The organism is Stenotrophomonas sp. KH_052 (assembly GCF_057838755.1).
The window spans coordinates 648,960-705,426 of sequence record NZ_CM174475.1; the positions used below are offsets into that span (position 1 = coordinate 648,960).

Annotated in this window: 51 protein-coding genes, 1 other RNA gene, 1 pseudogene and 1 riboswitch (2 of these 54 only partly in view); of the genes and pseudogenes, 39 read left to right on the top strand and 14 right to left on the bottom strand. The window is 67.2% G+C overall.

Going from position 1 to position 56,467, the window contains the following annotated elements:
• The 10 genes from xpsI to pncB all read left to right on the top strand — a co-directional run.
• Positions 1-26, top strand: partial view of a type II secretion system protein XpsI gene (xpsI, locus tag AC3ITW_RS02845; protein ID WP_012510015.1) — the final stretch only. The gene continues 394 nt to the left of window position 1, outside the view; the window shows 26 of its 420 coding nt (coding positions 395-420); its start codon lies beyond the left edge, outside the window; the stop codon is at positions 24-26.
• A complete protein-coding gene (locus tag AC3ITW_RS02850) occupies positions 23-655 on the top strand; it encodes a type II secretion system protein J (RefSeq protein ID WP_004142840.1) in 633 nt (210 codons plus the stop codon). The genes xpsI and AC3ITW_RS02850 overlap by 4 nt, the downstream gene beginning before the upstream one ends.
• Positions 652-1,515 carry a type II secretion system minor pseudopilin gene (locus AC3ITW_RS02855; RefSeq protein WP_004142842.1) on the top strand — a complete coding sequence of 288 codons (864 nt, stop codon included), beginning with the start codon at positions 652-654 and terminating at the stop codon, positions 1,513-1,515. The genes AC3ITW_RS02850 and AC3ITW_RS02855 overlap by 4 nt, the downstream gene beginning before the upstream one ends.
• Complete coding sequence (locus AC3ITW_RS02860; protein WP_100467786.1) at positions 1,512-2,657, top strand: PilN domain-containing protein; 1,146 nt, start codon at positions 1,512-1,514, stop codon at positions 2,655-2,657. The genes AC3ITW_RS02855 and AC3ITW_RS02860 overlap by 4 nt, the downstream gene beginning before the upstream one ends.
• Entirely contained in the window at positions 2,632-3,351 is a 720-nt protein-coding gene (gene gspM, locus AC3ITW_RS02865) for a type II secretion system protein GspM (protein WP_004142897.1), read from the top strand. The genes AC3ITW_RS02860 and gspM overlap by 26 nt, the downstream gene beginning before the upstream one ends.
• Positions 3,341-4,132, top strand: a complete 792-nt coding sequence (locus AC3ITW_RS02870; protein WP_100467787.1) for a general secretion pathway protein GspN — start codon at positions 3,341-3,343, stop codon at positions 4,130-4,132. The genes gspM and AC3ITW_RS02870 overlap by 11 nt, the downstream gene beginning before the upstream one ends.
• 9 nt (positions 4,133-4,141) lie before the next feature.
• The gene (gspD, locus tag AC3ITW_RS02875; RefSeq protein WP_100467788.1) at positions 4,142-6,343 is read left to right on the top strand and encodes a type II secretion system secretin GspD; all 2,202 of its coding nucleotides are present in this window, start codon (positions 4,142-4,144) and stop codon (positions 6,341-6,343) included.
• 609 nt (positions 6,344-6,952) lie between these two features.
• The gene (locus AC3ITW_RS02880) at positions 6,953-7,807 is read left to right on the top strand and encodes a glycosyltransferase family 2 protein (RefSeq protein ID WP_004142973.1); all 855 of its coding nucleotides are present in this window, start codon (positions 6,953-6,955) and stop codon (positions 7,805-7,807) included.
• The gene (locus tag AC3ITW_RS02885; protein WP_049398157.1) at positions 7,804-8,643 is read left to right on the top strand and encodes a glycosyltransferase family 2 protein; all 840 of its coding nucleotides are present in this window, start codon (positions 7,804-7,806) and stop codon (positions 8,641-8,643) included. Before AC3ITW_RS02880 ends, AC3ITW_RS02885 begins: the two co-directional genes overlap by 4 nt.
• Before the next feature lie 108 nt (positions 8,644-8,751).
• Entirely contained in the window at positions 8,752-9,933 is a 1,182-nt protein-coding gene (pncB, locus tag AC3ITW_RS02890; RefSeq protein ID WP_012510022.1) for a nicotinate phosphoribosyltransferase, read from the top strand.
• Positions 9,934-9,952: 19 nt separating this feature from the next.
• On the opposite strand, the gene AC3ITW_RS02895 is transcribed toward pncB, so the two are convergent.
• On the bottom strand, positions 9,953-10,318 hold the full coding sequence (locus AC3ITW_RS02895; protein WP_100467789.1) for a hypothetical protein: 366 nt from the start codon (positions 10,316-10,318) through the stop codon (positions 9,953-9,955).
• Between the two features lie 440 nt (positions 10,319-10,758).
• Between AC3ITW_RS02895 and AC3ITW_RS02900 the strand changes: the two genes are divergently transcribed.
• The 8 genes and pseudogenes from AC3ITW_RS02900 to AC3ITW_RS02935 all read left to right on the top strand — a co-directional run bounded on the left by AC3ITW_RS02900 (position 10,759) and on the right by AC3ITW_RS02935 (position 24,423).
• Complete coding sequence (locus AC3ITW_RS02900; protein WP_004143031.1) at positions 10,759-11,298, top strand: fimbrial protein; 540 nt, start codon at positions 10,759-10,761, stop codon at positions 11,296-11,298.
• A gap of 85 nt (positions 11,299-11,383) precedes the next feature.
• Entirely contained in the window at positions 11,384-12,115 is a 732-nt protein-coding gene (locus AC3ITW_RS02905; RefSeq protein WP_012510023.1) for a fimbrial biogenesis chaperone, read from the top strand.
• A gap of 92 nt (positions 12,116-12,207) precedes the next feature.
• Entirely contained in the window at positions 12,208-14,772 is a 2,565-nt protein-coding gene (locus AC3ITW_RS02910) for a fimbria/pilus outer membrane usher protein (RefSeq protein WP_050559851.1), read from the top strand.
• Positions 14,763-15,800: a fimbrial protein gene (locus AC3ITW_RS02915; RefSeq protein ID WP_012510025.1), complete on the top strand. Its 1,038-nt coding sequence runs from the start codon at positions 14,763-14,765 to the stop codon at positions 15,798-15,800. Before AC3ITW_RS02910 ends, AC3ITW_RS02915 begins: the two co-directional genes overlap by 10 nt.
• Before the next feature lie 267 nt (positions 15,801-16,067).
• Positions 16,068-17,252, top strand: a complete 1,185-nt coding sequence (gene wecB, locus AC3ITW_RS02920) for a non-hydrolyzing UDP-N-acetylglucosamine 2-epimerase (protein ID WP_100467790.1) — start codon at positions 16,068-16,070, stop codon at positions 17,250-17,252.
• Positions 17,249-19,450, top strand: a complete 2,202-nt coding sequence (locus AC3ITW_RS02925; RefSeq protein ID WP_100467791.1) for a hypothetical protein — start codon at positions 17,249-17,251, stop codon at positions 19,448-19,450. The genes wecB and AC3ITW_RS02925 overlap by 4 nt, the downstream gene beginning before the upstream one ends.
• 6 nt (positions 19,451-19,456) lie before the next feature.
• Entirely contained in the window at positions 19,457-21,604 is a 2,148-nt protein-coding gene (locus tag AC3ITW_RS02930) for a glycosyl transferase family protein (protein ID WP_100434031.1), read from the top strand.
• A pseudogene (locus tag AC3ITW_RS02935) lies at positions 21,601-24,423 on the top strand (NfrA family protein). Before AC3ITW_RS02930 ends, AC3ITW_RS02935 begins: the two are co-directional and overlap by 4 nt.
• On the opposite strand, the gene AC3ITW_RS02940 reads toward AC3ITW_RS02935, so the two are convergent.
• The 3 genes from AC3ITW_RS02940 to ettA form a co-directional block, all read right to left on the bottom strand.
• On the bottom strand, positions 24,417-25,421 hold the full coding sequence (locus tag AC3ITW_RS02940; RefSeq protein WP_100468339.1) for a DUF4434 domain-containing protein: 1,005 nt from the start codon (positions 25,419-25,421) through the stop codon (positions 24,417-24,419). The pseudogene AC3ITW_RS02935 and the gene AC3ITW_RS02940 overlap by 7 nt on opposite strands.
• 82 nt (positions 25,422-25,503) lie before the next feature.
• Positions 25,504-26,820: an NCS2 family permease gene (locus AC3ITW_RS02945; protein ID WP_004143054.1), complete on the bottom strand. Its 1,317-nt coding sequence runs from the start codon at positions 26,818-26,820 to the stop codon at positions 25,504-25,506.
• Positions 26,821-27,023: 203 nt separating this feature from the next.
• On the bottom strand, positions 27,024-28,688 hold the full coding sequence (gene ettA / locus AC3ITW_RS02950) for an energy-dependent translational throttle protein EttA (protein ID WP_004143079.1): 1,665 nt from the start codon (positions 28,686-28,688) through the stop codon (positions 27,024-27,026).
• A gap of 254 nt (positions 28,689-28,942) precedes the next feature.
• Between ettA and AC3ITW_RS02955 the strand changes: the two genes are divergently transcribed.
• The 6 genes from AC3ITW_RS02955 (at position 28,943) to ribD (ending at position 33,716) form a co-directional block, all read left to right on the top strand.
• Positions 28,943-29,416 (top strand): RcnB family protein, encoded by a 474-nt coding sequence (locus AC3ITW_RS02955; RefSeq protein ID WP_100467793.1) that lies wholly within the window; start codon positions 28,943-28,945, stop codon positions 29,414-29,416.
• 187 nt (positions 29,417-29,603) lie between these two features.
• Positions 29,604-30,857: a serine hydroxymethyltransferase gene (glyA, locus tag AC3ITW_RS02960; RefSeq protein ID WP_004143345.1), complete on the top strand. Its 1,254-nt coding sequence runs from the start codon at positions 29,604-29,606 to the stop codon at positions 30,855-30,857.
• A gap of 124 nt (positions 30,858-30,981) precedes the next feature.
• Complete coding sequence (locus AC3ITW_RS02965) at positions 30,982-31,401, top strand: hypothetical protein (protein WP_065722760.1); 420 nt, start codon at positions 30,982-30,984, stop codon at positions 31,399-31,401.
• Positions 31,402-31,428: 27 nt separating this feature from the next.
• Complete coding sequence (locus tag AC3ITW_RS02970; RefSeq protein WP_004143347.1) at positions 31,429-31,878, top strand: hypothetical protein; 450 nt, start codon at positions 31,429-31,431, stop codon at positions 31,876-31,878.
• Between the two features lie 148 nt (positions 31,879-32,026).
• Positions 32,027-32,548, top strand: a complete 522-nt coding sequence (gene nrdR / locus AC3ITW_RS02975) for a transcriptional regulator NrdR (RefSeq protein ID WP_004143350.1) — start codon at positions 32,027-32,029, stop codon at positions 32,546-32,548.
• Positions 32,549-32,627: 79 nt separating this feature from the next.
• Positions 32,628-33,716 (top strand): bifunctional diaminohydroxyphosphoribosylaminopyrimidine deaminase/5-amino-6-(5-phosphoribosylamino)uracil reductase RibD, encoded by a 1,089-nt coding sequence (ribD, locus tag AC3ITW_RS02980; RefSeq protein WP_100467794.1) that lies wholly within the window; start codon positions 32,628-32,630, stop codon positions 33,714-33,716.
• A 35-nt stretch (positions 33,717-33,751) separates the two neighbouring features.
• On the opposite strand, the gene AC3ITW_RS02985 is transcribed toward ribD, so the two are convergent.
• The 3 genes from AC3ITW_RS02985 to AC3ITW_RS02995 all read right to left on the bottom strand — a co-directional run bounded on the left by AC3ITW_RS02985 (position 33,752) and on the right by AC3ITW_RS02995 (position 35,938).
• Entirely contained in the window at positions 33,752-34,186 is a 435-nt protein-coding gene (locus AC3ITW_RS02985) for a hypothetical protein (protein WP_258015241.1), read from the bottom strand.
• A gap of 95 nt (positions 34,187-34,281) precedes the next feature.
• Positions 34,282-35,166: a hypothetical protein gene (locus AC3ITW_RS02990; RefSeq protein ID WP_100434034.1), complete on the bottom strand. Its 885-nt coding sequence runs from the start codon at positions 35,164-35,166 to the stop codon at positions 34,282-34,284.
• Positions 35,167-35,317: 151 nt separating this feature from the next.
• Positions 35,318-35,938, bottom strand: coding sequence for a hypothetical protein (locus AC3ITW_RS02995; protein ID WP_100434035.1), 621 nt, complete (start codon positions 35,936-35,938; stop codon positions 35,318-35,320).
• Between the two features lie 303 nt (positions 35,939-36,241).
• Positions 36,242-36,387, top strand: a riboswitch (FMN riboswitch).
• Positions 36,388-36,464: 77 nt separating this feature from the next.
• Between AC3ITW_RS02995 and AC3ITW_RS03000 the strand changes: the two genes are divergently transcribed.
• The 5 genes from AC3ITW_RS03000 (at position 36,465) to thiL (ending at position 40,400) form a co-directional block, all read left to right on the top strand.
• Positions 36,465-37,091, top strand: a complete 627-nt coding sequence (locus tag AC3ITW_RS03000) for a riboflavin synthase (RefSeq protein WP_489390053.1) — start codon at positions 36,465-36,467, stop codon at positions 37,089-37,091.
• On the top strand, positions 37,088-38,188 hold the full coding sequence (gene ribB / locus AC3ITW_RS03005) for a 3,4-dihydroxy-2-butanone-4-phosphate synthase (RefSeq protein ID WP_004143417.1): 1,101 nt from the start codon (positions 37,088-37,090) through the stop codon (positions 38,186-38,188). The genes AC3ITW_RS03000 and ribB overlap by 4 nt, the downstream gene beginning before the upstream one ends.
• 185 nt (positions 38,189-38,373) lie before the next feature.
• Complete coding sequence (ribH, locus tag AC3ITW_RS03010) at positions 38,374-38,841, top strand: 6,7-dimethyl-8-ribityllumazine synthase (RefSeq protein ID WP_004143439.1); 468 nt, start codon at positions 38,374-38,376, stop codon at positions 38,839-38,841.
• Entirely contained in the window at positions 38,838-39,317 is a 480-nt protein-coding gene (gene nusB / locus AC3ITW_RS03015) for a transcription antitermination factor NusB (protein WP_004143441.1), read from the top strand. Before ribH ends, nusB begins: the two co-directional genes overlap by 4 nt.
• Before the next feature lie 120 nt (positions 39,318-39,437).
• The gene (thiL, locus tag AC3ITW_RS03020) at positions 39,438-40,400 is read left to right on the top strand and encodes a thiamine-phosphate kinase (protein ID WP_004143456.1); all 963 of its coding nucleotides are present in this window, start codon (positions 39,438-39,440) and stop codon (positions 40,398-40,400) included.
• 231 nt (positions 40,401-40,631) lie between these two features.
• On the opposite strand, the gene AC3ITW_RS03025 is transcribed toward thiL, so the two are convergent.
• The 5 genes from AC3ITW_RS03025 to AC3ITW_RS03045 form a co-directional block, all read right to left on the bottom strand.
• Positions 40,632-40,817 (bottom strand): hypothetical protein, encoded by a 186-nt coding sequence (locus AC3ITW_RS03025; protein WP_012510038.1) that lies wholly within the window; start codon positions 40,815-40,817, stop codon positions 40,632-40,634.
• A gap of 341 nt (positions 40,818-41,158) precedes the next feature.
• On the bottom strand, positions 41,159-42,544 hold the full coding sequence (locus AC3ITW_RS03030; RefSeq protein ID WP_012510039.1) for an FAD-binding oxidoreductase: 1,386 nt from the start codon (positions 42,542-42,544) through the stop codon (positions 41,159-41,161).
• Positions 42,541-43,122: a metal-dependent hydrolase gene (locus AC3ITW_RS03035; protein WP_012510040.1), complete on the bottom strand. Its 582-nt coding sequence runs from the start codon at positions 43,120-43,122 to the stop codon at positions 42,541-42,543. Before AC3ITW_RS03035 ends, AC3ITW_RS03030 begins: the two co-directional genes overlap by 4 nt.
• Before the next feature lie 110 nt (positions 43,123-43,232).
• On the bottom strand, positions 43,233-43,601 hold the full coding sequence (locus AC3ITW_RS03040) for a YraN family protein (RefSeq protein WP_041864472.1): 369 nt from the start codon (positions 43,599-43,601) through the stop codon (positions 43,233-43,235).
• Entirely contained in the window at positions 43,591-45,312 is a 1,722-nt protein-coding gene (locus AC3ITW_RS03045) for a penicillin-binding protein activator (RefSeq protein WP_100434040.1), read from the bottom strand. The genes AC3ITW_RS03040 and AC3ITW_RS03045 overlap by 11 nt, the downstream gene beginning before the upstream one ends.
• 81 nt (positions 45,313-45,393) lie before the next feature.
• On the opposite strand from AC3ITW_RS03045, the gene rsmI reads away from it, so the two are divergent.
• The gene (rsmI, locus tag AC3ITW_RS03050; RefSeq protein ID WP_032968623.1) at positions 45,394-46,212 is read left to right on the top strand and encodes a 16S rRNA (cytidine(1402)-2'-O)-methyltransferase; all 819 of its coding nucleotides are present in this window, start codon (positions 45,394-45,396) and stop codon (positions 46,210-46,212) included.
• 122 nt (positions 46,213-46,334) lie between these two features.
• An RNA gene (gene rnpB / locus AC3ITW_RS03055) (RNase P RNA component class A) lies at positions 46,335-46,686 on the top strand.
• A gap of 123 nt (positions 46,687-46,809) precedes the next feature.
• Here the strand turns inward: rnpB and AC3ITW_RS03060 are convergent.
• Positions 46,810-47,289 (bottom strand): DM13 domain-containing protein, encoded by a 480-nt coding sequence (locus AC3ITW_RS03060; RefSeq protein WP_004143632.1) that lies wholly within the window; start codon positions 47,287-47,289, stop codon positions 46,810-46,812.
• A 352-nt stretch (positions 47,290-47,641) separates the two neighbouring features.
• Positions 47,642-48,418 carry an NRDE family protein gene (locus tag AC3ITW_RS03065; RefSeq protein WP_100434041.1) on the bottom strand — a complete coding sequence of 259 codons (777 nt, stop codon included), beginning with the start codon at positions 48,416-48,418 and terminating at the stop codon, positions 47,642-47,644.
• Positions 48,419-48,786: 368 nt separating this feature from the next.
• Between AC3ITW_RS03065 and AC3ITW_RS03070 the strand changes: the two genes are divergently transcribed.
• The 8 genes in view from AC3ITW_RS03070 to ftsW are tightly spaced (at most 14 nt apart) and all read left to right on the top strand, a layout consistent with a single transcriptional unit that may run on beyond the window.
• Positions 48,787-49,188: a division/cell wall cluster transcriptional repressor MraZ gene (locus AC3ITW_RS03070; RefSeq protein WP_008266948.1), complete on the top strand. Its 402-nt coding sequence runs from the start codon at positions 48,787-48,789 to the stop codon at positions 49,186-49,188.
• A gap of 14 nt (positions 49,189-49,202) precedes the next feature.
• Entirely contained in the window at positions 49,203-50,171 is a 969-nt protein-coding gene (gene rsmH / locus AC3ITW_RS03075; protein WP_100434042.1) for a 16S rRNA (cytosine(1402)-N(4))-methyltransferase RsmH, read from the top strand.
• Positions 50,168-50,431, top strand: coding sequence for a cell division protein FtsL (gene ftsL / locus AC3ITW_RS03080; RefSeq protein ID WP_005412242.1), 264 nt, complete (start codon positions 50,168-50,170; stop codon positions 50,429-50,431). Before rsmH ends, ftsL begins: the two co-directional genes overlap by 4 nt.
• Positions 50,428-52,272 carry a peptidoglycan D,D-transpeptidase FtsI family protein gene (locus tag AC3ITW_RS03085; protein ID WP_004143647.1) on the top strand — a complete coding sequence of 615 codons (1,845 nt, stop codon included), beginning with the start codon at positions 50,428-50,430 and terminating at the stop codon, positions 52,270-52,272. The genes ftsL and AC3ITW_RS03085 overlap by 4 nt, the downstream gene beginning before the upstream one ends.
• Positions 52,269-53,777 (top strand): UDP-N-acetylmuramoyl-L-alanyl-D-glutamate--2,6-diaminopimelate ligase, encoded by a 1,509-nt coding sequence (locus tag AC3ITW_RS03090; protein WP_154354613.1) that lies wholly within the window; start codon positions 52,269-52,271, stop codon positions 53,775-53,777. Before AC3ITW_RS03085 ends, AC3ITW_RS03090 begins: the two co-directional genes overlap by 4 nt.
• On the top strand, positions 53,774-55,168 hold the full coding sequence (locus AC3ITW_RS03095; RefSeq protein WP_004143653.1) for a UDP-N-acetylmuramoyl-tripeptide--D-alanyl-D-alanine ligase: 1,395 nt from the start codon (positions 53,774-53,776) through the stop codon (positions 55,166-55,168). The genes AC3ITW_RS03090 and AC3ITW_RS03095 overlap by 4 nt, the downstream gene beginning before the upstream one ends.
• Positions 55,158-56,243 (top strand): phospho-N-acetylmuramoyl-pentapeptide-transferase, encoded by a 1,086-nt coding sequence (gene mraY, locus AC3ITW_RS03100; protein ID WP_004143659.1) that lies wholly within the window; start codon positions 55,158-55,160, stop codon positions 56,241-56,243. The genes AC3ITW_RS03095 and mraY overlap by 11 nt, the downstream gene beginning before the upstream one ends.
• 1 nt (position 56,244) lies before the next feature.
• On the top strand, positions 56,245-56,467 hold the 5' portion of the coding sequence (ftsW, locus tag AC3ITW_RS03105; RefSeq protein ID WP_004143661.1) for a putative lipid II flippase FtsW. It continues 1,103 nt past the right edge of the window; the window shows 223 of its 1,326 coding nt (coding positions 1-223); its start codon is at positions 56,245-56,247; its stop codon lies off the right edge, out of view.

Genomic DNA, 56,467 nt, shown 5'->3' on the forward strand with positions numbered 1-56,467 from the left:
CGCCGGATCTGGAGAGCGCGCGATGAAACGGCGCGCCGCGGGTTTCACCCTGATCGAGGTGATGCTGGCCACGGTGCTGCTGGCCGGCGGCCTGGCACTGGCGTTCGCCAGCGTGCGCTCGGCGATGGCGGTCAGCCAGCGCGGCGAGCAGATCGCTGCCGAGAGCGAACGCATGCGCGCGGTACAGGCGCTGCTGCGGCGGCAGCTGGCCGGCGCGCTGCGCACGCCGCTGGAAGTGCCCGACCCCACCCGTGAGCCGATCTTCTTCCAGGGCGAGGAGCAGCGCATGCTGTTCGCCGCCGACCTGCCCGGCTATCTCGGCCGCGGCGGACCGTACCTGCATGCGCTGCAGGTTGACGGCCGCAGTGGCCAGCAGCGCCTGCTGCTGGACCTGGTGCTGCTGCAGGAGGGCGAGCGCATCGCAGAAACGCCGCCGCGTCCACCGGAAGTGCTGGTGGACGGCCTGAAGTCGGTGCAACTGCGCTATCGCGGCATTGACGCCAGCACCGGCCAGGTGACCGACTGGCTGCCGCGCTGGGACGATACGCGGCGCCTGCCGATGCTGGTGGAAGTGCAGATCGTGCCGGCCAAGGGCGCGCCCTGGCCGACGCTGGTGGTCGCACCGCGTGCCGGTGGCAGCGGAGGTGCGCGATGAACCGGCAAGGTGGCGCCGCGCTGGTACTGGTGTTGTGGCTGATCGCGTTGATGACTGCACTGGTCGGGGCATTTGCACTGAGCGCGCGGGTCGAGCACCTGCAGCAGCGGGTGCTGGATGACGACGCGCGCGGCCAGGAGCGTGCACGGGCCGGCCTGGAATACGCGCTGATGCGCCTGTCCGCCGATCCGCAGCGGGCCCCGTGGCGGGCCGATGGCCGTACGTATCGCTGGACGTTCGATGACGCCAGCATCGAGATCAAGGTGCTGGACGAGAACGGCAAGATCAACCTGAATCTGGCCGATGTGGCCCTGCTGACCGCTTTCCTCAAGGCGCTGGGCGAAGACGAAGGAGCCGCACGGCAGCTGGCCGGTGCCATCGTCGACTGGCGCGACGAGGACAGCCTGCTGCAGCCCGGTGGCGGTGCCGAGGCACCCGACTATGCCGCGGCCGGGTTGCCGTATGGCCCGCGCAACAAGCGTTTCGAGACTCTGGGCGAACTGCAGCGGGTGCTTGGCATGCCCGGGCCGTTGTACCAGAAGATGCTGCCGCACCTGACCCTGTACAGCCGCCAGGCACGCCCGGATCCGCAGTTCGCCAGTGCGCCGGTGCTGACCGCATTGGGGCTGGATGCCGACACCGTGCTGGCCCAGCGTGCCCAGCAGGAGCGTGATGCCGATACCGCTGCGGGTGCGACAACGCTTGCCAGCAGCAGTGGCACCTATAGTATCGAGTCCCGTGTCATCGACGGCAGTGGACGCCGGTCGGTGTTGCAGGCAGTGGTTCGCAATGGCTCGGGCGGGGTTCCCGGGCGGTCCTACACAGTGCTTCGCTGGGAGCAGGGAATGACAGCAAGATGACGGCTTGGCAGGACAGTCTGCGGCAGGTTCAGGGCCGGATCGGCCCGGGCGCTGGCCGCTTCCTGCGCTGGTGGCGGCAATCGCTGCTGGCGTGGGTGCCGGCACGTTGGCAGTGGGCGCTGGGTTGGGCACAGGCGCGCCTGCTGCTGCTGCGCGAAGGTGACCAGCTGCAGGTCTGGCGTGAGGCCGGCGAACGCCGCGAAGCGGTGGCGACCTTGCCGTGGCCGTTGTCGCCGGCCGAACTGGACCGCGTTCTGGAGCCGCGCCTGCGCAGCCTGCCGCGGGTGTGGCTGTTGCCGGCCAGTGAAGTGTTGCGTCGCCATCTGCGCCTGCCGGCGGCGGCGGCCGACCGCCTGCGCGCGGTGGTCGGCTTCGAGATCGACCGGCAGACACCGTTTGAATCCAGCCAGGTCAGCTATGACGTGCGTGAACTGGGCAGCGCCGGTGAAGGCCAGTTGCAGGTTGAACTGATCGCCTGGCCGCTGCGCCAGCTGGAGGCATGGCGTGGCAGCGTGGGCGAGTGGGCCGATACGTTGGCCGCCGTCGACGCGATCGATGCGCAGGGCGATCCGCTGCACGTGAATCTGCTGCCGCCCGCGCAGCGCCAGCTGCGACCGGACCCGATGCGGCGCTGGAACCTGCTGCTGGCCCTGGCCGCGCTGGTGATGCTGGTGCTGGCCGCCCTGCAGCTGCTCGATAACCGCCGCGCCGCCGCCGATGAACTGCGTGCCCAGGTTGAACGCAGCGCGCGCAGTGCGCGTGGCGTGGCCAGCGAACGCGCGCAGCTGCAGGCGCTGATCGACGGTGCCGCGTTCCTCGAAAAGCAGCGCAGCCAGCGCGCCGGCACGGTGGAAATCTGGAATGAACTGACCCGGCGCCTGCCGGAGGGCACCTACCTGGAAAAACTGGCCATCGAGAACAACAACCTGCAGCTGATCGGGCTAAGCCGCGAGGCCTCGCAGCTGGTGCAGCTGCTGCAGGATGCGCCGCAGTGGCGCAAGGTCAACCTGACCGGCGTGCTGCAGGCCGACGGTGCCGCCAGTGGCCGTGACCGTTTCACCATGACCGCTGAGCTGCAGCCGGTGGCGGCTGCGGCTGCGAACGGGGAGGCGGCCGATGCCGATGCCAAGCGCGCGCCGTGACCGCTGGCTGGCGCTGGCACTGCTGCTGGCAGTGCTCGGCCTGGCCTATCTGTTGCTGGTGCACCCCTGGTTCACCCAGCCGCTGCGTGAGATCGATGCCGATGTCGCGGCCTTGCGCGAGCGCGAGCAGCGTGTACAGGCGCAGCTTCAGCAGCAGCCGCAGATCGAACAGCGCCTGCGCGCTACCCGCGAAGCGTTGCAGCAGCGGCCGGGCTTCCTGCGCGAAGCCACCGCCGAAGCCGCCGCCGCCGCGCTGGGGGGCAAGCTGCAGGATGCCGTGGCGATGGCCAGCCCGGGCAACCGCAGCTGCACCATCAGCAACCGTACGCCGTTGACGGACAACCGTCGCGATGCCGAGTTCGTGCGCGTTGCCATGCAGGTACGGCTGCGTTGCGGCGTTGCCGAACTGGCCACCGTGCTGCACAGCCTGGAAACCGGCAGCCCGCGCCTGTTCGTCGACAACCTCAACCTGATCGCACAGCGTTTCCAGCAATCGCCGAACGAATCCGGGCTGGGCCTGGATGTGTCCTTCGAACTGGCCGGCTATCTGCTGCCGGGCGCTGCGGCCGAAGGGGCCACGCCAACACCCGCAACCGGGCCGGCCGCCACCCCGCAGCCGCCTGCAGCGGTACCGATGGCTGCACCGGTACCGGATGCGCCGGCCGAGGGACAGGAGGTGGCCGATGAAACTTGAGCAGATCAGCCTGCGCACCGGTTTCCTGCTGGCCTTGGCGGGCTGGGCGGCAGCAGTCTGGCTGGCCACCGGCTTCGGCCTCGGCAGCCAGTTGCCGGGCGCCGATGGCAATGCCGATGCGGCGCCGTCACTGCCCGGCCTGCCGTCGCCTGCCGCCGAACGCATGGCCAGTGCCGACAGCTACAGCGCGATCGGCGAACGCCCGCTGTTCGCCGAGGACCGCAAGCCGAAGCCCTACCTGCTCGGTGGAAGCGAGCCCGCCGCCAGTGCCGCGCTGCGCCTGACCGGCGTGCTGCTGACCGGCGATTTCGGCATGGCCACCTTTACCACCGAACAGAACCGCTCGCTGCGCCTGCGCCTCAATGGGGAGGCCGTTGATGGCTGGCAGCTGGTCGCGCTGGCGCCACGCCAGGCTACCGTGATCGGTCCCGGTGGCAACCAGGTGTTGGAGCTGGCGGTGTTCAACGGTCAGGGCGGTGAACCGCCAACCGTGCTGCGCGGCGCCAACGGTGCGCCGCCGGCGGGTGGAATCATTGTGCCGCCGCCGGCCGGTGCTCCACCGCCACCGCCGGCCGCTGCAGCTACGGCACAGCAGGCGCCAGGTGGCAGTGCAGCACCGGCGGCCACACCGGCGGCCGCAACGCCTCCCGCCAACACCAACGGTCCCAGCGAAGCGCAGATGCAGGCCATCCGCGAACGCATCCAGGCCCGCCGCCGCCAGCTGCAGCAACAGCAGCAGCAACAACCGTCGCCGCCCCCGGGCGATGGCACCAACCGATAGAGTGAATGCATGAACCTGCGTTTCCTTCCCTGGTCCTTTGCCCTCGCGCTGCTGGTTGGCTGCAGCACGGTGTCCGCGCCGCACGTGCAGCGCAAAGGCAACCTGACGTCCACGACCGATGCCGGCCAGGCGGCGGAAGTGGCTGCCGATGCCGCCCGTGACAGCCAGGGCGCGCCCCAGGCGGTCATCCGCCGCGGCACCGGCACCATGATCAACCGCGAAGCCGCGCGCGCGCCGGCGCCGGCACTGCACGGCGCCAGTACCGGCGAGGCGACCTTCAACTTCGAGGGGGAATCGGTGCACGCGGTGGTCAAGGCCATCCTCGGTGACATGCTCGGGCAGAACTACGTGATCGCACCGGGAGTGCAGGGCACGGTCACCCTGGCCACGCCGAAACCGGTGTCGCCGGCGCAGGCGCTGAACCTGCTGGAGATGGTGCTGGGCTGGAACAACGCACGCATGGTGTACAGCGGTGGTCGCTACAACATCGTGGCTGCCGACCAGGCATTGGCCGGCACTGTCGCGCCGAGTACGGCCCCGGCGGCCAGCGCACGCGGTTTCGAGGTGCGGGTGATCCCGCTGCAGTTCATCTCCGCCACTGAAATGAAGAAGGTGCTGGAGCCGTACGCGCGCCCCAACGCCATCGTCAACGTCGACAGCGGCCGCAACGTGATCACCCTCGGTGGTACCCGCGCCGAGCTGGAAAACTACATGCGCACCGTCGAGATCTTCGACGTCGACTGGTTGTCGGGCATGTCGGTGGGCGTGTTCCCGATCCAGTCGGGCAAGGCCGAGCAGGTTGCAGCCGATCTGGAGAAGGTGTTCGGTGAGGAGAGCAAGACCCCCAGCGCCGGCATGTTCCGCTTCCTGCCGCTGGAGAACGCCAACGCGGTGCTGGTGATCACCCCGCAGGTGCGTTACCTGGACCAGATCCAGCAATGGCTGGACCGCATCGATACCGCCGGCGGCAGCGCCCGCCTGTTCTCCTACGAACTGCGCTACATCAAGGCACGCGACCTCGCCGAACGCCTCAGCGAAGCCTTCGCCAGCAGCGGCAACCGCGGCGGCTCCAGCCCCGGCTCATTGGCGCCCGGTGCGATTCCGTCGCAGCTGGGCAGCGATGGCGACCGCGGCATGGACAGCAACAACAGCAGCAACTTCGGTTCAACGTCGGGCGGCAGCTCCAGCGGCGGCGGTAGTGGCAGCATGAACCTGCCGCAGCGCCAGTCCGGCAACGTCAGCGTCAGCCTTGAAGTGGAAGGCGACCGTGTCGGCGTATCGGCGGTCGAGGAAACCAACACCCTGCTGGTCCGTTCGACCCCGCAGGCCTGGCGCTCGATCCGCGAAGTGATCGAGAAGCTGGACGTGATGCCGCTGCAGGTGCACATCGAGGCGCAGGTGGCTGAGGTCGCCCTGGAGGGTGACCTGAAGTACGGCGTGAATTGGTTCTTCGACAACGCGGTGGCCGGGCGCGCGCTGACCGGCGCATTGGCCGGCGTGACCCTGCCGGCCGCCGCCGGCGGCTCCTGGAGCAGCTTTGCCGGTGCCGCGACCGGTGGCGAAGGCCTTGGCTGGGCATTCACCGGCCACAATGGCGCGGCGGTGGTGAGCGCGCTGGACAAGGTCACCGATGTGCGCCTGCTGCAGACCCCCTCGGTGTTCGTGCGCAACAACGCCGAGGCCACGCTCAACGTGGGTGACAAGGTGCCGATCAATACCACCACGGTGAACACCGGTATCGGCACCAGCAGCTACAGCTCGGTACAGTACATCGACACCGGCGTGATCCTGAAGGTACGCCCGCGCGTCACCCGCGACGGCACGGTATTCCTCGACATCGTGCAGGAAGTGAGCAGCGCCTCGAACGTGCCGGAGAACTGCAACCCGCAGGAGCGCAACTGCAACCCGCGGATTTCCACCAAGAAGCTGTCGACCGAAGCGGCGGTGCAGAGCGGCGACACCATCATGCTGGCCGGCCTGATCACCGACACGGGCACCGATGGCAGCAGCGGCATCCCCGGCCTGAGCCGGATTCCGGTGGTGGGCGCACTGTTCGGGCAGAAGAGCCGCACCAGCCGCCGTTCGGAAGTGATCGTGCTGCTGACGCCGAGCATTGTCCGCAACAGCCAGGAAGCGCGCAACCTGACCGACGAGTACAGCCAGCGTTTCCGCGCGATGGAACCGCTGAACCAGCCGCGCGCAAAGAAGTAAGGGGTTGACGGCCGGGCTGCGCCCGGCACCCGCAGAAGCCGGAGCTGGAGCAACAGCAACAGCAACAGCAACAGCAACAGCGGGTTTCTGGGGGATGGCGGGGCGGTGTGGGTTGTCAGGACACGCCGTAAACCCTTCCATGGGGGCTCGATGGCGCCATCCATGGCGCCAACGGTCCTGCCAACCCACACCGCCCCACCTCTGACAGTTTCCTGCTGCTGTTGGTAGGTGTCGACCTTGGTCGACACGCTGGATCCACGCCATGCGTGGATGACTCTCCATCGAAATCGAATATTTCGAGATCCGAAACATCTGAGCCGAGCATGGTTCGGCTCTACAGAAGGCAATGCCCGACAGATCGCAGGAAACTGTCGAAGGCGGGGTGGGTCCGGTTGCGGGGGCGTGAGCCGCATGGATGCGGCGACCGAGCTTACATGGACGTACTTGCAGCGTCCCCCGCAACCGGACCCACCCCGCCATCCCCCAGGAACCCAGCTTTTGCTCCGGCTGTTGCTTCGGCTCTGGCTCCGGCCTCTGCGGGTGCCGGGTGCAACCCGGCCGATACCCTCCCAGTGCTAGGCTGTGGCTACCGACAACCACGGAGGCGGGATGGGGGCGATCGTGTTGTTGCCGCTGTGCGTGGACGATGCCGCGCTCGACCGCTGCCTGGCCGCGCTGGATGCCGGCACCGCGCCGGGTACCGCGGTCTGGCTGGCCGATGACGCGCAGACCGGGCCGCGTGCGCAGGCGGTGGTGGAACACTGGTTGGCGCATACGCCGTTGCAGGCCGAATACACCCGCCGCGCGCGGCCGTTGGGCGAGGTCGCCCATCTGGATGAGATGCTGCGCGCCTGCGAGGGCCTGGACGTGGCCGTGCTGGCGCCGGACAGCGTGCCAGCACCCGGCTGGCTGCAGCAGCTGCAGGATGCCTTCGCCCGCGACGCCGCCATCGCCACCGCAACACCGTGGTGCAATGCCGGCGAAACAGCCGCGTGGCCGCGATTGGGCGAAATCAATCCCGAACCGGAGGACCCGGCGCTGCTGGCACACACCTGTGCCACGCTGCCGGTGCTGCATCCGGAGCTGCCCTCGGCAGTCACCCACGCGGTGCTGGTGCGCGGCAACGCGCGCCGGCGTGCCGGCGGCCTGGACGTGGAGAGCTACGCCGGCTGGAACGCGGCGCTGGTCGACCTGAGCCTGCGCATGGCCGGGCTGGGTTGGCGCAACGTCCTGTGCGAGACCGCCTTCGTCGGCCGCGCAGGGGAGGCCGTCAGCCGCGATGGCGATCTTGAAGCCCTGGCCGCGCGCTGGCCGGCCTGGGTGCCGCGACTGGCCGATTTCCTGATGCACGATCCGCTGCACGGGTTGCGCGCCGATCTGCAGCAGCGCATGCGGCAGGCGATAATGCCGGCCGAGCAGGGCGACCTGTTCGTCTCGTCTTCCGCGCCGGAGCCTCCTGCTTGAATGTTGCCATTGCCGCCATCGTCGTCACCTACCAGAGCGGCAGCACCATCGACGCCTGCCTCTCGCGTCTGCGCCAGGCGCAGGACGTGGCCGAGATCCGGGTGATCGACAATGGCTCGATGGATGGCACGCTGGATATCGTGCAGCGCCATGCCAGCCACGACCCGCGCGTGCGTTTCGTCGGCAATCCGGACAATCCCGGCTTTGCCGCCGCCAACAACCAGGGCGTGGCCGATTCGCACAGCCCATGGCTGGCCTTCATCAACCCGGACCTGATGGTCGAACCGGAGACGTTGGCCGCACTGCGCAGCCGCGCGGAAGGACTGGGCGACTGCCTGCTCGGTGTCGAGCAGGTGGACGAGCAGGGCCATGCCGACGAAGCCGTGCGCCGCCGCGACCCGGATTTCCTGATGATGCTGCGCTCGCCGGGCAAGGGCTCGAAGCTGGCGGTGCCGCGTGACCCGCAGCAGGCGCTGCAGCGGGTGCCGGCGCTGTCCGGTGCGCTGCTGATGATGCCGCGTGCATTGTTCGACTGCATCGGAGGTTGGGACGCCGGCTATCGCCTGCATGCCGAAGACCTGGACCTGTGCCGGCGTGCACGCGAAGCCGGAGCAGTGGTGGCGATCGCCAATGACCTGCAGGTCACCCACGTTCGTGGCGTCTCCAGCCGCTCGCGGCCGTTCTTCGTGGAATGGCACAAGCACAAGGGCCTGTGGCGCTATTTCCAGAAGTTCGAGGCCAGGCAGCGTTCGCTGCCGGTGCGGGTAGCGGTGTGGGGCGCGATCTGGGCGCACGCGCTGATGCTGGTGCCGAAGCTGCTGCGCAAGGCGCTGTAGCGCCGAGCCCACGCTCGGCTCAGGCAACACATCCAGCCGAGCGTGGGCTCGGCTCTACGGAGGGCGGGCGCGCCCACGGTTCACTCCGCCGGGCGCATAATCCGCCCCATGCCTATCATCCAGTCCCTGCTCGACACCGACCTGTACAAGTTCACCATGATGCAGGCGGTGCTCCACCAGCACCCCGGCGCCCAGGTGCAGTACCGGTTCAAGTGCCGCACGCCCGGCATCGACCTGGCCCATTACATCGACCAGATCGACGAAGAGATCGACCACCTGTGCAGCCTGCGTTTCAGCGACGCGGAGCTGGACTACATGCGTGGCCTGCGCTTCGTGAAGCCGGACTTCGCCGATTTCCTCGGCCTGTTCCACCTCGACCGCAAGTACATCCAGCTGCGCGCATCGAAGACCGTGCCCGGCGAGATCGAACTGGACATCACCGGGCCCTGGCTGCACACCATCCTGTTCGAAGTGCCGCTGCTGGCGATCATCAACGAAGTCTGGTTCCGCAACACCACCACCGCCGACTTCGCCGAGGGCGAGCGCCGCCTGCAGGCCAAGGCCGCGCTGCTGCGTGATACCCCGGGGTTCGAGCAGTGCCGCATCGCCGACTACGGCAGCCGCCGCCGCTACTCGCGTGACTGGCATGCCCGTCTGCTGCCGCTGCTGCGCGATGCGCTCGGCCCGCAGCTGGTCGGCACCAGCAACGTACACTTCGCGCGCCTGTATGGCATGACTCCGCACGGCACCATGGCTCATGAGTACCTGCAGGCGTTCCAGGCGCTCGGCCCGCGCCTGCGTGATTCGCAGGTGGCGGCACTGGAATCATGGGCACGCGAATATCGCGGCGACCTCGGCATCGCGCTGTCCGACGTGGTCGGCCTGGACGCGTTCCTGCGCGACTTCGATATGTACTTCTGCAAGCTGTTCGACGGCGTGCGCCACGACTCGGGCGATCCGTTCGACTGGGGTGACCGCATGCTGGCGCATTTTCAGCAGCGCCGGGTCGATCCACGCAGCAAGGTGCTGGTGTTCAGCGATGGCCTCGACATCGTCAAGGTGATGCGCCTGTATGACTACTTCCGTGGTCGCTGCCAGGTCGCCTTCGGCGTCGGCACCCATCTGACTAATGATCTGGGTCCGACGCCGCTCAACATCGTCATCAAGATGGTCCGCTGCAACGGCCAGCCGGTCGCCAAGCTCAGCGACTCGCCGGGCAAGAGCATGTGCGACGACCCTGGTTACCTGACATACCTGCGCCAGGTCTTCGAGTTGCCGCAGCCGGAGTAACGCCGGCCTGCTGCAGGTCTTACAGGTAGTCGACCACGACCAGGTAGGCGCCCTGCAGCGGCTGCTGCTTCGAAGCCCGCACGCTGTAGCGTTCGGAGAAGGCGATATCGCCGGCGCGCATCGCGCTGGCCGACACCGACAGCTTCTGGCCCTGGCGCTTGCCATCGCGCAGCGTCGCGGCCTGGCCATCGGCCAGCGCCGTCACGGCCACCGTCGAGCCCTTGGCCGACGGCGGGCAGGCCGCCAGGCTCAGTTCGCCCTGGGACAGGTTCGTCGTGCAGCCCGGCTCAGCGATGTGACCGCTGAAACGGATGCTGCCGCTGCTGGCCTGGGCCAGCGCACTGACGGACATCAGGGCCACACACAGCAGGATGGAGTTCCTCATGACACGTTCTCTGGTTCGTTCGGTGTTTCCTAGTTAGCGACAGGTTGGACCCGGCTTTAATAGGACAAATCCGAATCTGCTAGGGCCATCACCGAGAAAGAGTGATGCGCATCAAGAAAGCTGTTTTTCAGGGGGAAATGGCGACTTTTTGCGTGCGCGCCCGGCGCAGCCAGCCGCCTCTGCGAAGGCTGCGGGTGACCGCTCGCCCCCGCTGACTCGATTTCGGCTACCACGTCACATTTGAGGCGTCAATAAACCGTCGTTCAGAAAAATAATGAGACTTTCATCACAGTTGCGCCTATACTTGCGTCACGGATTCAGGGGAAGGTATGTCCGAGTCCGGCCACAGGTGAGACGCAAGGATGGGTCCTGATAGCCCGGCAGTGCTCCTTGCTTCCTCCTCTACTTCTCATCTCTTCAGTAGGGTTAGGTAAAAGCGAATGCACAAGATCAATCTCATCGCCGCTGTGATGCTGGCCGCCGCTCCGCTGGCCGCCAACGCCGCCGACGGCACCATCACCTTCAATGGCAAGGTGACCGACAAGACCTGCACCATCTCGACCCCGGGCGGCAAGGACTTCGCCGTCAACCTGCCGACCGTGTCCAAGAACACCCTGGCCAATGCCGGTGCCGTTGCGGGTCGTACCCCGTTCGCGATCAACCTGACCAAGTGCAGCGCCGGCAACGTCGCGACCTACTTCGAGCCGGGTTCGACCGTTGACTTCAACACCGGCCGCCTGCTGAACCAGGCTTCGGCCAACGCTGCCACCAACGTGCAGCTGCAGCTGCTGGGCTCCAACAACCAGGTCCTGCCGATCAAGGCAGCCGGCGCTGGTCTGGCCCAGACCAACTCGCAGTGGGTCACCGTCGGCACCGACGGCTCGGCCGACCTGAGCTACTACGCTGAGTACTATGCCACTGCCGCCGCCACCCCGGGCGACGTCACCAGCAGCGTCAAGTACACGATCATCTACAACTGATCGTAGCCGTACCCGCATTGGCCGGCGTACGCGCCGGCCAATGCTCCGCGGCCTCTGGCCACACACCTCGAGCGTAGTACTTCCGATGAAAGCAATCTTTCCCCGGGCGCTGCTGCTGGCAGCGTTCACGCTGCCCTTCTGCCAGAACGCACTGGCCGGCGTGGTGGTCAACGGCACGCGAGTGATCTATCCGGCGCAGGCGCGCGAAGTCACCGTGCAGGTCGACAACGTGGGCGATTCGCCGGCGCTGGTGCAGGCCTGGATCGACAGCGGCGACGCCAACCAGACCGCCGATACCAGCGATGCACCGTTCGTGCTGACGCCGCCGATCGCGCGCGTCGAGCCGGGCCGCAGCCAGGCGCTGCGCCTGATCTTCTCCGGCGCGCAGCTGCCGACCGACCGCGAGTCGGTGTTCTGGCTCAACGTGCTGGATGTGCCGCCGTCGCCGGACAACGCCGACAACAGTGGCGAACAGAATTACCTGCAGGTCGCGTTTCGTTCGCGCCTGAAGCTTTTCTACCGGCCGCAGGGCCTGAAGGGCGTCGCCAACGACGCACCGGCAGCACTGCGCTGGACCCGCAATGGCGACCGCCTGCGGGTGGAAAACCCGAGCCCCTTCCACGTCACGCTGGCTGAAGTGCATGCCGTGACCGGCAGCAGTGAAAAGGCCGTCGAGGACAAGGGCGCGATGGTTGCGCCGAAGCAGAGCCTGGAGTTCGCCGCACCGGCGGGCACCAACCAGGTCCGCTTCATCACCATCAACGACTACGGCGGCCGGGTGGAACACACCATCCGCCTCGGCAGCACCGGGGGCTGAACGCGCCGCGCTGGCTCATGGCCTGCGCATCCCGCCACCGCCGCCGTGCGGCGAATTGAAGGAATGTCAGTGTGATCGGAAACAGATTGACATTGTCGATCCATCAGGCGCTTTGCCTGTTGGTTGCTGGCGTGGCCTGCCCAGGATGGGCGCTGGCTGCCCCGGCCAATCTCGGCGAACAGGCGCTGATGGCGCAGAGTGGTGCGGCCAATGCGCGTGCACCGGAGTCGGCCCAGTTCAACTCCAGCTTCCTGTCCGGCCAGGCCAAGCAGGTCGACCTGGCAGCGTTCACCAATGGCAACCCGATGGTGGCCGGCACCTATCGCGTCGACGTCTACGTCAACGGTGCCTGGCAGGGCCGTCGCGACCTGCAGTTCAAGGCCGATGCACAGGGCCGCGTGGACGCCTGCCTGCCGCTGCCGATGCTGGAAGAAATGGGCGTGGACAGCGAGGCCGTGCTGCTGCAGCAGGACCCGTCCGTGCCGGCCGACAAGACCAGCTGCGTGCCGGTGCAGCAGCGCATGAGCAACGCCTACGGCATCTATGACAGCGGCAACCTGCGCTACGACCTCAGCATTCCGCAGGTGTTCCTGCGCCGCGAGGCACGCGGCTACGTCAATCCGGCGCTGTGGGACCGTGGCATCAATGCCGGCTTCGTCGGCTACAGCTTCAATGCGATCAACAGCGACAGCCGCGTCGAAGGTGGCCAGCGCAACCGCAGTGCCTACCTCGGCCTCAATGCCGGCCTGAACCTGGGCGGCTGGCAGTTCCGCCACGACTCGAACCTGACCTGGTCCGAGGGTGACGGCCGCCATTGGCAGAGCATCGCCACCTACGCACAGCGCGGTATCCCGCAGGTGCGCGGCATGCTCACCATCGGTGAGGCCTACACCACCGGTGAACTGTTCGATTCGATCGGCTATCGCGGCGCCAGCCTGGCCAGCGATGACCGCATGCTGCCCGACTCGCTGCGCGGTTATGCGCCGGTCGTGCGCGGCATCGCCGAAACCAACGCACGCGTTGAAGTGCGCCAGAACCAGCAGCTGATCTACTCCTCCACCGTGTCGCCGGGCAGCTTCGTCATCGACGATCTGTACCCGACCGGCTACGGCGGCGACCTGGAAGTGAGCGTGATCGAGGCCGATGGCCGCCGCCGCGAATTCAAGGTGCCGTTCGGTTCGGTGCCGCAGATGCTGCGCGAAGGCGTGTCGCGTTACTCGCTGACGGCCGGCCAGGTGCGCAACAAGCTGCTGGCCGATGAGCCGTGGCTGGTGCAGGGTACCTACCAGCGCGGTATCGGCAACCAGCTGACCCTGTACGGCGGCAGTGCACTGAGCGATGGCTACCTGTCGCTGCTGTACGGCGTCGGCCTGTCCACGCCGGTCGGCGCGTTCGCCGCCGACGTCACCCACGCACGTACGACGTTCGACCACTACGGCAACCACACCGGTGCCAGCGTGCGCTTGAGCTACAGCAACATGATCGGCGAGACCGGGACCAACCTGACCCTGGCCGCCTACCGCTATTCGACCGAAGGCTTCTACAGCCTGCAGGACGCGCTGTATGGGCGCGATTCGGACAAGCGCGGCATCGATCCGACCACCCGCGGCCGCCAGCGCAGCCAGTTCCAGGTGACGCTGAACCAGCCGCTGGGCCGTCGTGGCGGCGCACTGTACGTGACCGGTTCGGTGCGTGACTTCTACGATCGCCCGGGCACCTCCAAGCAGTACCAGGTGGGCTACAACAACGCCTGGCGCTCGGTGAACTATGGTTTCTCGGCGCTGCGTACCGAAGAAGGCCTGCTCGGCCGTTCCGATACCCAGTACCTGCTGTCGATGAGCGTGCCGCTGGGCCGTGGTACCCACCCGGTGTCGTTCAGCGCCGATGTCGGCGTGCGCGACCGCGGTGGCTACGACAACAGCCGCGTCGGCATCACCGGTTCTGCCGGCGTCGACAACAACTTCAGCTATGGCGCGGCGCTGTCCGATTCCCGCGAGGGTGGCACCACCGCAGTCGGCAACGCCGAGTACCGCAGCCGCTACACCGCGTTGAATGCCACCTACAGCCACTCGCGCGATTTCCGCCAGGCCTCGGTCGGCGCCAACGGCAGCGTGGTCGTGCATCCTGGCGGCTTCACCTTCACCCCGCAGCGTGGCGATACCATGGTGCTGGTGGAAGCACCGGGCGCACGCGATGCGATCGTCAGCAACGCCCCCGGCCTGCGTGTCGATGGCCGCGGCTACGCCGTGGTCCCGTACGTGTCGCCGTACCGCCTCAACACCGTCACCCTCGACCCGCAGGGCATGGCCCACGACGTCGAACTGGAAAGCACCAGCCAGTCGGTGGCACCGTTCGCCGGTGCGATCAGCTACCTGCGCTTCGATACCCGCAAGGGCAACGCGCTGCTGATCCAGGTCCGCAACACCGATGGCCGCACGCTGCCGTTCGGCGCGCAGGTCAAGGACGAGCAGGGCCAGCCGGTGGGCATGGTCAGCCAGGGTGGCCGCCTGTACGTGCGCAGCGAGAAGAACCAGGGCCAGCTGCAGGTCGAGTGGGGCGCAGGTGCCGACCAGCGCTGCACCATTGATTACCAGGTACCGGCGGGCGCCGATGCGTCCAAGACCGGCTTCATCCCGCTGGAGGCAGCATGCCGATGATTTCTTCCCGTGGCCGCAAGGCACTGGCCGCGTTGGCCCTGCTGGGTGGCGTGCTGCTGGCGCAGCAGGCCAGTGCGGCCTGCCGCATCCAGGTCAACGGTTTCGTTGCGCAGGACGTGCAGATGGACATGGGTCAGATCGTGATCCTGCCCAGTACGCCCGTGGGCGGCGTGATCAAGGAAATCAGCGTGCCGATCAACCAGCAGAACAGCGTTGCCCGCTGTGACTACTGGTATAGCGGCTACTCGACAGGCGAGTACGTCAACGCGCCGCAGAAGCGACCGGTGGCTGGCTTTGCCAACGTCTATGAGACCGGCGTGGCCGGTGTGGGCATCCGCCTGTTCCGCGACTCCGGCGCGATCCAGGCCTATTACCCACATACCATCAATTTCGCGGCCAACTCCACCATCTCGCTGATCGGTGGCCAGTTCCGCATCCAGCTGATCAAGACCGCCGCGCAGACCGGTTCGGGCGTGATCGCACCGAACGGTCGCTTCACCACCTACTACTTCGATGGTGATGGCCCCAGCCGCCCGGTGCTGACCTCCACCTTCAGGGGCTCGGGTACCACCGTGGTCAGCCCGACCTGCGAAGTGCAGGCCGGCAGCCGCAACATCGCCGTTGATTTCGGCAGCGTGCCCAACACCACCTTCACCGGCGTTGGTTCGCGTGCGGTCGACCGTGACTTCGAGATCCGCCTGAACTGCCAGGGCAGCAACGTTGCTGCCTACCAGAGCAAGATCGGCATCCGTCTCGACGCCGACCAGGACAGCTCGAACATGCCCGGCGTGCTGAAGCTGAGCGCGGCCACCAACAGCGCCACCCGCATCGGCATCCAGATGGTCCAGCGCGATGGCAGCACCGAGCGCGAAGTGCGTTTCGGCCAGACCGTCAACGTCGGCACCACCGTGCCGGGTACCAGTGTCATGGCGCTGCCGCTGCGTGCCCGCTATGTGCAGACCCAGGCCGGTACCGTCGGCGCTGGTGTCGCAAACGGCCAGGCGACCTTCACCATCCAGTACGAGTAAGGCGGCCCCAGGCCGCCGTCACCGCTGCGTTCCACCGCAACGTCACCTGTTCCGCAGGTGGCGTTGACTGCGTCTTGATCTTCCAACGATGAAGATCAGTGCCACGACGCACGTACAACCACATGAATGTGATGTATGTCGCGAATTTGGAGTTTCCTCATGAGGTGACCGTCTCCTGCCCACGGGTGTTGGACGGGAACGCCGAAAGGATCCAGACGTGGCTACAGCTGCCTGCATCCCCCCGCGCCAGCCTTCGGGAGCGCTGTGGTGAAGGTCCTGTCGGTGTTCGGCACACGGCCGGAGGCGATCAAGATGGGGCCGCTGGTGCGGGCTTTGGCAGAGTCTGCCGACATCGAGTCGGTGGTCTGCATCACCGGCCAGCACCGGGCGATGCTCGACCAGGTGATGTCGCTGTTCGAGATCACCGCCGACCATGACCTCGATGTCATGGTGCCCAACCAGACCCTCAACGGCCTGTGCGCCAGGCTGTTCGAACGGCTTGACGCGCTCTACACACAGGTTCGCCCGGACCGCGTGCTGGTGCATGGTGATACCACCACGGCGATGACCGCCGCGCTGGCTGCGTTTCATCACCGCATTCCAATCGGCCACGTCGAGGCCGGCCTGCGCACCGGTGACATCAACCGGCCATGGCCGGAGGAAATGAACCGGCGGGTGATCGACGTGGTCGGCCACCAGCTGTATGCGCCCACCGCCAGCTCGCGCGCCAACCTGGCCCGCGAACACCTGGGCGGGCAGATCCTGGTCACCGGCAACACCGTCATCGATGCCCTGCAGCAGACCGTACAGCGGCTGGATGCCGACCCGGCGCTGCGCGCGCGGGCAGACGCGCCCTTCCACATGCTCGACCCGCGGCGGCGCCTGCTGCTGGTCACCGGCCACCGCCGCGAGAGCTTCGGCCAGGGCTTCGAAGACATCTGCCGCGCACTGGCCGAGCTGGCGCGACGCCCGGACCTGCAGGTGCTGTACCCGGTGCACCTCAACCCGAACGTACAGGGCCCGGTCAACGCCCACCTCGGCCACCTCGACAACGTGCACCTGGTGCCGCCGCAGGACTACCTGCGCTTCGTGCGCCTGATGCAGCGCGCCGACGTGATCCTCACCGATTCCGGTGGCGTGCAGGAAGAAGCGCCGGCACTGGCCAAGCCCGTGCTGGTGATGCGCGATGTCACCGAGCGTCCGGAGGCGGTCGAGGCGGGTGTGGTGACGCTGGTCGGCACCACCCCTTCGCGCATCGTCGAGGCGGTCAACGCCGCGTTGGCACAGCCACCGCAGCCGACCCACTTCGACCCCGATGCCAGTCCCTACGGCGATGGCCGCGCCAGTGCGCGCATCGTCGCCGCCTTGCGTGGGCAACCACTGCCCGAGTTCTCACCCGTCGTCCACGGTGGCGCTGCCAACCACCCTCATCCGCATGAAGTGATGCCATGACCCAGACCGGCCGCTCTCCCTTGTTTGCTTCCGCTGCCGCGTTCGTCCTCTCGGGCGTGGTCGCCAGTGCCCATGCCGCCGACAGCGTTGCCGGCCAGTTCGCCGAATGGAGCGGCGACAGTACGGTGAACCGGCAGATGAGCCTGCGCGAACTCGGCTTCCGCCAGCCGCTGGTATTGAGCGGGCAGGAAAGCCAGCGAGAGATTTACCTGCCGGTGCCGGCCGGTGTCGCCACCCGCGACGCGCAGCTGCAGCTGGACGGGCGCTATGTGCGCGGCCACGCTGGGCGCACTTCCGGTTTGTGGTCGGTCGACGGCGACCCGATCGCCGCGCGTTCGATCACCGATGCGCAGGGTGATGCCAGCCAGCTGCTGGCCATCGATGGCGAACCGCGCCAGAACGGTTTCGTGAGGGTCGGCGTCGGCTGGTGGTCGATCGTTTCCGATTACCGGTGCGCCGACCAGAGCGCACCGGCCAACGTGCTGCGGTTGTCGCCGGATTCGCGTTTCAGCTACCGCTTCGACGGCCGCGCCGTGGACACCGTGGCCAAGGCCTGGGGCGCGCTGCCGCCACGGGTGCACCTGCTGGTGGATGGCAGGGGTCTGCAGGCGCCTGTCTATGATGCCGCCTGGCGCATCGGTACCGCGCTGCAGGCCGGTGGCAAGCAGGTGCAGGTGGTCGCGCTGCCCAAGGTTGGTGACAGTGTTGACCTGACCGGCATCAGCATCCCGGCCAGCCTGCAGGGCGTGCCGGCCTATGCTGCGCTGGCGTCGGGCGAGCGCGCGTATGTGCTGAAGGATCTGGCCGAAGTCGGCGCGCTGCTGTCGCTGCGTGACAGTGGGCCGTTGGCTGCCGATGTGATGATCGGCAGCGATGCGCTGAGGGCTGGAGTACGCGCGGCGCTGGACGCGCTCGGTGCGCAGGTCGGCGCCACTGGCACTGATGCGGGCACGGCGTTCGCCGCGTGGCGCGGTACTGGCATGGGCGGCCTGGAAAATCCCGCAGACAATGGCTCGGTCAGCGTGGTCGCCGTTGCCGGCCGTCCGACGCTGGTGGTCGATCCGGCGGCGGCCGGCAAGGTCGCCGGGTTGTTCGCCGATCAGTGGCGCAGCTATGCGCTGGGCCGCAGCCTGCAGGTCACCGCGGCCGGCATGCCGAAGCTCGACGGCGACCAGGTGCTGCTGAGTCGGCTCGGCAACATCGCAGGCACGATGGACGTGGTCACCCGCGCCGATCGCAGCGCCACCTTCGACCTCGGTGCGTTGTCGGCCGATGGCCGCCTGCCCGAGGAGGTGGTGATCGATGTCTCTGCGGCTCCCAATGCGGCCGGGCAGGGCGCGGTAGCCACGATCTACTTCAATGACTACCTGCTGGGTGGGAAGGTGCTGGCCGCCAATGGCCAGCCGCAGCGGCTGGTGGCCAAGGTGCCGGCCTATGCACTGTCGGCGCGTAACGAGATCCGCATCAGCTTCCTGCGCCAGCCGGCACGCCCGTACTGCCACGATCCGGCCACTGGCTATCCGGTATCGGTGCTGCCCAGCAGCCACCTGACCCTGGCCAAGCGTTCGCTGGGCAGTGATTTCGTCGGTGCCAGCAGCCAGCTCTCGCGCGGCAACCAGGTGTTCGTGCCCGCCACGTGGCTGCAGGATGCACCGGCATCGCTGGCCAAGGTCATCGCTGTGGCCAGTGCAGTGGGGGCGTCGCCGGAGGCCTCGGAACTGAAGGTGGTCGATGCCGGTGCGGCGGTCAGCCCGGGTGCGCCATGGCTGGCCTTCGGTGTGGCGCTGTCGGGTGTCGATGTGGCCGGCCTGAAGGACGGGCACCTGCTGATCGGCGGGAAGCCGCAGCCGCTGCTGGATGTCAGCGGCCTGGACCGCGCCGCAGTGGTGCAGGTCGGGACATCCGGCGGTCAGCTCGGCGTGCTGTACAGCGACCTGGGTGCGCAGGCACCGTCGTTCGGCGCGCCGTTCCGGTTGTTGCGTGGTGATCTCGCCGTGCTCGACGGCAGTGATGCCGTGCGCGAATTCGACCGCCAGGATCCCTATGGCACGCGTGTCGCGCAGGACGGCAATCCGCAATCGAAGTGGGAACGGCACATGGTCTGGTTGCTGCTGCTGGTCGGCGTGATCGTGTTCGCGCTGCTGGCTGCCCGCGTCACCCAGGTGCGCCGCCGCAAGTCCGCCAACACAGGGCACTGATCCACCGTGGACGGTCTGTTCTGGAACATCCAGCTGGCCAACTACTACGCCGCCCTGGAAACCACGGCGGCGGCGGTGGCCGTGCTGATCCTGATCTCCAGTCTCGATGACCTGTTCATCGATGTCTGGTACTGGGTCCGCGAAAGCTGGCGCGCGCTCACCATCAAGCGTCGCGATGCCTACAAGCCGTTGACCCAGGAAGACCTGCTGCAGCGACCGGAGCAGCCGCTGGCGATCATGGTGCCAGCGTGGATGGAGTACGACGTCATCGCGCAGATGGTCGAGAACATGATCAACGTACTCGACTACCGCGAGTACGTCGTGTTCGTCGGCACCTATCCCAACGACCAGCAGACCATCGATGAAGTGGAGCGCATGCGCCGCCGCTACAAGCGCCTGCGCCGCGTGGAAGTGCCGCACGACGGGCCGACCAGCAAGGCCGACTGCCTGAACTGGCTGATCCTGGCCATCTTTGAGTACGAGAAGCGCCACGACATCGAGTTCGCCGGTGTGATCCTGCACGACAGCGAGGACGTGCTGCATCCGATGGAACTGCGCTTCTACAACTACCTGCTGCCACGCAAGGACATGATCCAGCTGCCGGTTACCTCGCTGGACCGCGAGTGGTACGAGCTGGTGGCCGGCGTTTACATGGACGAGTTCGCCGAATGGCATGCCAAGGATCTGGTGGTGCGCGAGAGCGTGTCCGGCATGGTGCCCTCGGCGGGCGTCGGTACCTGCTTCTCGCGACGCGCGCTGCTGGCGTTGAGTGCACAGACCGACAACCAGCCCTTCAACACCGACAGCCTCACCGAAGACTACGACGTCGGTGCACGACTGGCGGCGATGGGCATGCAGTCGATCTTCGCGCGCTTCCCGGTGCAGTTCCGCGTGCGCCGGCCCTCGTGGTTCGGCTGGGGCCCGGTGCGCGAACGCACCCAGCAGATGGCCCTGTGCGTGCGCGAGTACTTCCCCGACAACTTCCGCGCTTCCTACCGGCAGAAGGCACGCTGGGTGCTGGGCATCGGCCTGCAGAGCTGGGAGTCGCTGGGCTGGCGCGGCTCGCTGGCCACCAAATACCTGCTGGCGCGAGACCGCAAGGGCATCATCACCTCGTTCGTCAGCATCATCGCCTACGTCATCTTCCTGCAGCTGCTGTTGTTCTGGCTGCTGAAAATGACCGGGGTATGGACGATGCAGTTTCCCAGCGTGTTCCAGCCCGGTACCTGGCAGATGAACGTGGCGCTGCTGACCACGGCTGCACTGGCGACCCGCGTCGTGCAGCGCTTCTACTTCGTCAACCGGCTGTATGGCTGGGAACATGCGCTGATGTCGATCCCGCGCATGGTGGTCGGCAACATGATCAATTTCATGGCCACCGCGCGTGCCTGGAAGGTGTTCCTGGCCTACCTGCTGTTCGGCAAGCGCATGGTCTGGGACAAGACCATGCACGATTTCCCGGATGCGGCGCAGCTGGTACAGACCCGCAAGCAGCTGGGCGAACTGCTGGGCACCTGGCAGGCCGTTGAACCCGAACGCCTGCAGCAGGCGCTGGACCAGCAGCATGCCGGCCGGCAGCAGCCGTTGGGCCGCATCCTGCTTACCCAGGGCTGGCTGGACGATGAAACACTGGCCGAGGCGATCGCCTTCCAGGGTGACCTGCCACGCGCGGTGATCGACGTGGATTACCTGCGTGCCTGCCAGTTCCCGGTCAGTGCCGATGCCTGCGTGCAATGGCGGATGCTGCCGCTGCCGCCGCGTCAGGAAGGTACCCTGCGGCTGGCCGTGGCCAGCCCATTGCCCGAAGAGGCATTGGCACTGCTGAAGCAGGAAACCCGCAGCGAGCACATTGAACAGAGCATCGCCCGCGAAAGCGAGATCAACGCGGGACTGCGCCTGATCGGTGGCGACCGGCAGTGGCACCTGGACAACGTGCCACTGCTGGGCGACCTGCTGGTGGAAATGCGCCTGATCGATCACGCACGCTTCGAGATCGCACTGGACGACTACAAGCCGCAGCGCGACGGCCGCATCGGCGATTACCTGGTGAAGCAGGGCATCACCACCGAGGAGGCCGTGGCCCAGGCCATGCAGGAACAGCGCCGGCGTGCGGCCACGCTGCAGTCGCCGCCTCCCGGAGCCTTGCCGGCATGAAGACCACGCTGCTGTCCACCGTCATTGCTATCGCGCTGGCTACAGCCACCGCACCGGTACTGGCACAGGCCGATGCGCCGCTGCCATTGTCCGGTGCGGCCTACCGCATCGCCGAGCGGGCGTTTGCCGCCTATGAACGTGGCGATTACCCCGCGGCCTACCAGCAGTCCAGTGAAGCGATCCGGCTGCGCCCGGATGTGGTGCGGCTGCGCCTGCTGCAGATCTATGCGCTGCAGAAGCTCGGTCGTGGCGCAGAAGCGCAGCAGCGGGCGCGCCGTGCGCTGGACGCGGGGATGAAGGATCCGGCCTTGCCGGCGCTGGCCGCCGCTGTGCCCAAGACGACCACAGGTGCGGCGCGTAGCGCAGCGTTGCCACGTGCGTCCGCCACGGCGGCCGACCGCAACAGCCGGCAGGCCTACCTGCTGGCAACCGAAGCCTATGCGGCCTACGACGCCGGGCAGATGGGCATTGCCGCCAGCAAGGCCGAGCAGGCGTTCCGGCAGCAGCCGAAGCAGGGCGCATGGGCCCTGCTGTGGGTGGCGGCGCTGGAGGCTCAGCAACAGCCCGAACAGGCCGACACCGCCATCGGCACCGCGCTGCAGCTGGGGGCACCCAACGTCGAGGAACTGCGCGCGCGCCGCGTGGTGCTGACGCGCCAACGCGCGCTGCTGCTGGCCCAGCAAGCCTATCGATCGCTGTCCGCAGGTGATGATGCCGCGGCCATTGGACATGCGCGCGACGCCGTGAAGCTGGCACCGGAGGTGGCTTCATACCGGTTGCTGCTGATCACCGCGCAGCTGCAGGGCGATCAGCTGGCCGACGCTGAGCACAGTGCTGATCAGGCATTGCAGGTAGATGCCAACGACCTCAATGCACGGGTCATGCGCGGTTACCTGCGCCAGCGCCAGGGCAGCACGTTGCGGGCCAATGAGGATTTCGACGCCGCGCTTGCCACGCCGGGATCAACCGCGCAGCAGCGCAACGTGCGCCTGCTGGCGGTGGATGCGGCACTGGCTGCCGGCGATCGGGTGCGTGCGGCTGCACTGCTGGCACCGTTGCAGGCGCCAGTGTCAGCAGATGAGAGAGACGCACGGACACAGCTGCTGTTGCAGCAGGGCATCGAGCAGCGCGCCAAGGCGATTCGATCCAGTCGCGCGCTTCCCCGCATCAGCGCCGAGGCCTACCCGGCACCGGTCCAGCACTGCCAGTCCGGTGACAGCAGCAACGTCTGCGAGCTGATGCCGGCCGACCTTCAGGGGGATGGCGGTGCCGCGCAGCGTGCCTACGCTGCCTACGCACGCCGGGACTACGCTGACGCCATCGGTGAGGCACGGAAGGCCGTACAACTCGCACCGGAGGACGCGAACCTGCAGGGCCTGCTGACCACCACGCTGGCAGCGGGCAACCGCGTCCAGCAGGACGAAGCGCGGCAGCGCCTGGATGCGGCACTGGCGCAGCACCCTGATGATGCGGGCGCGCTGATGCAGCGCGGCTACCTCAACCAGAAGGCACGCGAGCCGGCGCGCGCGCTGGCCGACTTCCGTGCCGCTGAGGCCACCGGCAGGGCACCGAAAAGCGTGGTGCTCGACCAGGCCTACGCCAGCGCCGCCAACGGCAACACCCCCCAGGCGGCATCGCTGCTGCGCACCGCCATCGACCGTGCCGACGCGGGTGACCTGCAACTGGATGAGCACCAGCGCTACAACGTTCGCAATGCCATCGCCAACTACTCGCGCGAGTGGGGCGTGATCGCATCGGCGGGATTCCGTGGTGCGCGCCAGGCGGCGACCAACGTCGGCGGTGCGGCGATCAGCACGCCAGGCGATTCGGTGTTCAGTACGCTGGAGGCGTTCTGGCGGCCCCCGGCCTTCAACGACCAGCATGGCACGCTGGAACTCTACGCACGCCTGCTCAACACGCTGTACGACGAGGGCGGTACCTACGAATCGATCCGTGCGGTGGATCCCTGCACGGGTGAATCGACACCGGATGCGCGCGTACGCGCCGAGCGCCTGAGCCACTCGCGTTCGACCACGGGTTGGCCATCCACCATCGTGTCCTTCGGCATGCGCTATGCGTTCGGCCAGACCGGGCTCAGTGCCGGTATCGAGCGCAGGCAGTTCCTCGGCAGCGCCACCCGCCAGGGCGAGGTCTACCCCGAATCGGCAGCAGTGCAATGCCGCCTGCAGCTGGCGCTGAACCCACCACTGGAAGCCAGTACGCTGGCGCGCTATCGGTTGGCCAGTGGTTCCGGTGGATGGATGTCCTACCTCACCTACGGCTACTACCACGGCACCGATCTGCGCACCGACGTGAGCCAGTGGTGGATGGTCAGCGGTTAGGCGCAGGGCGGCTATACCTGGGACGACAACAGTGCCAGCTTCACCCTTGACGCGCTCGATGCCAACGGCACACCGGTGCGGCGCGTGGGCGAGGCCAATGGCCGCCTGCATCGCGAACAGTGGTTCGCTGCCGGTGAACTGCGCGCCGGGCGAAGCTTCCGCTTCGGTGCAGGGCAGACCCACTGGGTGGTCACGCCGTACGTGGTGGTGGGAGCGGACTGGCTGGACCAGCGCTCGCGCGTGCGCGACCTCCGCTACCCGCTGTTGCCGTCGCAGTCGTTCGCGCTCAACGACAGCCAGCGCAGCTGGTCACTCGGTGCGGGCCCGGGCGTGGGCGTGCGCTACTGGTTCCGCGAGGACCACTACAACGCTCCACGTTCCTACCTGGACCTGACCGTGCAGTACCGCATCGCCATCGGCGGCGGTGATACGCAACGCGCCAAAGGTCTGTTCGCCACCGCCATCCTCTATTACTGAGGCAGACCCCAACGTCGCCGCAGTGCTGCGGCCTGCGGGGTGTCCTGGGTCAGCCACGGCTCCAGTGCATAGACCAGCACGTGTTGCGCGCCGCTGTCGCGTGCCCATGCCAACTGCCGCTGGATGCGTGCGGCATCGGCGGTTTCGCCCTTGAATCCGCTGCCGTCGGCAGGGCCGCCGGGCAGTTCGCGGAACAGTTCAACGATCGCATCGAAACCAATGCCATGTGCATGGAAATGATCGAGCAGCGGTTGCAGCTGCTGCACGTTGCCGGCACCGGCTACACCCACACCGTCCTGCACCATCGGCCGCACCGCCGCTTGGGCCAGCACGGCCTGCCACAACGTGACCAGGCTGCCATCGGTCTGCAGGCGGCTGAAGTAGCAGGACATCGCGCAGTCACCACCGCGTGCGCTGGCCGCCTGCACCAGCCCGTGCAGCCACTGCGCCAGCCAGTGCTGGCGGGCCGGATCGGCCCAGTGGTACTGCTCCAGCTCGTAGGGCAGGTACCAGCCCCCGAAGGCCGGCTGCTGCGCCCAGGGCGCCTGTGCCAACCAGCTGCGTGCATGCCCCAGGCTCTCGGCCAGGAAGGCCTGCAGCGTGGCATCGTCTGCGCCGATGGCCTGCCACCAGCGTTGCTGGAAGGGCAGGCCGACGCGGATGCGGATGTCGTTCTCGCTGGCAGCGGTGAACAGCTGCTGCAGGCTGCCGTCGGGCAATGACCAGTCGCCGTCACTGCCACCGACGATGCCGGTCCATTGCAGCACCAGCTGCCTGCAGCCCAGCGTACGTGCAAGCTTCAAGGATCGCTGCCAGTCGGCCAGGCCCCACTGCAGGTGGCTGCGCCAGGGCTGCAGGAAGGAGCCATCCACCTGCACCGGCAGCGAGCAGCCGGGCAGGGTGGCGAGCGTACCGGCCAACGGCGCCAGTACTGCCGCACGCAGCAGCCGGCGGCGTAACGGCGAGGACGGATCAGCAGGAAGGACTGGCGGTGGCATGCCCGCATCATCCCAAAGCACCGTGCGCGGCAGGTGAACCACCGCCCGGTAGTGCCGGCCGCTGGCCGGCACCGCCCAACGCTTACTCCAATGCGTAGCGCAGGGTAAACAGCACCGCCACCAGCCACACCGCCGGATGCACTTCGCGCCAGCGGCCGGTGCCGGCCTTCAGCGCGGCATAGGCGATGAAGCCGAACGCCAGGCCATTGGCGATCGAATAGGTGAACGGCATCGCCAGCGCACACAGCGCGGCCGGCACCGATTCGGTCAGGTCGCTCCAGTCCACTTCCACCAGTTCACGCAGCATCAGGCCAGCCACGAACAGCAGCGCCGGCGCGGTGGCATAGCTGGGCACCATCGCCGCAAGCGGCGAGAACAGCAGTGCAGCCAGGAACAGCGCCGACACCACCAGCGCGGTCAGGCCAGTGCGGCCGCCCACCTGCACGCCCGAGGCGCTTTCGGCGAAGGCCGTGGTGCTGCTGGTGCCGAGCATCGAACCGGCCACGATCGCGGTGCTGTCGGCCAGCAGCGCACGGCCGAAGCGCTTCTGCGCGCCCGGCAGCTTCAGCAGGCCGGCTCGGCCGACCACGCCGTACAGCGTGCCGGTGGCATCGAACACTTCCACCAGCACGAAAACCAGCACCACCTGCAGCAGCACCGCGATCGGCGCGCCGCCGTCATGGTGCAGCAGGCCCGGCAGGTCCAGCTGCAGGAAGGTGGGTGCCAGGCTCGGCGGCAGCGACACCAGGCCCTGGTACTGCACGTCGCCCAATGCCCAGCCAGCGCCGGTCACGGCCAGGATGCCGATCAGGATCGCACCGCGGATGCGGCGCGCTTCCAGCACCGCGATCAGGAGGAAGCCGGCCAGCGCCAACAGCGGCGGTGCCGTGTTCAACGGGCCCAGTGCCACCAGCGTGTCTTCATTGCCGACGATCACGCCGGATTTCTGCAGCGCAATGATCGCCAGGAACAGGCCGATGCCGGCCACGATGGCCGAGCGCAGCGACGAAGGAATGCCCGACACCAGCCACGCCCGCACGCCAGTCAGCGACAGCACCAGGAACACCAGGCCGGAGATGAACACCGCACCCAGTGCCTGCTGCCAGGGCAGGCCAGCGGCACCGACCACGGTGAAGGCGAAGAACGCGTTCAGGCCCATGCCCGGAGCCATGCCGACCGGGAAATTGGCGGCCAGCGCCATCACCGCCGAACCCAGTGCAGCGGCCAGGCAGGTGGCCACGAACACCGCGCCGGCGTCCATGCCGGTGGTGCCGAGGATCTCGGGATTGACGAAGACGATGTAGGACATCGTCAGGAAGGTGGTGACACCGGCCAGCAGCTCGGTGCGCACGGTGGTGCCGTGCTGCTGCAGCTGGAACAGGCGTTCGAGCAGTGACATGGGGAATCTCGCGACAATAAGGTGTCACGACCAACGGTCGTGACCTACCCGAATGCAGAACGTGGGTACCGACCGTTGGTGGTGGATACCGACCGTTGGTGGTGGGTACCGACCGTTGGTCGGTACGCTTCAAAGCGTCACCACCAACGGTGGTGACCTACCGAAATGAGAAAGGCCGCGCGAGCGCGGCCTTTCCGGTTGGCTTACTTCAGCGCCTTGAAGCGCAGGCGCTTCGGCGCCGCGTCGTCGCCCATGCGGCGGCGCTTGTCTTCTTCGTACTCGCGGTAGTTGCCCTGGAAGAACTCCACGTGCGAGTCGCCTTCGAACGCCAGGATGTGGGTCGCGATGCGATCCAGGAACCAGCGATCATGCGAGATGACGAAGGTGTTGCCCGGGAACTCCAGCAGCGCATCTTCCAGCGCACGCAGGGTTTCGATATCCAGATCGTTGGACGGTTCGTCGAGCAGCAGCACGTTGCCACCCTGCAGCAGGGTCTTGGCCATGTGCAGGCGGCCACGCTCACCACCGGACAGCGAACCGACCATCTTCTGCTGGTCCTGGCCCTTGAAGTTGAAGCGGCCGATGTAGGCGCGCGACTGGATCTCGATGCCGTTGATGTTGAGGATGTCCAGGCCGCCAGCGATTTCCTGGAACACGCTGTGGTTGCCTTCCAGCGCATCACGGCTCTGGTCGACATAGGACAGCTGCACGGTCGGGCCGACCACGATCTCGCCGGTGTCCGGCTTTTCCTGGCCGGTGATCATCTTGAACAGAGTCGACTTACCGGCACCGTTGGGGCCGATGATGCCGACGATGGCGCCGCCCGGCACCAGGAAGCTCAGGTTGTCGAACAGCAGGCGGTCGCCGAACTTCTTGGAGACGTTCTTGAACTCCATCACCGCGTTGCCCAGGCGCTCGCCCGGCGGGATGAAGATTTCATTGGTCTCGTTCCGCTTCTGGTAATCGACCGACTGCAGCTCTTCCAGGCGGGCCAGACGGGCCTTGCCCTTGGTGCGGCCGCCCTTGGCGTTCTGGCGCGACCACTCCAGTTCCTTCTGGATCGCCTTCTGGCGGGCCTTTTCCTGGTTGTCTTCCTGCTTCAGGCGCTCATCCTTCTGGGTCAGCCAGTCGGTGTAGTTGCCCTTCCACGGAATGCCGCGACCGCGGTCAAGTTCCAGGATCCACTCGGCGGCGTTGTCCAGGAAGTAGCGATCATGGGTGACGGCCACGACGGTGCCGGTGTAACGCGCCAGGAACTGCTCCAGCCATTCCACCGACTCGGCGTCGAGGTGGTTGGTCGGTTCGTCGAGCAGCAGCATGTCCGGCTTCTGCAGCAGCAGGCGGCACAGCGCCACACGGCGCTTCTCACCACCGGACAGCTTGCCGACGATGGCCTCCCACGGCGGCAGGCGCAGCGCATCGGCGGCCACGTCCAGCTGGTTTTCCAGGGTGTGCGCATCGCCTGCGGCGAGGATCGCCTCCAGGCGCTCCTGTTCCTTGGCCAGGGCGTCGAAGTCGGCACCTTCTTCGGCATAGGCCGCGTACACCGCTTCCAGCGCAGCCTGCGCCTGCAGCACTTCGCCCACGCCTTCCTCGACCGCTTCACGCACGGTCTTGGTCGGGTCCAGCTCCGGTTCCTGCGCCAGGTAGCCGACCTTGATGCCAGCCTGCGGGCGGGCTTCGCCCTCGAAATCGGTGTCCACGCCGGCCATGATCTTCAGCACGGTGGACTTGCCGGCGCCGTTCAGGCCCAGCAGGCCGATCTTCGCGCCCGGGAAGAACGACAGCGAGATGTCCTTGATGATCTGCCGCTTGGGCGGGACCACCTTGGACACGCGGTTCATGGTGTAGATGTATTGCGAGGACATGAGGTCTCCGTAGGCGCGGCCCTGCGCCCGATCCGTCACGGGGAGCTTCCCGTTGCGGCAGCGGGCACAGACTGAAAGGAATACCGCCAATTATAGCCGGAACCGCTTCCGCACCGCGCCCGGGCAGGGGCTGCCGGGCTGGCTGCGGCCTGAATACTGCGTCACAGTCCCGCAGCAGGAAGCGTTTCCAGCTGGAAGCGGTTCAGATCGGGTGCGCAATATGGGCTCACCACCCACCCAAGCAGAGGTCTGACATGCGCATCAATCGAGTAATGGCCGGCGCCGTGGCCTCTGTGCTGGCGCTCGGCGCGGTGGCCCCGGCCTTCGCCGACAACGACCATCGCCGTGACCACGACCGCCGTGAGTGGCGCGAGGATCGCCGCGAATGGCGCCAGGACCGTCGTGAGTGGGAACGTGATCGTCGCGAGGCCCGGCGCGACTATCGCCAGGATCGCCGTGAATGGCACCGCGACCATGATCGCTACTACCGCCCGGCGCCGCCGCGGGTGGTGTACCGCCCGGCCTATGGCCCGGGCTATGGCTGGAAGGTCGGCCACCGCTACCGCGATTACTACCGCGGCCCGGTCTACGTGGTGAACGATTACCCGCGCTACCAGCTGCGCCGCCCGCCTTACGGGCACCAGTGGATCCGCGATGACCGCGGCAACATGCTGCTGGTGGCCATCGCGACCGGCGTGATCGCCCAGTACGTGCTCAGCAGCCGCTGAAGATCGCGCTCGGGGTCGGATCCCTTTGCAACGCAAAGGGCTCTGCCCCCGCAACGCCACTCGAAACCATACGGGGCCGAATTCCTTCGGGGATGCCGGCCCCGTCCGTTTCGGCCCCGGCAGGCCGGTGCGGGGCTACAATCGGGGGCTGAGCCGTACCCCTTTTCCCTGCCTGCTGGAGTACCCGATGTTCCCGCGTGACGTCCGCATCGAATCCTACGATCCCGAACTGGCCAAGGCCATCGCCGCTGAGACCCAGCGCCAGGAAGACCACGTCGAGCTGATCGCCAGCGAGAACTACACCAGCCCGGCGGTGATGGAAGCCCAGGGCAGCCAGCTGACCAACAAGTACGCCGAAGGCTACCCGGGCAAGCGCTACTACGGTGGCTGCGAATACGTGGACATCGCCGAGCAGCTGGCGATCGACCGCCTGAAGCAGCTGTTCGGCGCCGACTACGCCAACGTGCAGCCGCACAGCGGCTCGCAGGCCAACCAGGCCGTGTACTTCGCCCTGCTGCAGCCGGGTGACACCATCCTCGGCATGAGCCTGGCCCACGGCGGCCACCTCACCCACGGTGCCAAGGTCAACGCCTCGGGCAAGCTGTTCAACGCCGTGCAGTACGGCGTGAACGATCAGGGCCTGATCGACTACGACGAAGTCGAGCGCCTGGCCCTGGAGCACAAGCCGAAGATGGTCGTGGCTGGCTTCTCGGCCTACTCGCAGGTGATCGACTGGGCGCGCTTCCGCGCCATCGCCGACAAGGTCGGTGCCTACCTGTTCGTGGACATGGCCCACGTCGCCGGCCTGGTCGCCGCTGGCGTCTACCCGAGTCCGCTGGAACACGCGCACGTGGTCACCTCCACCACCCACAAGACCCTGCGCGGCCCGCGCGGCGGCATCATCGTCGCCAAGGGCGCCGGCGAAGACCTGGTCAAGAAGCTGCAGTCGATCGTGTTCCCGGGCATCCAGGGTGGTCCGCTGATGCACGTCATCGCCGGCAAGGCCGTGGCCTTCAAGGAAGCGCTGGAACCGGGCTTCAAGGCCTACCAGCAGCAGGTGGTGAAGAACGCCCAGGCGATGGCCAACACGCTCATTGCGCGCGGCTACAAGATCGTCTCCGGTGGCACCCAGAACCACCTGATGCTGGTCGACATGATCGGCAAGGACGTGTCCGGCAAGGACGCGGAAGCCGCGCTGGGCAAGGCCCACATCACCGTCAACAAGAACTCGGTGCCGAACGACCCGCGTTCGCCGTTCGTCACTTCGGGCCTGCGCCTGGGCACCCCGGCGGTGACCACCCGTGGTTACGTCGAACAGGACTGCGTGGACCTGGCCAACTGGATCGCCGACGTGCTCGACGCGCCGAGCGATGACGCCGTCATCGCCCGCGTGCGCGACGCCGTCAGCGCGCAGTGCCGCAAGTACCCGGTCTACGGTTGATCGCAGCAGGGGTCAGAGCCCTTTCCTGACGGAAAGGGATCCGACCCCTAAACCCGGATCGAAGCCGGGGTCGGATCCCTTCCCGCAGGGAAGGGCTCTGACCCCAGCATTGGAGTAACTGCGCATGGATGAGCGCCACCTCAAGTACCTCTACACCGCGCTGGCGGTGCTGTTTGGCCTGCCCAGCCTGGCGATGGGCGGCGCGGCGGCGACGATGCTGCTGCTGATGGGGCTGGGCCAGTTCGGTCATGGCACCTTGGCCTCGGTGACGGTGATGCCGCTGTGGGGCCTGGCTGGCATTGCCGGCTGCCTGGCCTGGTTGTGGCTCAGCGCGGGTTTTCTGATGCAGGGGCGTGCCGGGCTGCAGGTGCACCGCCTCTGGTGGTGGATGCTGCTGGCGGGCGGTCTCGCCGCCTTGCCGCCGCTGGGGCTGGCGCTGTGGTGGAGCGCCACCGTGCACGCCGAAGGCATCAGCCTGTTGCTGCTGGGCCCATCGATGCTGGTACCGGCCGCGATGCTGGTATGGCTCAAGCGCCGCGAATGACACGGCCCATGGAAGGAAATCGACTGCATGGATGAGCGTCTGCACAAACGCTGGATGGCGATCGCCGGCCTGCTGGTGGGCCTGCCCACCGTAGCCGCCGGAGGCACGGGTGCCGTGCTGGGGCTGATGGTCGTATGGGATGGCAAGTACCTGACCGGCGACGAGCACAGGATCCTGCTGCTGTGGTCGTCGGCCGGAATTCTTGGCCTGCTGTCCTGGCTGTGGCTGAGCGGACTCTTCCTGTGGCGTGGTCTTGCCGGCCTGCGCCAATCGCCGGTTGTCGCCTGGGTGGGTCTGGCGCTTGGGGCCCTGGCTGCGCTGGGCGTGGTCGCCGCCACGCTGTACTTCACCTTCAAGCGGGGGGAAATCTCGACATTGGCCTTCCTTGGGTTCGGCCCGCCGCTGCTGATGATGGCGGGGCATCTGGCGTGGTTGCGTTGGGCTCGCGCGGCCTCGGTGCCGCCCGCACCCGGTTGAGCGGGTAGTCCAGACCTCGTTGGACGCTCTGATTGGCTGAAACGCAGGCGCTTCCGCGCAGACAGCATTTGCTGCTACGCCCTTTCTCAGGTACCTTTGCGACGCTGCCATGACCGTGGCAATAGGTACTCCCTGAGCCAGGCGTTCCATGCATTGCCCCTTCTGCCAACATGCCGATACCCGGGTCATCGACTCGCGCGTCTCCGAAGACGGCGCGACGATCCGTCGTCGGCGTGAATGCGAAGCCTGCGGCGAGCGCTTCAGCACCATGGAAACGGTGGAGCTGAAGCTGCCCGCCATCGTCAAGAGCGATGGCACCCGCGAGGCGTTCGACCAGCGCAAGGTCCGCGCTGGCTTCGACCGCGCGCTGCAGAAGCGTGCCGTGGCCGAAGACAAGATCGAAGCGGCGGTGCGTGCGGTGGTCCACCAGCTGCGCATCAGCGGCGAGCGCGAAGTACCCTCGATCAAGGTCGGCGAGTTCGTCATGAACGAACTGCGCAAGCTGGATCATGTCGGCTATGTGCGCTTTGCCTCGGTGTACCGCAGCTTCGAGGACGTGGCCGATTTCCGCGAGGAGATCGAGAAGCTGGAGCGCGATCTGCCCTCCAGTACCGAACAGCTGCAGCTGCTGGGCGATGTGATTGCCCTGACCAAGAAGAAGAAGGGCTGACCGCCTCTGCCTTGGTGGGTGCCAACCGTTGGTTGGCACTGATGGCGTGCATCCACACCGGCGGCGTTACCATGGCCGCATGACCAACCCGTTCTCCGTCCTTGACCACCTGCACATGGCCAACGCACTGCGTCTGGCCGAGCGTGCCGCCTACACCACCCGCCCCAACCCGATGGTCGGCTGCGTGATCGCCCACGGCGAACGTGTGGTCGGGCAGGGCTGGCACCAGCGCGCCGGTGGACCGCACGCCGAAGTGTTCGCGCTGCGCGAGGCCGGCAGCGAGGCTCGTGGTGCCACCGCCTACGTCACGCTGGAACCCTGCGCACACTACGGTCGTACGCCGCCGTGTGCGCTGGCCCTGATCGAAGCGGGCGTGTCGCGCGTCGTTGCCGCGATGCGCGATCCGTTCCCGAAGGTCGATGGTGGTGGCTTCGATCTGCTGCGCAATGCCGGCATCGAGGTCGCCGAAGGGCTGATGGCGGCGCAGGCGCGTGAGCTCAACAAGGGCTTCCTGTCGCGCGTGGAGCGCAACCGACCGTGGTTGCGGGTGAAGCTGGCCGCCAGCCTCGATGGCCGTACCGCGATGGCCGATGGCAGCTCCAAGTGGATCACCGGGCCGGCCGCGCGCGAAGACGTGCAGCACTGGCGCGCGCGTGCGGGTGCGATCCTCACCGGCGCCGACACGGTGCTGGCTGATGATCCGATGCTGACCGTGCGCCTGGCCGATACCGAGGTGATGCCACCACTGCGCGTGGTGCTGGATTCGCGCCTGCGTTCGCTCGAATGCAGCCGTGTGCGCGAGGGCGGGGCACCGACGCTGTATCTGCACGCTGCTGCAGTGAGTGCACCGGATGCGGCCGACGCAGAATTTGCCAGCGTGCCCAGTGCTGAGGGCCGTCTCGATCTTGGCGCGGTGCTGGCACTGCTGGCCGAACGCGGCATCAACGAAGTGCATACCGAAGCCGGCGCGACCCTGGCTGGGGCACTGCTGCGCGGCGGCTGGGTCGATGAGCTTCTGCTCTATCAAGCGCCCACGCTGCTGGGCGATACCGGTCGGCCGCTGCTGGCCGGTATCGGTATCGATGCCATGGACCAGCAGCGTCGCCTGCGTGTGGTTGACCAGCGTCAGGTCGGCGAGGACATCAGGCTGCTGCTGCTGCGCCCTTGAGGGAATGACGCGAAGCAGGGGCGATGCCCTTGTCGTCAGGCATCCTCGTCGTCTTCTTCGCCGATGGGGCACTGGCCCTTCCACTGCTGCTTCCACAGCGCATGCAGGTTGCGGCAGTACGCGCCCAGTGCCTCGCCCGGCAGGTTCTTCGCCTTCAATCGCAGCTGGTGACGGGTAAAACCGTCGTCGTACTCATGCGGCAATACCAGCACTGCGCACTGATCGTGATACATCAGGAACGCGTGGCAGTCGTCGTCTTCGCTCATCCACGCATCCAGCTGCCTGTCGCTCAGCAGGGTTGACTCGAAGGCAACCGCTGGGATGACCGAGAAGGTCGTAATCCTGGACTTGGGTACTTTGGCTTGCCCGCACGCCGTCAACGCCAGCAGCGCCATCAGCATGACCATGGTCGACGTCGTGCGGTGTTTCATGCGGTTGCCCCGATGGAAGAGGGCAACAGCATTGACCATGCAGGTCGCACAGGGCCATGCAATGGTTCTGAAAGTGCGGATGCAGTCGTCATCCGTGACCACGAGCCGAGCGTGGGCTCGGCTCTACACGTGGCTTACGCGCACTCGTCGGTCCACATCATCTCGGCGATCGGGCGCAGTGCCTTGCACTCCTGCGTCATCTCATCGGCCGACTGCACCTGGGCCTTGGCCTTCAGTTCCTCGGCCATGGCGTCCACGCCGCTGATCTGGTCCGGTGCGATCTTCGCCACGCAGGCACGATGCTGCTGCAGCAGCAGGTCGCAGCCCGGTACGCCGGTCACCTTCGGCGCGTTGGCCGCCTGCGCGTCCTGCATCCAGTCCTCGAACGGTGCCAGCGCGCCGGTCACGGTGCCCACCAGGTCATCGAAGTTGCCGCTGTACCAGTAGCCGTTGTCCTTGGCCGGGTACAGGGTGAAGGTGCCGCTGACCGGCACGCGCGCACCGCTCTGCAGCGCCTGCGTGTAGGCATCGGTGAACTGCTTGCGCGAGGCCGGGCTGGCGTCGGATGCAAGGCTGGCAGCGAACAGCGGGCGCACCTTGCCCAGGTCGGGCAGCTGGCAGCTGAAGGTGATCCGCGCCAGCTTCTGGTCTTCAACGTATTCGTTGTCTTCGATCGCGCTCTTGGTCGCGCGGCACTTCGAATCACGCAGGGCCTTGGCATACAGCGCTTCGGTGGCTGCAGCGTCGACCTTGGCGCCGGTGCTGGCCAGTACGGTCTGCCAGGGTTCGGCCAATGCCTTGGCCAGCGCACCCGGGTTCGGGGTCACAGCGTCCTGGCCTTCGAATGCCGGTTTCAGTGCGTCGTTGAGCGCGCGCGTGGCGGTCGCGTCGTCTTCCAGCAGGGTGCGTGCATACAGGTCGAACGCCTGTTCGGGCGACAGCGTGGCCGTGGCGGCCGTGGCGGCCAGGGGAGCGCACAGCAGGGCGCTGGCCAGCAGGGTACGGATGGGGGTCTTCATGACGGTGTTTCCTGTTCCAGAGGCGCGCAAGCCTAGCGCATCTGCGTGGACTTTCGATGGCGCGACGGGGCCACGTGGGGGAGTACAGCGGCCAAAAAAACGGGCCCCTTGCGGGGCCCGTTCGATCGCACGACGAGGAGCGATCGTTGGATCAGAAGCTGGCGCGGACGCCGGCCGAGTACTGGGTGACGTCGCGGTAGCCGGAGATCTCGCCCACCAGACCCCAGGTCTTGGTGAAGTTGATCTGGCCACCGATGGTGCCGACCCAGGTGCCCTTGTAGTTGTTGCCGCCGTCCATGTAACCGGCCTTGGCCCAGGCTTCGGTCATGCGCGACGGCTTGCCGCGGATGCCCATGGTGGCGCGGGCCAGGTTGGTGTGGTCCTTGTAGCGGTCGCTGTAGCCGTCATAACGATCGGTCAGCTCGGCGTTCTGGCGCACCCAGGCAATGTCGGCGGTGAAGTCGACGCGGTCGGTCCACGGCATGTGGTAGCCGATGCCCAGCTCCGGCTGATTCAGTTCAACCTTCAGCGAACCGTCGCTGTAGTGGTAGGTCTTGCTGGTGCGCGACCAGCCACCGAACACGTAGACCTGCTCGGCCACGGCCACAGAGCCACGCAGGTAACCACCGTCGACCTTCGGGTCGTCCAGTGCGTTGTCGTCAACCTTGACCTGCGTCCAGCCGCCTTCGACGTAGGTGTAGCTCAGGGCGTCAGCCGACGCCGTGAACGGAGCGGCGGCCAGCAGAGCGGCCACGATCAGGATCTTGCGCATGGGAATTCCTGTGAATTTCAGTCCATTGGCGGACCTGCCCAGCGGGCGGCCCGTGGCGACCTCATGTCGTCCGGTGCGCATGTTAATGAAATTTTTACAGATTGCGAGCGACGGCCGTCACAGCCTGCGGCAGGCTTGGCCGGAGTCGGATCCGTTTTCCAGAGGAGAACGGCTCTGACCCCCCTGCGCTGCCACGGACCCATAGGCGGGGCAGAGCCCTTTCCTGCGGAAAGGGATCCGACCTCGTCATCCACCTCGTTCAGCAGGGGCTGGTACACTACGCCGGCCGGTTCGCCGGTACACAAACGTCTTCAGGGCGGGGTGCGATTCCCCACCGGCGGTAGGTGCGCAAGCACGAGCCCGCGAGCGCTCCGGCCTTACCGCCGGGGGTCAGCAGATCCGGTCCAATGCCGGAGCCGACGGTATAGTCCGGATGAAAGAAGACGGTGCTACAGGGCCTTTGTGGCCCTGCGCCCGCCTGTTTGCCTTGCGGCGTTTTTCGCTCACTTTTCGCGGAGAACGTTTCTTGTTTACTGGAATCATCGAAGGCGTCGGCCGTCTGGCCGCACGCGAATCCATCGGCGGCGATGTCCGCTTCACCTTCAACGTCGGGAGCCTGCCGTTCGACAACGTGCAGATGGGCGAGAGCATCGCCATCAACGGCGTCTGCCTTACCGTCATTGCGTTCGACGCCAGCAGCTTCCAGGCCGATGCGTCCACCGAGACCCTGGGCCTGACCACGCTCGGCCAGCTGTCCGAAGGGGCGGTCATCAACCTGGAGCGCGCCATGCGCCCGACCGACCGCCTCGGCGGCCATCTGGTCAGCGGCCACGTGGACGGTCTCGGCCAGGTGCTGTCCATCCACGAAGACGCGCGTGCCCAGCGTTGGCGTTTCGCCGCGCCGGCCTCGCTGCGCCGCTACATCGCCAAGAAGGGCTCGATCTGCGTGGACGGCGTCAGCCTCACCGTCAACGAAGTGGATGATGAGGGCTTCGAAGTCGCCCTGATCCCGCACACCGTGGCCAACACCGCCTTCTCCGCCGCGGGCGTGGGCAGTGCGGTCAACCTTGAAATCGACCTGGTCGCCCGATACGTGGAGCGCCTGATCAGTGTGCCGGCCAACGGTCAGCACCCGCATGGAGATGCAGCATGAATTTCGCCCCGATTCCGGAGATCCTGGAAGACATCCGCCTGGGCCGCATGGTCGTCATCGTCGATGACGAAGACCGCGAGAACGAAGGCGACCTGATCATGGCCGCCGAGCTGGTCAAGGCCAGCGACATCAACTTCATGGTCACCCATGGCCGTGGCCTGGTGTGCCTGCCGCTGAACCGTACCCGCGCCGCCGATCTCGGCCTGGCGCCGATGGTGCAGGCCAATACCGCGCAGTTCCAGACCAATTTCACGGTCAGCATCGAGGCCGCCGAGGGTGTCACCACCGGCATCTCGGCGCATGACCGCGCGCATACCATCCGTACTGCGGTGAAGCCCAATGCCAAGCCGTCGGACCTGCACCAGCCGGGCCACATCTTCCCGCTGATCGCCCAGCCGGGCGGCGTGCTGACCCGCGCCGGCCACACCGAGGCGGCCGTGGACATGGCCATGCTGGCCGGGTTGGAACCGGCCGGAGTGCTTGTGGAGATCCTGAACCCGGATGGCAGCATGGCGCGCCGCCCGGAACTGGAAGTGTTCGCCCGCGAGCACGGCCTGAAGATGGGCTCCATCGCCGACCTGATCGCCTACCGCCTGGCCACCGAAAAGACCGTCGAGCGCGTGGACGAGCGCGAGATCGAGACCGAGTTCGGCCCGTTCAAGCTGGTGACCTACCGCGACCGCATCGCCCACGACGTGCATTTCGCCCTGGTGCGCGGCACCCCGGATGCGGACACCCCGACCCTGGTCCGCGTGCAGGTGGAAAACCCGCTGGCCGACCTGCTGCACTGGCGCCGTGATGATTTCGGCGTGGCTGCTACCGATGCCCTGCGCGCCATCGATGCCGAGGGCGCGGGCGTGATGGTGGTGCTGTCGGCCCCGCGCGACGGCGAGGCCCTGCTGGCCCGCCTGCGCCAGCAGCCGGCGCCGGTGGTACCGGGCAAGGACAAGGATGTGAGCCAGTGGCGCCGCAATGGTGCCGGCGCGCAGATCCTGTCCGACCTGGGCTTGGGCAAGCTGCGGGTACTGGGCACCCCGCGTCGCCAGATCGGGCTGGCCGGGTACGGCCTGGAAGTGGTGGAGACGGTTACCCTGTAATGGGTAGTGCCGGCCGCTGGCCGGCAACTGCATCCCCGGGATTGCCGGCCAGCGGCCGGCACTACCACACCTCCGCCAAAGGTGGGTGCCGACCGTTGGTCGGCACACCCTGCAGGCCCCCGCCAACCACGGCCGGGGCCCATCCACGCTAGAATTACCCCCTTATCGAGTCCCCCAAGCCGCATATGAGCCACTACGAAGGCGATCTTCGCACTCCCGAATCGGCGCGCTTCGCCATCCTGGCCAGCCGCTGGAATGCCCGCATCACCGACACGCTGGTCGCTGGCGCACGCCAGAGCCTGGCCGGCAACGGCATTGCCGAAGCCAACATCGACGTGATCCGCGTACCGGGTGCCTGGGAACTGCCGCTGGTCGCCGCGCGTCTGGCCGCCGCCCATGAGCACGCCGCCATCCTCACCCTGGGCTGCGTGATCCGTGGCGATACCCGCCACTACGAACACGTGGCCGACCGCTGCGCCGAAGGCCTGATGCGCGTGCAGCTGGACTTCGGCGTGCCGGTACTGAACGGCGTGCTGGCGGTTGAACGCGCCGAAGACGCCGAGGCCCGCGCAGGCGGCAGCCATGGCAACAAGGGCGAGGAAGTCGCACTCGCCGCATTGGAAATGGTCAACCTGCTGGAGCAACTGCCATGAACAAGAACACCCAGGGCAAGCCCTCCGGTAAGCCCGTCCGCCGCGATGGCGTCGACCCGGTGCTGCGCTCGCGCGCGCGCCGTCGTGCCGTACAGGCCATCTACGCCTGGCAGATCTCCGGCGGCAACGCACAGTCGCTGATCGCCCAGTTCGCCCACGAGCAGGCGCGCGAAATCGCCGATCTGGCGTACTTCGAAGCGCTGATGCATGGCGTGCTCGACAACCGCCGCGACATCGACGAGGCCCTCGGCCCGTACCTGGACCGTGGCATTGAAGAAGTGGATGCGATCGAACGCGCCGTGCTGCGCCTGGCCGGTTATGAGCTGCGCTACCGCCTGGACGTGCCGTACCGCGTAGTGATCAACGAAGCCATCGAATCGGCCAAGCGTTTTGGTTCCGAACACGGCCATACCTACGTCAACGGCGTGCTGGATCGTGCCGCCGTGGAATTGCGCAAGGTCGAATCGGGTCACTGACCCGCCTGCGGTAGTGCCGGCCGTTGGCCGGCAGCTGCAGGGATCCTGAGGTTGCCGGCCAGCGGCCGGCACTACCGCCCACCGCGCCCTGCGCGGCACGTACAACAGCGGGAACGCCCCATGTCCCTGGCCGAATTCGCCCTCATCGACCGCATCCGCGCCCGCACCCTCGAGCGCGACGACATCCTGCTCGGCATCGGCGACGACGCTGCGTTGCTGCAGCCGCGCGCCAATGAGCAACTGGTGGTCACCGCCGATACGCTCAACAGCGGGGTGCACTTCCCAGTCGAGACCCCTGCGTTCGATATCGGTTGGAAGACGCTGGCGGTCAACCTCTCCGATCTCGCAGCGATGGGTGCACGCCCGGCCTGGTGCACGCTGGCGCTGTCGTTGCCGGAAGCGTCTGAAGACTGGATCGATGCGTTCGCCGATGGCTTCTTCGCACTGGCCGACCAGCACGACATCGCGCTGATCGGTGGCGACACCACACGTGGCCCACTGTCGTTGTCGGTGACCGCGATGGGCCAGGTCGGTCGTGGCCAGGCCCTGCGTCGCGACCGCGCGCAGCTTGGCGATGACATCTGGGTGAGCGGCACACTCGGCGATGCCGCCGGTGCGCTGCGCCTCTGGCAGCAGGCCGCATTGAGCGTCGCCACCGCCACGTTGCTGGCCGACTACGAAAGCCTGCGCCTGCGCCTGCTGCGGCCGACGCCGCGGGTCACCCTCGGCCTGCGCCTGCGTGCCTTCGCGCATGCAGCGGTGGATGTGTCCGACGGCCTGCTGGCCGATCTGGGCCATATCGCCACGCGCAGCAGCGTGGCCGCGCATGTGGATGCCGACTCGTTGCCGATCTCGCACGCGCTGCGTGAGCTGCTCGGCCGCGACGATGCGCGCGACTGCGCACTGCGCGGTGGCGACGACTACGAACTGTGCTTCACCGCCGCCGCCGACCAGCGCGACGCGCTGCACTACCTGGCCGAATCGCTGGACGTGCCGCTCACCCGCATCGGCCGCATCGCCGAAGGGCAGGGCGTGCACTTGGATGGCGAAGCCGCCAACGGCGGTTACCAGCACTTCGCCTGATCCGGAACGCCGGACATGGCCCGGCGCTGCCACGCGACTGAAACCGCCGGGCATGATCGGGTGCTGCCGTATCGGTGCGCGGTTGCTGGATGACATCGACGCTGCAGAGCCGAGCCTACGCTCGGCTCACGCGCGAAGCGCGGCTTTCATCGCGATGTGGCTCAAGGGCAGCCGAGCATGGGCTCGGCTCTACAAATGTCGCTAAGCTGCCTGCAACTGCACACCCAGTACTCAGTCAGCCTGCGGCTGCCTGCCGCGACGCTGCTGCAGGCAGGACTCACACGTGACCGTTGCCAGCGACCGCGCATCGTTGGCCGCGGCCAGGGCCTGCTCCAGGATCGGCGCGAGGTCATGTGGCAGGCGCGCAGCGGCTTCGCCAAGAGTGGTGATGACATGGGGATAGAGAGGCTTGTACATCTCGGCATCCTTGTTCGCAGGGCGTGGGCGCTGTTGCTTCGACCCAACCCGTTCGGCGGTTGCCAACGGCTCACAGAGATGCCGATGGTGCTGTCACTGCAGGCTCGCTGGACCAGGCAGCTGGCGCTCACGGCGGGCGTGGGTCAGAGCTGTGTGGTGCTGTTGGCGATATGTTCCTGGCAAAGGCGCAGTTTTCCCATGCAACAAGTTGCAAAGCACACTGGACACCGGATGGAGCTTCAGTTGACGGCTGGCAGCGTGAAGGTCCGTAGCGGGCACAGTGCGACGCCTCCAGCAGGGGAGGGCTCCTGCGGGTCGTCGTCAACACATTGGCAGTGGCACTACACCGGCGGCAGCACCTTGCCGGGGTTGAGGATGCCGTCCGGGTCCAGCGCGGCCTTGATCGCTCGCATCGTCGCCAGCGTTTCTGCGGTGAAGGCCTTCGCCATGAAATCTCGCTTGGCCAGGCCAATGCCGTGTTCCCCCGACAGCGTGCCGCCCAACGCCAGCGTCAGCTCGAAGATCTTTGGCAGCGCGGCATGCGCGCGCGCGTTCTCGTCGGCATCATCCGGGTGGTAGAGGATGTTGACGTGCAGGTTGCCGTTGCCGGCATGGCCGAAGGTGACGATGGTGAGTGCGTAGTCACGTGCCAGTGCCTGCACGCCGGCCACCAGTTCCGGAATGCGCGACACCGGTACCACCACGTCTTCGTTGATCTTGCCCGGCGCGACGCTGCGCAGTGCGGGCGACAGCGCCTTGCGTGCGGCCCACAGCTGGTCGCGTGCGCGGCCTTCCATCGCCACGTCCAGCTCGATCATGCCGTCGCCTTCCGCAGCGCTGGCCAGCGCCTGCAGCAGGTAGGGCAGGGTGTCGTGGTCACCATCGGCTTCGACCAGCAGCATCGCACCGGCCTGGGGAACATCGGCGCCGTTGAGGCGCAGCAGCTCCAGGCTGCGCGCGTCCATGAACTCGAGGCGGGTCGGTACCACAGGCTGTGACATCAACCGCGACACTGCGGCAGCGGCGGCATCGGCATCGCGGTACAGCACGCGCAGACCAGCCTGGCTGACCGGCAGCGGGGTCAGTTTCAGGGTGGCTTCCACGATCAATGCCAGCGTGCCTTCGCTGCCCACCAGCAGGTGCGTGAGGTCGTAGCCAGTGGCGTCCTTGGTGTAGGCGCCGCCGCAGCGGATCACGTCGCCGGTGCCGGTCACTGCCACCAGGCCCAGCACGTTGTCGCGGCTGGTGCCGTACTTCACCGCGCGTGGGCCACCGGCGTTGCAGGCGAGGTTGCCGCCGATGCTGCAGATCTCGGCGCTGGAAGGGTCCGGTGCCCAGAACAGGCCATGCGGGGCCAGCGCCTGCTGCAGGGTGCCATTGAGCACACCCGGCTGCACGACCGCGCAACGATCACCGGCGCGGATCTCGACGATGCGATTCATGCGGGTGAACGACAGCACGATGCTGCCCGGCTGTGGGACGGCGGCACCGGTAGTGCCGGTACCGGCACCGCGCGCGACCAGCGCCACGCCATGCGCGCGGCAGGCACGCACCAATGCCTGCACCTGTTCGATGTCGGCCGGCAGCGCCACCGCTGCGGGACGCTGGTGACGCCATGAGTTGTCCTGCGCGTTGGCCTCCAGCGCGCTGTCATCCATGCGCCAGCCCTCCGCGCCCAGCAGGGCGGACAGTTCGGCAATCAGGGCAGCAGGCAGGACAGGACTCATGACGGATCTCGTGGGGTAGCAGGAGCGGGTTGGATCAGTTTCCAGGCGACGACGGCTGTGGCCAGCGGCAGCCACACCCAGCGCAGTTCAGAGAGCAGGGTGGCCACGCCACGCGCGCTGAAGAACTGCGGCGCGAACGGTGAAACGCGGATCGGTCGCCACGGTGCGAAGAAGCGTTGTTCACTCCACGGCCAGGCCAGCGCAACGCCGAGGCCACCGGAGGTCATCGCATCCAGCAGCGGATGGCTGGCGGCACAGACGAAGACGAGTGTCGCTGCTTGCAAGGTAGGTGCCAACCTTGGTTGGCACGGAACCGCCGACCAAGGTCGGCTGCTACCAAAGAACGCCAACACTGCGGCCAATGTCGCCAGCACGCAGGCAAACAGCAACGAATGGCTGGCACCGCGATGTCCGAACGCATCGGCATAGGGAATGTGCAGTGCAAAGGCCAGCACATCGGCATCGGGCAGCATCGCTGCGATCACGCCGGCCACGAGCAGGCGCGGCGGGATGCGGCCACGATCAGCGGCGCACCACAGTGCCAACGGCACAGCGGCATGGGTGATGATCGAAGGCATCAGTCACGCACCGTGGTAGTGCCGGCCAGGCTGCGCTCTGGCAGGTGCCAACCTTGGTTGGCACAGAAGCGCCGACCAAGGTCGGCCTCTACCAGAGCGGACGGTAACCATCAGCAGTCATCCAGCCGGAATGCATCACGCAGCCACCGCAGCTGCGGCGGTTCACCACTGGCTTCAACCACATCGAAACGGCAGGGCGCATTGGCCAGTGCCGGGTTGTCCTGCAGGTACAGCTGCGCGGCATGCGCCAGGCGCCGGCATTTGCGCGCATCCACCGAAGCGGCGCCGCCACCGAAATCGGAGCGTGCGCGGTAGCGCACTTCCACGAACACCACGGTGCCGGCATCGTCCATCACCAGGTCCAGTTCACCGCCGCGATAACGCACGTTGCGCGCACGCGGCTGCAGCCCGGCCTGTTGCAGATGCTGCTCGGCGGCGGCTTCCACCGCCGAGCCCCGTTGGCTGCGCTCAGCGACCACCGACGATCGGCATCGGCCGGCCGCCATTGAAGGTCGACCATGCCGGCTGGCGCAGGATGTTGCCGTTGCTGTCCAGGAACAGGGTGCCGGTAGCACCGTCCAGGCCGCCTTCGTTGGACAGCTTGTCCAGGTAGGCGGTGATCTTCCAGGCATCCGCACCGAAGGCGAACAGGCGGCCGGCCGCACCGCGTGCGCTGGGCAGGGTGCTGGCCACCTGGCTGGCCGAGGGCAGGCCGGACACGCTGCGCACGTTCCAGGCTTCGTTCGGGTAGACGATGCCGTCCAGCGCCACGTCTTCTTCCACCTTGCCGCTGCCGACGGTCAGCTGCGAGGTGCCGACGCGGGTGGCGCCACCGGCACCGGCCAACGCCAGCTGCGGCGCCAGCAGGCGGGCCTGCGGCGCGCGCACGGCAAGGAACACGGCGTCGACCTGGCCGGCATTGCGCACCTGCGCGCCGACATCACCGACGGCATCGCTGACGTTGAAGGTAGCCACGACCTGGCCGCCGCGCTGGGCAAAACGCTGTGCGAAGGCAGCGGCGGAACGACGGCCGGTGTCGTCATTGCTGCTGATCACCAGCGCGCGGTTGCGTTCGCGGCCACGCAGGTACTCGGCGGCGACGATGCCGTCGTCTTCCGGTGCCAGCGAGAAACCAGCGCTGCCGGCCGGCGGCGCGTCTTTGCCACGATTCAGTGCCAGCACCGGTACCTGCAACTGCTGGCGGCCATACACCGCGTCCACCTCGTCGCGGCCCAGCGGGCCGACCACGAAGTCGACACCGGAGGCGACGGCCTTGTCGTAGGCAGCGAGGGCACCGGCCGGAGTACCGGCGGTGTCGATGAAATTGATGTCCGGGCGCCGACGGCTTTCACCGTAGTAGGCGCTCAGCAGGCCATCGCGCACCGGCTGTGCGGCGGTGGCCAGGCGCCCGCTGAGCGGCAGCAGCACGGCCAGCTTGGCCGGCGGCCGGTAACCGTCGCTCATCGCCGGCGGGCGCTTGCTGGTGTCGAACTGAGCCGCGCCATCGCGGTCGAACGGGCGCGGCAGCGGCAGGCCGCGCGCGATCAGCGCGCGACCGGCAAAGTTGTACAGCGGGTCGTTGGCTGGCAGGGCGGCGGCACGGCTGCGCAGCGTGGCATCGTCGAGGGTGCCGAGCAGGCCGGAGATTGCAGCCTGGTTCTCGCTGCGCGCGCTGCCGGTCAGGCCGGCATGGGCGCGGGCACGCTCGTTGGCAGCGCCGAATGCATCGCCGGTGCCCTGCAGGGCCTGGGCGCGGGCCAGCAGCCAGCGTGTGCGCAGGCCGACCGCAACGCTGTCGGCATGGTCCTTCAGCAGTGCCAGTGCCTGCGCCGGCTGCTTGTCGGCCAGCGCCAGCTCGGCGCCGGTCAACTGGTAACGCTGCAGGCTGGCGCCGGACAGCTGGCGGGCGGTGAGCTGGCCCAGCAGGCTGCGCGCGCGCGCGCTGTCGCCAGCCAGGTGCCAGGCCCAGGCCGCGTCGGCCAGCGCGTTGCTGCGGGCACCGCCGCGCAGGGTGGCGGCGAGGCCTTCCAGCTGCAGTGCGGCGTCGCGCGGCTTGCCTTGTTCGATCAGCGCCAGCGCCTGGCTCTGGGCCGGCGATTCGGGTGCACTGGTCAGGCTGGTGGTGGCACAGCCGGCCAGCAGCATCAGCGACAACGACAGGGCGGAGATCCGTGCGGCGGGCTTGTTCATGATCGGGTCCATGCGATGAGGGCAGCGGCCTTGGCCGGGTACACGCTACGATTCTACCCTTGCCCCGTGAGTACCGCTGAAATGAGTGTCCCAACCCTGTACGTCGTCGCCACCCCGATCGGCAACCTGGCCGATCTGAGCCCGCGCGCGCAGGAGGTGCTGCGTTCGGTGGCGGCCATCTGTGCCGAAGACACTCGTCGCAGCGGCCAGCTGTTGTCCCATTTCGGCATCCAGCAGCCGCTGGTGGCCCTGCATGAACACAATGAGGAAGCCCTGGCCCAGCGCCTGGTCTCGCGCCTGCAGGCCGGCGAATCGCTGGCACTGGTCAGCGATGCCGGCACCCCGCTGGTCAGCGATCCCGGTTTCCGCCTGGTGCGTGCCGCGCGTGCGGCAGGCATCAAGGTCAGCCCGATTCCCGGCGCCTGCGCCGCCATCGCCGCGCTGAGCGTGGCCGGCCTGCCCAGCGACCGCTTCAGCTTCGAGGGCTTCCTGCCGGCCAAGGCCAGCGGTCGCCGCGACCGCCTGCAGGCGCTGGCCGGTGAAGTGCGCACGATGGTTTTCTACGAATCCTCGCACCGGATCACCGAGTCGTTGGCTGACATGGCGGCGATCTTCGGCGGCGAGCGCCCGGCGGTGCTGGCCCGCGAGCTGACCAAGCTGTTCGAGACCGTGCTCGATGGTGACCTGGCCGGTCTGTTGGCCAAGGTTGAGGCCGATGACAACCAGCGCAAGGGCGAGTTCGTGGTGATGGTGCAGGGCGCCGGTGATGACGAGGAAGCGCAGCTGGCCCATGGCCGCCAGGTCTACGCCAAGCTCAGCGAGCACCTGCCGCCGTCGACCGCTGCCAAGCTGGCCGCCGAGTTGACCGGCGCACCACGCAAGGCATTGTACGGGTCCTGATCGGTAGCGCCGGGCCATGCCCGGCGAGCGTAGCGCGGCATCGAACAGCCGCCGGGCATGGCCCGGCGCTACCAGAACGCGACGGGCAGGAAGTGCCCATGTACGCTAGAATACGCGCTGGCGGAGTCGGCCAGACAGTCGCGTCATCCCTTCGGGGGTGCCGAGGAAAGTCCGGGCTCCATAGGGCAAGGTGCCAGGTAACGCCTGGGCGGCGCAAGCCGACGGAAAGTGCAACAGAAAGATACCGCCTACGTCTTCTTCGGAAGGCCGGTAAGGGTGAAATGGTGCGGTAAGAGCGCACCGCGAGTCTGGCAACAGACCGGCACGGCAAACCCCACCTGGAGCAAGACCAAATAGGGATCCTTTGGCGCGGCCCGCGTTGGATCCGGGTAGGTTGCTTGAGCGTTGCGGTGACGTAACGCCTAGAGGAATGACTGTCCACGACAGAACCCGGCTTATCGGCCGGCTCCGCCTCCTTCTTCCATATGCGTGAACCGCGCATCGGTAGTGCCGGCCGCTGGTCGGCAGCGTCACGATGCCTGCAGGGCGGACAGAGTGCCGGCCAGCGGCCGGCACTACCTCGACGCCGCGTGTTCCTCAACCCGGCGTGCGGTACTGCCCGGCGGAGATGAACTGCGAGAAGCGCTCGCACCACACCACGACCGTGGTGTAGTCGTCCACGTCCACGTTGTCGGGCACGTCCACCAGGAAACGGCTGAAGGTTTTCACCTCGCCGATGCGCTGCGCCTGTGCCTTGATCTTCAGGAAGTCGGCCTTGTTGTCGACGAAGTCGCGAACCAGGTACACCTTGTAGTCCGGGCCCGGCCCCATCTTGCCGTCGAAGGCGACCTGGCGCGGGCTGACGCTGACTTTGCCTTCCGCCCAATGCACTGCATCGCTGCCCTTGAGGTCGCGGCGAAAGGTGGTGCGGTAGGGGGCATCAGTCATGGCGGCCTGCACCTGTGCGACCGGCGGGTCATCGGGGGCAATCAGGATCGGCAGGAAGTACACCCCCAGGCCGAAGCCAAGGCCGAGGGTGAGCAGGTGGGTGACGATCAGGATGAGGATGCGGCGCATTGGGCCTCCTTGTGAATGTGGATCGCGCGGCATGGCGCCGGGCAGGGACACCCTGGAAGGTTGCGGGCGACATTTATAGACACAGTGCCGATTGCAAAAAGGGCACAGGCGGGGGCGCAGCGGCGGATGCCTTGTGGCACGGGCGGAATGGCGCTGCTTCGGCAAGCTGAATGACGCTATCGGCACGCCGTGGCGGCGGCTGCTGTCATGCGGATCGCGACAACACGATGCCCGGTAGTGCCGGCCGCTGGCCGGCAACTGTGTGGTGCATCCGAAGATCCAGAGGTTGCCGGCCAGCGGCCGGCACTACCCTGCTGGAAAGGAATTCCCGCCAGCGGCCGGCACGACCCGGTCAGAAAATGACGTGACTCTGTCCGTTGGCTGCGCCCTGTGGGCCGAAGCGGCGCTCGTGGATCTCGCCATGGCCGTCGGCGTCGATCAGCAGTACGGTGCTGGCACGGGTGCCGTAGTCGTCGCCGCGGATGAAGGCCGGGCTCAGCCAGCGCTCGCGCTCCAGGCCGATGCCGGTGTCGGGCAGGTCGCTGTCGGCGGGGCGGTGCTCGTCAGCCAGGGCATCCCAGAGTGGGGTCAAATCCCTTTCCCCCTGGGAAAGGGGGCTGCCCCCGTCTTCCTGCAGCCAGTGTTCAAGGGCGGCCATCAACCTGCGGGTCTTCGGCCAGGGCGCGTCCAGCGCACCGTTGGACATGCCATGCACGCCCGGGCCCAGGCTCTGCCGCTCGGCGGGGTGGTTGCCCAGGAACTCCAGGCTGTGGCCGTCGGCCAGCAACAGGTTGAACGGCGCGTAGGCGCCGGCCACCGTTCCCAATCGGTCGATATGCACGGCGGCCGGGTCGCGGCCGCGCAGGAAGTCGGCCACCAGCGCGCCCCGTGAAGGACCGGTCTGGGCGGCCAGCGGATCACGCACATTGGTGACCACTGCCATCCGGCCTGCGGCACCGACGCCGGCCCAGCCACCACCGGAGCGCAGGTCGCGCCCCCCGATGACGGAGGTCTCATCTTGCCAGGGGGCCAGCGCCGCCGTCGGGCGGGCGTGGAACTCATCACGGTTGCCGGTCATCACCAGCCGCCAGCGCGGGTGGTGCATCCAGCCAAGAGCGAGCAGGCACATGGCCTCATTGTGCACGGTTTGCGCAGTCTGGCGCCGCTTCCAGCCCGTTTTGGATGAATGCGCGGCCGATGTTTCACGCGCTGTCCACAGCCCTGAACTTCCGTTCAATCTCAAAAATTGAGACGGATCAGCAACTTGTGGATAAGCCTTGAACAATTCTCTAAAGGTTGTTGCAAGCCATTGATGTGGCTGGCGATTTCCCCGCTGAAAAGTTGTTGACAACCCTTCGGCCGCTGCTAAGGTGGGCATCAGAGGGAAATCCGGGTGTTTTGTGGGTTTTCGTGGTTCAATGTTTCACCGGGCGAAGGATAGGTGCACGCGTCGTGTTCCAGGGCGAGACGGCCATCACAGTTGACGATAAAGGGCGCATGGCGGTTCCCACCGCTTACCGCGACCTCGTCGCGCGCGCCAGCAACAACCGTCTCGTGCTGACCTACAACCCGTTCGAAGCCGGCTGCCTGTGGCTGTACGCAGAGTCGGAATGGGAGCGGGTCCGCGACGACGTGATGTCCAAGCCCAACACCCAGCGCGTCGTGCGCCTGTTGCAGCAGAAGCTGGTCGGCTCGGCCGCCCATCTTGAGCTGGACGGCAACGGTCGCATCAGCATCCCCGCCAGCCACCGCGGTGCGGTGGGCATTGAGAAGAAGGCGGTATTGCTCGGTATGGGCGACAAGTTCGAATTGTGGAGCGAGCAGGCGCATCGGGCCCTGATCCAGCAGACATTGTCTGACGAGGATCTGGGTGATGGGTTGCTCGACCTGAAGTTGTGAGCCGGGGTGCCCGGATGCGCCCAGAAGCGCAGGCCGGTCACCTTCCGGTGTCGCAGTCGCCGGCGGTGCACCTGCCGGTCCTGTACACCCAGGTCCTTGAAGGCCTGAGGGTGATCGAAAACGGACGTTATCTGGATGGCACGTTCGGTCGTGGCGGTCATGCACGTGGCGTGCTCACCCAGCTCGGTCCCGAGGGGCGCCTGCTGGTCATGGACAAGGATCCGGAAGCCATCGCCGTAGCCGAGCGCGATTTCGCGCCGGACCCGCGCGTGTCCATCTTCCGTGGCAGCTTTGCCCAGCTGCTGCAGTGGGATGCGACGGCTGAAGGCCTGGACGGCGTGCTGTTCGACCTGGGCGTGTCGTCGCCGCAGCTGGACGTGGCCGAACGTGGCTTCAGCTTCGGCAAGGACGGCCCGCTGGACATGCGCATGGATCCGGACAGCGGTGAAAGTGCAGCGCAGTGGATCAACCGCGTTGAAGAACGCGAGATTGCCGACGTGCTGTGGACCTACGGCGAAGAGCGCCAGAGCCGCCGTATCGCCCGTGCCATCGTCGCCCGCCGCGAGAAGCAGCCGTTCTCCCGTACCGCCGAACTGGCCGAGTTGATCGCCTCGGTGATGCCGCGCGGAAAAGACAAGATCCACCCGGCCACGCGCAGCTTCCAGGCCATCCGCATCCACATCAACCGCGAGCTGGCCGACCTGGAAGCCGGGCTTGATGCGGCCGTGGAACGGCTCAAGCCCGGCGGCCGCCTGGCGATCATCAGCTTCCACTCGCTGGAAGACCGCATCGTCAAGCAGTACATGAACCGCCTGGCCAAGGCGCCGCCGGCCAACCGCCGCCTGCCCGAGGCGGAGGTGTTCGTACCGACGCTGGATCTGATCGGCGGTGCCATCAAGGCCACCGACGAAGAACTGGCGGCCAACCCGCGTGCCCGCAGCGCCGTGCTGCGCGTGGCCCAGAAGCGGGAGGCCGATGCATGAGCCGGCTGCTGCTGATCATCCTGTTGGCCTCGACCGTGGCCTCGGCGATCGGCGTCGTGTTCGTGCGTCACCGTCACCGGCAGACGTTCATCGAGCTGTCGCGCGCCGAGCGCAAGCGCGATGACATCAATCTGGAATTCGGTCGTCTGCAGCTGGAACAGGCAACGCTGGCCGAAGCCAACCGTGTGGATCGCATCGCCCGCGAGAAGCTCGGCATGAAGTTCCCCGAGGCCGCCGACATCGTGGTGGTGCGCCCATGAGCAAGACCGGCCGCAACCGCCCGCGCAACGCCTTCAACCTGCGCCAGCGCCTGCGCTGGGTGGCGTTGGCGCTCGGCCTGTGTTCGGTGTCGCTGGTGGGCCGTGCGGCCTACGTGCAGATCATCAACAGCGATTTCTACCAGCGCCAGGGCGAGGCCCGCTACCTGCGCGAGCTGCCGATCAAGACCTCGCGCGGCATGATCACCGACCGCAACGGCGAGCCGCTGGCGGTATCGACCCCGGTCGCCTCGATCTGGGTCAATCCGCAGGACCTGCTGCGTTCGCCCGAGCGCATCCCGGAGCTGGCCCAGGCAGTCGGCATGTCGGTGGACGAGCTGAGCAGCCGCCTGTCGCAGAAGTCGGACAAGGAATTCATGTACCTGCGTCGACGGATCAATCCGGACGAGGCAGAGAAGGTGGTCGCGCTGAAGATTCCAGGCGTGGCCGCGCAGCGCGAGTTCCGTCGCTTCTACCCGCAGGGTGAGGCGATGGCGCACGTGCTGGGTTTCACCAACATCGACGACCGCGGCCAGGAAGGCCTGGAGTTGGCATTCGACGAATGGCTGCGTGGCAAGGCCGGCGCCAAGCGGGTGATCCGCAACCGCAAGGGCGAGACCGTCGAGAGCGATCTGCTGCGCGCCGCCGAACCGGGCAAGGACCTGACCCTCAGCATCGACCGCCGCATCCAGTACCTGGCGTTCAAGGAACTGCGCAACGCGCTGGTGGCCAATAAGGCGGCCGGCGGTTCGATGGTGATCATGGACGTGACCACCGGCGAGATCCTGGCCATGGTCAACCTGCCGACCTACAACCCGAATTCGGTGGGTGGCGCGGCCCCGGATACCCGCCGCAACCGCGCGGTGACCGACCTGGTCGAGCCGGGTTCGACGATGAAGCCGCTGACCATCGCCACCGCGCTGCAGGCCGGTGCGGTGACCAAGGACACCGTCATCGACACCAATCCGGGCTACATGCAGGTGGCCCGCTTCACCATCCGCGACGTGCCGCGCAACAACGGCGTGCTGAACGTGACCGGTGTGATCACCCGCAGTTCCAACATCGGTGCGGCCAAGGTGGCGGCGAAGATGCCGGACCAGGTGTTCTACGACGGCGTGCGCCGCTTCGGCTACGGCTCGGTGCCGCACAGCGGTTTCCCGGGTGAATCCGGTGGTGTGGTGCGACGCCCTGCGAACTGGGACGGTGCCACCAAGACCACCATGTCCTACGGCTATGGCCTGAACGTGACGCCGCTGCAGATCGCCACCGCCTATTCGGCGTTGGCCAACGGCGGCAAGCTGATCGCGCCGACCTTCGTCAAAGGCCAGCGCAACGAGGCGCATCAGATCATCGATGAGAGCGTCGCCAGGCAGGTTGTGGCGATGATGGAAACGGTGGTCACCCAGGGTGGTGCCAAGCAGGCAGCGGTGCTGGGCTACCGCGTGGCCGGCAAGACCGGTACCGCGCGCAAGACCGGTCCTGGCGGTTACGAGCGCGGCCACTACAACGCGCTGTTTGCCGGCGTGGTGCCGGCCACCAACCCGCGTTTTGCCACCGTCATCGTCATCAACGACCCGCAGGCCGGCAAGTTCTACGGTGGCCTGGTATCGGCGCCGGTCTACCACAACGTGATGGAAGGCACCCTGCGCCTGATGGACGTGCCGCTGGACGACCTGCAGTCGTGGCTGGCCGCACAGCAGTCCGGCAAGGTCGGCCATTCGGCCTCGATCCTGCCGGCGCCACCGGCCGAGGCCGCGCTGCCGGTCGATGCCGCCGCTGAATTCGATGCTGCGCTGCCCAGCGCGCATGCCCAGACGCCGCCCGCTACGGGAGGCACGCAATGAGTCCTTCGATGTTGCTTTCGCAGTTGCTTCCGGACGTTGCTCTTGCAGGGCACGACCCCGTTCTGACCGGCCTGGTGCTGGACAGCCGCGCCGTGCGCCCCGGCAATGCCTTCGTCGCCATCGCCGGTTTCGGCGCGCATGGCCTGGGCTTTGTCGAGCAGGCCCGTGCGGCGGGCGCCGGCGCCATCCTGTTCGAACCGCCGGCACCGGCCGAGCTGCCGGCACCGGCTGATGCAATCGCCGTGCCGGGCCTGCGCGCGCGCATGGGTGCGATGGCCGACCAGTTCCATGGCGCACCGTCGCGGGCGATGGCGATGGTCGGCGTGACCGGCACCAACGGCAAGACCTCCACCGTGCAGCTGCTGGCCCAGGCCTGGCACCTGCTCGGAACGCCCAGTGGCAGTATCGGCACGTTGGGCGCCGGACTTTATGGTGCGGTTGAACCGACCGGTTTCACCACGCCGCTGGTGCTGCAGATGCATGCGCTGCTGGCGCAGCTGCGTGACGCCGGCGCGCGCGCGGTGGCGATGGAAGTCAGCTCGCATGCGCTGGACCAGGGCCGCGTGGATGCGGTGCACTACGACGTGGCGGTGTTCACCAACCTCACCCGCGATCACCTGGACTACCACGGCGACATGGCCAGCTACGGCGCGGCCAAGGCGCGGTTGTTCCATCGTCCGGGCCTGAAGGCCGCTGTGATCAATCTTGACGACGCATTCGGTCGCCAGCTGTTCGCCGGCCTGCCGGCGGGCGTGCAGCCGATCGGCCTGAGCTCGCGCGGTGCCACCGATGCCAGCGTGCACGCCGAGGCGCTGCAACTGGACGGCCGTGGCATTGCCTTCGAACTGGCCATCGACGGCCAGCGCGCGGCGGTGCAGTCGCCTTTGCTGGGCCGCTTCAATGTGGACAACCTGCTGGCCGTGGCCGGTACCCTGCATGCGCAGGGCCAGCCGCTGGCGCGCATTGCCGAGGTGCTGTCGGCGCTGCAGCCGATCCGCGGCCGCATGAACCGCCTCGGTGGCGAGGATGGCCTGCCGACCGTGGTGGTGGATTACGCCCACACCCCGGACGCACTGGAACAGGCGCTGGACAGCCTGCACGGCCACCTGCAGGGCACGCTGTTCTGCGTGTTCGGCTGCGGTGGCGAGCGTGATACCGGCAAGCGCCCGCAGATGGCCGCGATCGCCGAGCGCCTGGCCAACCAGGTCATCGTTACCGACGACAATCCGCGTGGCGAAGATGGCGACGTGATCGTGGCCGACATCCTGGCCGGATTTACCGATGCCTCCGCCGTGACCGTGCAGCGCAGCCGCGCGCGTGCGATCGGCCTGGCGGTGAAGCGCGCCAATGCAGGCGACATCATCCTGATTGCCGGCAAGGGCCACGAGCCGTACCAGGAAGTGAATGGCGTGCGCCATGACTTCGATGACACCGAAGTGGCTGCGGCTGCACTGGCGGCCAAGGCCGGTGTGCTGGCGGCCCAGGCCGGGGAGGGCATCGCATGAAGCGCACCCTGCTTTCGCTGATCGCACACTGGGCCGGCGGCGAGATCCACGGCGATGACGTCGCCATCGATGCGGTCAGCAATGACACCCGCAATCTCGGCCCGGGCAGCCTGTATGTGGCGCTGCGCGGCGAGCGTTTCGATGGCCATGACTTTGCCGCCGACGCGCAGGCGCGCGGTGCCAGCGCGCTGCTGGTCGAGCGCCTGCTGCCGATCGAACTGCCGCAGGTGCTGGTGGCCGACAGCGAACTGGCGCTGGCGAAGATCGCCACCGGCATGCAGCGTGACCGTGATACCGAGGTGTTCGCGATCACCGGCAGCAACGGCAAGACCAGCGTGAAGAGCCTGCTGCTGTCGATCCTGCAGCAGGTGGCCCGTCATGCGCACAAGGTGGTCTACGCCAACCCGGGCAACCGCAACAACGAGATCGGCCTGCCGCTGGCGGTGATCGATGCCCCGGAAGATGCCGACTACGCTGTCTACGAGATGGGCGCGGGCAAGCCGGGTGACATCGCCTACCTGACCGATATCGCCCGCCCGCGTTATGCGCTGGTCAACAACATCGCCCCGGCACACCTGGAGCGGATGGGCAGCCTGCTCGGCGTCGCCGTCACCAAGGGCGCGATCTATGCCGCGCTGCCCGCCGATGGTGTAGCCGTGATCAACGTCGACGATGCCTACGGCCGCTGGTTCGAACAGCATTTCGTCGGCACCCCGGCGCGCTGCCGCGTACTGCGCTATGGGCTGGAGCACACCGCCGATGTCACCGCGCGTGATATCCGCGCCGGTGCGCAGGGCAGCCAGTTCACCCTGGTGTCGCCGATGGGCGAAGCCCGCGTGGTGCTGGGTCTGCCGGGCCGCCACAACGTCAGCAACGCGCTGGCCGCGGCCAGCCTGGCACTGGCCGCCGGTATCGAGCTGGCGCTGGTCGCAGCCGGCCTGGCCGATGCGCAGCCGGTGCCGGGCCGTCAGATCGCGCATCAGCTGCACAACGGTGCGGTGCTGGTGGACGACAGCTACAACGCCAACCCGGGTTCGCTGGCTGCGGCCATCGATGCCCTGGCTGCGGCTCCGGAAGAAGGCTGGCTGGTGCTTGGCGACATGCGCGAGCTGGGCCCGGATGCCGAAGCGCTGCATGCGCAGGCCGGCCTGCGCGCCCGCGCGGCTGGCCTGAAGCGCCTGTATGCGCTGGGTCCGCTCAGCGCCGCTGCCGCCACCGCCTTCGGCGAAGGCGGCCGTCATTTCGCCACCCATGACGCGCTGTCGCAGGCGCTGAAGGACGAGCTGCACGCTGGCGTGCGCTGCCTGGTCAAGGGTTCCCGTGGCAGCGCCATGGACACGATTGTCAAAGCGCTGCTGGCGCAAGGAGAGGAATCCCCGCATGTTGTATGAACTGGCTCGATGGTTGCAGCAGTTGGAGAGCCTGTTCGGGCTGTTCAACTACCAGACGTTCCGCGCCATCCTTGCCGCGTTGACGGCCCTGTTCCTGTCGCTGTGGCTCGGCCCGGCGATGATCCGCAAGCTTGCCCAGTTCAAGGGCGGCCAGCCGATCCGCAAGGACGGTCCGCAGACCCATTTCTCCAAGGCCGGTACGCCGACCATGGGCGGTTCGCTGATCCTGCTCACCATCACCCTGTCGGTGCTGATGTGGGCCGACCTGCGTAACCGCTACGTGTGGCTGGTGCTGGCGGTCATGCTGTGCTTCGGCGCCATCGGCTGGTACGACGACTGGATCAAGATCGTCCGCCGCGACCCGAACGGCCTGAAGTCGCGCTGGAAGTACCTGCTGCAGTCGATCTTCGGCCTGGCCGCTGGTCTGTTCCTGTTCTATACGGCCGATGTGCCGGCGGCGCTGACCTTCTATATCCCGATGTTCAAGTCGGTGGCGCTGCCGCTGGCCGGCATCGGCTTCGTGACCATCGCCTACTTCTGGATCGTCGGCTTCTCCAACGCGGTGAACCTGACCGACGGCCTGGACGGCCTGGCGATCATGCCGACGGTGCTGGTGGCCTGCGCGCTGGGCGTGTTCGCCTATGCCTCGGGCAACGTGGTGTTCGCCAACTACCTGCAGATCCCGCAGATCCCGGGCGCCGGTGAGCTGGTCATCATCTGCGCGGCCATCGCTGGCGCAGGCCTGGGCTTCCTGTGGTTCAACACCTATCCGGCGATGGTGTTCATGGGCGACATCGGCGCACTGGCGCTGGGTGCGGTGCTGGGCACGATCGCGGTGATCACCCGCCAGGAGCTGGTGCTGGTGATCATGGGCGGCGTGTTCGTCATCGAAACGCTGTCGGTGATGATCCAGGTCGCCTCGTTCAAGCTGACCGGCAAGCGCGTGTTCCGCATGGCGCCGATCCATCACCACTTCGAACTGAAGGGCTGGCCCGAGCCGCGCGTGATCGTGCGCTTCTGGATCATCTCCGTCGTGCTCGTGCTGATCGGCCTGGCCACGTTGAAGGTGCGCTGAGATGAACGACCTGTCCCGCCAGGCAACACGCCTTGAAGCCATCGAAGGCAGCTACGACAAGTGGCTGCTGGGCGCGATCATCGCGCTCACGGGCATCGGCGTGGTGATGGTGGCGTCCAGCTCGATCGCCCTGATGAGCAGCCCGTTCTACTACCTCAACCGCCACCTGATCTTCCTGGCGGTAGGCATCGTGCTGGCGGTCGTTGCCGCCCGCACCGAGCTGA

Coding starts and splice junctions, on each gene's coding strand:
- AC3ITW_RS02860 (WP_100467786.1), top strand. CDS start 1,512: ATGACGGCTTGGCAGGACAGTCTGCGGCAGGTTCAGGGCCGGATCGGC.
- pncB (WP_012510022.1), top strand. CDS start 8,752: ATGCCTATCATCCAGTCCCTGCTCGACACCGACCTGTACAAGTTCACC.
- AC3ITW_RS02855 (WP_004142842.1), top strand. CDS start 652: ATGAACCGGCAAGGTGGCGCCGCGCTGGTACTGGTGTTGTGGCTGATC.
- AC3ITW_RS03035 (WP_012510040.1), bottom strand. CDS start 43,122: ATGCCTTCGATCATCACCCATGCCGCTGTGCCGTTGGCACTGTGGTGC.
- mraY (WP_004143659.1), top strand. CDS start 55,158: ATGTTGTATGAACTGGCTCGATGGTTGCAGCAGTTGGAGAGCCTGTTC.
- AC3ITW_RS03070 (WP_008266948.1), top strand. CDS start 48,787: ATGGCGGTTCCCACCGCTTACCGCGACCTCGTCGCGCGCGCCAGCAAC.
- AC3ITW_RS02955 (WP_100467793.1), top strand. CDS start 28,943: ATGCGCATCAATCGAGTAATGGCCGGCGCCGTGGCCTCTGTGCTGGCG.
- AC3ITW_RS03060 (WP_004143632.1), bottom strand. CDS start 47,289: ATGCGCCGCATCCTCATCCTGATCGTCACCCACCTGCTCACCCTCGGC.
- ribB (WP_004143417.1), top strand. CDS start 37,088: ATGAATTTCGCCCCGATTCCGGAGATCCTGGAAGACATCCGCCTGGGC.
- AC3ITW_RS02995 (WP_100434035.1), bottom strand. CDS start 35,938: ATGCGCAAGATCCTGATCGTGGCCGCTCTGCTGGCCGCCGCTCCGTTC.
- AC3ITW_RS02895 (WP_100467789.1), bottom strand. CDS start 10,318: ATGAGGAACTCCATCCTGCTGTGTGTGGCCCTGATGTCCGTCAGTGCG.
- AC3ITW_RS03095 (WP_004143653.1), top strand. CDS start 53,774: ATGAAGCGCACCCTGCTTTCGCTGATCGCACACTGGGCCGGCGGCGAG.
- thiL (WP_004143456.1), top strand. CDS start 39,438: ATGTCCCTGGCCGAATTCGCCCTCATCGACCGCATCCGCGCCCGCACC.
- AC3ITW_RS02985 (WP_258015241.1), bottom strand. CDS start 34,186: ATGGTCAATGCTGTTGCCCTCTTCCATCGGGGCAACCGCATGAAACAC.
- gspM (WP_004142897.1), top strand. CDS start 2,632: ATGCCGATGCCAAGCGCGCGCCGTGACCGCTGGCTGGCGCTGGCACTG.
- AC3ITW_RS03085 (WP_004143647.1), top strand. CDS start 50,428: ATGAGCAAGACCGGCCGCAACCGCCCGCGCAACGCCTTCAACCTGCGC.
- AC3ITW_RS02945 (WP_004143054.1), bottom strand. CDS start 26,820: ATGTCACTGCTCGAACGCCTGTTCCAGCTGCAGCAGCACGGCACCACC.
- AC3ITW_RS02900 (WP_004143031.1), top strand. CDS start 10,759: ATGCACAAGATCAATCTCATCGCCGCTGTGATGCTGGCCGCCGCTCCG.
- nrdR (WP_004143350.1), top strand. CDS start 32,027: ATGCATTGCCCCTTCTGCCAACATGCCGATACCCGGGTCATCGACTCG.
- AC3ITW_RS02905 (WP_012510023.1), top strand. CDS start 11,384: ATGAAAGCAATCTTTCCCCGGGCGCTGCTGCTGGCAGCGTTCACGCTG.
- AC3ITW_RS03025 (WP_012510038.1), bottom strand. CDS start 40,817: ATGTACAAGCCTCTCTATCCCCATGTCATCACCACTCTTGGCGAAGCC.
- AC3ITW_RS02880 (WP_004142973.1), top strand. CDS start 6,953: ATGGGGGCGATCGTGTTGTTGCCGCTGTGCGTGGACGATGCCGCGCTC.
- AC3ITW_RS03090 (WP_154354613.1), top strand. CDS start 52,269: ATGAGTCCTTCGATGTTGCTTTCGCAGTTGCTTCCGGACGTTGCTCTT.
- AC3ITW_RS02965 (WP_065722760.1), top strand. CDS start 30,982: ATGGATGAGCGCCACCTCAAGTACCTCTACACCGCGCTGGCGGTGCTG.
- ribH (WP_004143439.1), top strand. CDS start 38,374: ATGAGCCACTACGAAGGCGATCTTCGCACTCCCGAATCGGCGCGCTTC.
- glyA (WP_004143345.1), top strand. CDS start 29,604: ATGTTCCCGCGTGACGTCCGCATCGAATCCTACGATCCCGAACTGGCC.
- rsmI (WP_032968623.1), top strand. CDS start 45,394: ATGAGTGTCCCAACCCTGTACGTCGTCGCCACCCCGATCGGCAACCTG.
- AC3ITW_RS02850 (WP_004142840.1), top strand. CDS start 23: ATGAAACGGCGCGCCGCGGGTTTCACCCTGATCGAGGTGATGCTGGCC.
- ftsL (WP_005412242.1), top strand. CDS start 50,168: ATGAGCCGGCTGCTGCTGATCATCCTGTTGGCCTCGACCGTGGCCTCG.
- AC3ITW_RS02925 (WP_100467791.1), top strand. CDS start 17,249: ATGACCCAGACCGGCCGCTCTCCCTTGTTTGCTTCCGCTGCCGCGTTC.
- AC3ITW_RS02970 (WP_004143347.1), top strand. CDS start 31,429: ATGGATGAGCGTCTGCACAAACGCTGGATGGCGATCGCCGGCCTGCTG.
- AC3ITW_RS03030 (WP_012510039.1), bottom strand. CDS start 42,544: ATGAGTCCTGTCCTGCCTGCTGCCCTGATTGCCGAACTGTCCGCCCTG.
- ettA (WP_004143079.1), bottom strand. CDS start 28,688: ATGTCCTCGCAATACATCTACACCATGAACCGCGTGTCCAAGGTGGTC.
- AC3ITW_RS03045 (WP_100434040.1), bottom strand. CDS start 45,312: ATGAACAAGCCCGCCGCACGGATCTCCGCCCTGTCGTTGTCGCTGATG.
- ribD (WP_100467794.1), top strand. CDS start 32,628: ATGACCAACCCGTTCTCCGTCCTTGACCACCTGCACATGGCCAACGCA.
- AC3ITW_RS02940 (WP_100468339.1), bottom strand. CDS start 25,421: ATGCCACCGCCAGTCCTTCCTGCTGATCCGTCCTCGCCGTTACGCCGC.
- gspD (WP_100467788.1), top strand. CDS start 4,142: ATGAACCTGCGTTTCCTTCCCTGGTCCTTTGCCCTCGCGCTGCTGGTT.
- AC3ITW_RS03065 (WP_100434041.1), bottom strand. CDS start 48,418: ATGTGCCTGCTCGCTCTTGGCTGGATGCACCACCCGCGCTGGCGGCTG.
- AC3ITW_RS02915 (WP_012510025.1), top strand. CDS start 14,763: ATGCCGATGATTTCTTCCCGTGGCCGCAAGGCACTGGCCGCGTTGGCC.
- rsmH (WP_100434042.1), top strand. CDS start 49,203: ATGCGCCCAGAAGCGCAGGCCGGTCACCTTCCGGTGTCGCAGTCGCCG.
- AC3ITW_RS02990 (WP_100434034.1), bottom strand. CDS start 35,166: ATGAAGACCCCCATCCGTACCCTGCTGGCCAGCGCCCTGCTGTGCGCT.
- AC3ITW_RS02870 (WP_100467787.1), top strand. CDS start 3,341: ATGAAACTTGAGCAGATCAGCCTGCGCACCGGTTTCCTGCTGGCCTTG.
- nusB (WP_004143441.1), top strand. CDS start 38,838: ATGAACAAGAACACCCAGGGCAAGCCCTCCGGTAAGCCCGTCCGCCGC.